A 57,671-nucleotide genomic window follows, 5' to 3' on the forward strand; every position below is an offset into this window, starting at 1 on the left:
CGTTTAGCCGAGCATTCAAAAGAGGTAGAACAACAAGCAGAAGACTTGTGCGATTCGCTGGATGACATGGCAGGGCAAGAAAACGATCTGTTGAAGAAAATCCCTGAGCTAAAAGATTACCGAGTATTTACGATTTAATTACTCATTAAAAAGCAAAAACTCGATGAGATAAAGAAAGAGAGCACTATTGTGCTCTCTTTGCGTTTTACTCGCTTATTCTTTGATAGCTTATTGCGCATTCATCTCGGTGAGTTTATCGCCGACAGGTTTTGAGAAGTTAAAGCCATCATGCTGATCCCAGTTGATAGACCATGTCATTACTCCTGCATAATTCGGGTAATGGTACGCTGGTTTTACGGTGCCACATGAAGTGCCTTTGGTTAAACAATCTAGTGCGTTGATAATATTCTGTGTTGGAGCCTGCCCTGAATTTGCCGAGCTAGGACCTGAAGGTAAACCGATTGCGACTTGATCATCGCGCAATGGTGCAAATTGAGTGCCGTCGGCCAACTCAAAACCTTCGATAAGCATTTTAGATTGCGCTACCATCATATCCACAGAGCCTTCTGGTGCACTGCCTGGCAGGTATGGGTTTGGCAAACCGCCGTTGTTATATAACTGGACGTGAAGCAAGTCGAGCGTGCTGCGTGTCTCGTTTATCACAGGAATGTAAGCTCCCCAAATACCGCTGTAAGCCACATAGCCGCCTTGAACATAAGGGTGCTCAGGCGCCATGGTTAGGTACATATCTCCACCCATGTTTTGCTCTATTTGAAGCAAAGCACGACCAAGGCGAGCTTGAATTTGCGAGCCATGAACTAAGTTAGAACCACTCTCTAAATCCACATCTAGACCATCAAAGCCCCACTCAGCGATAAGACCTGTTAGGCTAGAGACAAAGTTGGCTTCATCTTGGTCGGTATTCAGCGTAATCGTGCCTTCTGCGCCGCCAAGAGAGAGAACAAACTTCTTACCTTTAGCTTGAAGCGCTGCCATGTCCTGCTTGAATTGTGTTGGATCGAGTGCTGGACAATCGCTGTAAATATCGCCTGAATATAGATTAAAGTGCACAGTGCCATCACTGTTGCGATCATTTTCAGCAAAGGCAATATCAATCACATCCCAAGCATCTGCCATATCTGCTAGACGAATTGGACAGCCCGCACCATTTACAAAATTGTGCCAGTAACCGATGAGTTTATGGCGTTTCTCTACTTGCTCAACCACCGTTATTGCTGCGGCGTCAGACAGTGCATTGCTTCCTGACAAATCCACAGCTTGGGCGCTAACTGTAAAGTTACCAAGTGCAGTTGGTGTCCAGTTGGCTGTGTAAGGTGCTGTGGTATCGGTTGCAACAATAGAGCCGTTGATCATGAAATCAACGTGTTTAATGCCTGAAGTTAAAGACGTTGCATCGGCGCTTAATGCGAGACTTTTGCCTAATCCGACGGTTTGACCGCTGCTTGGTGAAGTCAGAGAGACGACCAAATCTTTATCGCTGACTTCCACACCAACCAGGGACTCTGACGTGTTGTTATCATTATCGGTTGCGACGGCTTTAAGCTGGTTAGCGCCAATAAGTGTGGCGTTCCAAGTAACGGAATATGGCGCTTGAGTGGTGACCCCTAAGCTGGTGTTGTTCGCAAAAAACTCAACTTGCGTGACTGTGCCATCAGCATCGCTTGCGTTTGCCGTGATTTCGTTATTGCTGCCAGCGAGCACGACTTGTCCATCCGTTGGTGCCGTAATGGTAACTTGCGGTGGTGTCGAACAAGCACCTAGGCCACTCCAAGCATCTTGCCAGTATAGCCCTTCACCAGGCTCGTAAGCCCATGTCGCATCCGAGGAGCACCAACCAGCAACATCACAACGATATTTTTGGTTGAAGTGAGAAATCAGGTCGCCAGCTTGATAACTTGTGCCTGCCACATAAGGTACTGCATCTGCACATCCGCCCGTTCCGGTTTCTGAATTACTAATAACCAGCGCTACTTCTTGGCTCATCGTTGCGAGGTTTGTATCATCAGTCGCTTGTGCTTTGAACGAGTATGTACCTGGACTAGCGGTCCATTGATATTCGTAAGGTGCGCTAGTATCAATGGCGACAGATTGATTGTTTACGAAGAACTCAACTTGTGTGACCACACCATCAATATCGTCAGCTTGAGCGGCTACGGTTAGGTTATCGCCTACATTAAGCACTTCTGTGCCTACTGGGCTTGTCAATGAAATGCTTGGTGGCGGTAATTCGACTTGTGGTTGAACTTGGATAGAAATCGTCGTGGTGCTAACAGCTCCCTCATTATCTGTCGCAATTGCGGTCAATTGCGAGATCCCTTCAATAGCGGTCCAAGAAGCTTCGAATGGTGCTTGAGTTACCACAGCAACGGTTTGGTTGCCTGCAACAAACTCAATTTGTGTGATTTGGCCATCTTCGTCAGTTGCGTTGGCTAACAAAGTGATCGCACTGCCTTCGGGAATTTGTGCGTTGTTTAATGGAGAGGAGAACGACACCGTTGGTGATAAATTGTTGCTTCCACCATCACATTGCCCTAACGCTTTCCATGCTTCCCAAGATCCTGAGTTGGTCACGGGATCATTGCCTTGCGTCCAATATGCAGCCTCATAAGCGGCTCCTTGCGTTTTTACTAAAGCGCCCGATGTATAAGTCGCAGTGCTGTCCCAGTCGGGTAAACTTTGACAGTTATAGGCTTGAGCTTGGTAGCTGGCGCTGAGTGCTACAACCATCGCTCCGTGAAGTAGGGTGACCTTCATTTTCCTCTCCTTGAATCATGGGTATAAATGAGAACAGAGTAATAACTAGCTGATAAATAGACATTAGGGGGAAAAAGCGAAGCACAATATTCTGCTTTTCGACACAGTATCACGAGGAACAGTTCGTCCCTTACACCAGAGCTCATTATTTTTCGGCTCACTTCACGGCAGAAGGATTGGTAAAATTCAGCCACGTAAAACGAACAACAGTCGCGAGGCTTTTGAGCGATGAATATGAGATGTACGTTAAAATTTACAAGCTGAATGACTACAAATTGTTTCAACTGTCGAGGATTTAACCGAGGTGCTCTTGTTGAATAGTGAATATTGCTATAGTGTACTAGTTAGCTAGTTCAATGATATTTTTGTGTGAGTAGTATGACACAGCAAACCTCTTCTCAGCCTCGCGAGCATTTTGGCTCTCGTCTCGGGTTCATCTTAGCTGCCGCAGGTGCCGCAGTTGGCCTTGGCAATATTTGGGGCTTCCCAACTCAAGCAGCCAGTAATGGTGGCGGTGCTTTCCTGTTAGTTTATTTGGTGATGATTCTTATCGTCGCATTTCCGATGCTGGTGGTTGAAATGGCGATTGGTCGCCATGGTCAAGCCAACCCTGTAGACAGTATGCGTGCAATCACAGATAACCCTGCCGGTAAAAAGCTCGGCGGCATTGTGGGTTGGATTGGTTTAAGCGTACCAAGCGCTGTCTTAGCGTTTTATTCAATTGTTGGTGGTTGGTTGATCTGCTTTTTACTGGGTGCAATCACAGATCTAATGGGGTTAGAAGCTGCAACTCAATGGCTAAAGGGCTTTAGTGTTGAACGTAACTTGTTCGGAACCATTACTTTTTATGTACTGACGATTCTCATCGTACAAGGTGGCGTAAAACAAGGTATTGAGAAGTGGTCCACACGTTTGATGCCAGCATTGTTTGTTTTGTTTGCTCTGCTATTTGCTTACATCATGACGCAAAACGGTGCGATGGAAGGTCTGAAACATTACCTAGTGCCGGATTTTGAAAAGGTATGGGACCGCAAGTTGATTCTTGCTGCAATGGGACAGGGCTTCTTCTCGCTTACGATCGGTGGCTGTTCAATGCTGATTTATGGCTCTTACTTGAGTAAGAAAGAGAACCTACCAAAGATGGCGATGAACGTGACCATGGTAGATACTGCCGTTGCTTTCATTGCAGGGTTAGTGGTGATGCCAGCGATGTTTGTAGCAATGCAAAAGGGCGTTCAAATCTATGCAGAAGATGGCTCTCTCTTAAGCTCAGATACGTTAGTGTTTACGGTATTGCCACTAATGTTTGATAGTTTAGGTTTGCTTGGTCAATTATTCTCTATTGTGTTCTTCTTATTGTTGACGATTGCGGCGCTAACGTCTTCCATTTCAATGTTAGAGTGTCCAGTGGCTTTAGTGAGTGAGCGCTTCAATACTAAGCGCAGCGCAACGAGCTGGGTTTTAGGTGGTCTCATTGCTTTGTTCAGTGTGGTGATTGTTTATAATTTTGGTGCTCTATTTGGTATGGTCGCGACGGTTGCTACTCAGTATCTACAACCAACCGCTGCGCTCTTATTCTGCTTATTTGGTGGTTGGGTATGGAATCGCAACTCAAAAATCAAAGAGCTTGAGCAAGGTTGCCCGGAGTTTACGCAAGGTTGGTTTGGTAAGTTATGGCCTGCGTATGTGAAGTTTGTATGTCCAATTCTTGTGGCGACAGTCATCTGGGCTTCATTTGGCTAACCGAGACGTCTATCGAATAAAAGAAAAGGGCTTGATGGTAACTCATCAAGCCCTTTTTCATATTGGTTATTCTCGTTTCGGTTATCCGCCAAGCATGGTGTGGATTAACGGAATTGTCCTGCTTCTGGAAGAAAGTCAAAACCAGCAGAAGCCAGTTTTGTCTCCAGTGCTGTGCGCTCGATATCGAAGAAAGCCACCAGTTTGTCCAGATCACCTCCGAAGTCATCGCGTAGCTTCATATTCACAATGCTCATCAGCATGACAGGGTCCATGGATTCAAAGTTCGCTAGATTCATTACTTATCCTCAAAATCTGAAATCAGTAGGTTTGCCGCAGCAAATGCCGCTTTTTCACGCACTTCTTTAGGCAGGGACTCATCCGCTGCAACATCGTTCAGTGCTTTAACTGCACATGAAATTGCTTGGGGAATATAAGCTTGATCGCCACTACCAATCTGAGCATAAAGCTCACGAACCAGTTCACAACAGCCGTATACTTGCATGTTTTCTTTCCACTAAATGATAACTTATCTCAATATACACACAGCGGATTTGAAACTCAAAGTACAGAGTTGTTTTGGCTCAAGTTGAAGGTTTGCTTGAGCGAGATTTAATCACTGCATTTGTGCTTCTAACTGCTGAGTGACTTCTGGTGAAAGTTGAAGTTGTTTTGCTAGTTCTTGCAGATACGCTTTTTCCATAAAGTTTTGTTCATCAGCGACGATCAAAGACGCCAGGTAAATTTCTGACGCTTGTTGAGGAGAGGTCGCCTGATTAGCAATTTCAGCAGGATCAAGCGGTTTGTTTAACTCTTGCTGAACGAGGTGACGAACGTGCTCATCTGCGCCCATATCCGCGAGAGCTTGTTCAATGCGCGCCATTTCCTCTTCATCAACGTGACCATCAGCTTTTGCAGCTCCAATCATTGCTTTTAAAATTAAGACACTGTGTTTACTGTCATCGGGGTCAAAGGTTTCTTGAACACCTTGACCGGATTGCTTGGCTTGCCAGTCGTTATACACTTTGTAGGCCAAGGCTCCAAGCGCAGCTGCGCCACCGACTTTTAATGCGCTTGACCCTATTTTTTTAGTCATTTTTTTACTTTTCTTTGAGCCCATCAGCATACCGATGAGGCCTCCGCCTACAGCACCTGCTCCTAGCGTTTTTAGGCTACTTGAATTTGATGAGGATTTGATGTTGTTGGTTTGTTTGCCCAATGCATCTGCACCTTGCTTAAGTAAGTCTGATTTGAGTGCTTGGTTTAGAAGACTTTTTAAATCCATAACTGACCTCCTTTAGATGATGAAATCAGTTTAATAGCAAGAAGCTGAACCAAAGATTAACAAAGTGAATAGTTCGAAAAAGGTGGAGGGGGGCGTTGAGCTGTAATAAAAAGGGCTGACCGAAGCCAACCCTTTTTAACTATTTGAAACTACCTCAAATGCGAACTCGTCTAGTGCTTACTTTAGTTGAGCTTTTACGTGCTCAACAATGTCAGTCATTGCGACTGCTGTTTTCTCACCAGTAGCACGGTTCTTGTATTCGAAGTTGCCTTCTTTCATTGAGCGGTCACCGATAATAATTGTATGCGGTACACCAATAAGCTCCATGTCAGAGAACATTACGCCTGGGCGTTCTTTACGGTCGTCAAATAGCACTTCGATGCCCATTGCCGTTAGCTCAGCGTACAATTTCTCAGCGGCTTCTTTCACTTCTTCTGACTTGTGCATGTTCATTGGAACGATCGCTACCTGGAATGGTGCGATTGCATCTGGCCAGATGATGCCGTATTTGTCGTGGTTTTGTTCAATAGCAGCCGCTACTACGCGAGTGATACCGATACCATAACAACCCATTTCTAGGATGACGTTCTTACCATCAGGACCCAGTACACCACAGTTCATCGCTGCGGAGTAAGCGTTACCTAGTTGGAATATATGGCCAACTTCGATACCACGCTTAAGCTGGATAATGCCCTTGCCACATGGGCTTGGGTCACCTTCCACAACGTTACGTAGGTCTTCAACTTGGCCAAGCTCTACATCACGACCCCAGTTAATACCGAAGTAGTGTTTGCCATCGATGTTCGCGCCCGCACCGAAGTCGCTCATTACCGCAACGCTGCGGTCAACAATGAACGGCAGTTTAAGGCCAACAGGGCCTAGTGAACCAGGGCCTGCACCGATAAGCTCACGAATTTCTTCTTCAGATGCCATTTCCAGTGGAGCTGCAACCTGAGGAAGGTTTTCTGCTTTCACTTCGTTCAGTTCATGATCACCACGAATAATAAGCGCGATGATTGGCGCATCAACTTCGTCAGATGCTTTCACAAACAGTGTTTTCACTGTTTTTTCAATTGGTAGTTCGAACTGCTCAACCAATTCAGCGATTGTTTTCGCGTTTGGCGTATCAACCAACGTCATTTCTTGTGTTGGTGCCGCAGCCTCAGAGGCTGGAGCTAGTGCTTCTGCTTTTTCAATGTTTGCCGCGTAATCTGACTCGCTAGAAAATGCGATGATATCTTCGCCGCTTTCAGCCAGTACGTGGAACTCTTGAGAGCCGCTACCACCGATAGCACCGCTATCTGCAAGTACAGGACGGTAATCCAGACCCATGCGATCGAATGCTTTACAGTAAGCATCATGCATTGCGTCGTATGACTTTTGTAGTCCGTCTTTATCAATGTCAAAGCTGTACGCATCCATCATTGAGAATTCACGTGAACGCATTACGCCAAAACGTGGGCGTCGTTCGTCACGGAATTTAGTTTGGATTTGGTACAGGTTTAGCGGAAGCTGTTTGTAAGAGCTCACTTCATTGCGAACAAGGCTTGTGATCACTTCTTCAGCGGTTGGGCTAAGTACAAACGGACGAACATGACGGTCAGTAAAGCGAAGTAGCTCAGGGCCCATCTTTTCGCTGCGGCCTGTCTCTTCCCATAGTTCAAACGGCTGAACAACGGGCATCAAAGTTTCGACTGCGCCTGCATTGTCGATTTCTTGACGAACGATGTTTTCGACTTTACGCAGTACACGTAGACCAGTAGGTAGCCAGGTGTATAAACCTGAAGCCAGCTTACGGATCATACCTGCACGTAGCATGAGCTGGTGGCTCACTACTTCTGCGTCGTTTGGAGTCTCCTTCAGAGTAGAAAGAAGATAATTACTGGTACGCATTAAATTTATCCGTTTATTTAAGTTAGATACTCAAGCTTGAATAAGCAGGAGTATGGGAGTTCCCTAAAGGGAAATTTGTTAGCCGTCTATAATATCAGCCAATTGCGTTTGTCAAAAGCTTTCAATAGCGGTAACCGTTATTAAGTTGCTTGTTGCTGTGAACTTTACGTTCAAGTCGAACAAATTTACCGCATATTCTTTGTCGTCCGGCTTGTTTTTCTTATATGCAGGGCGAGGATCTTGTGCCAGAACTTGTTCAATGACTGATCTTACATAGTCAGTATCGGATCGATTTTCTATCGTTGCTAATGCTTGAGCAGAAAAGGTGACTTGTGACTTTTCTGGCTCTTGGTCTGCGTATCCGCCTTGTGCTTCCGAAATAGAATCCGAATAGGGGATATAAGGCTTAATATCCACAATCGGTGTCCCATCCACGAGATCTACACTGCCTAAATCAAGATAGATTTGATCGCCTTGCTTAGTGACTCCTTTCACTTCAACGGCTGACATTCCGATTCCGTTTGGACGGAAAGTCGAGCGCGAGGCAAAGACACCAATTCGTTCATTGCCGCCTAATCGTGGCGGACGTACAGTTGGTTTCCAACCAGCTTCCAGATTCTGATCAAATAGAAACAACAACCAAACGTGAGAGAACTGTTCTAGCCCACGCACTGCTTCAGGGCTATTTGCTGCACCTAACAGTTTTACGCGTGCTTTAGCCTCTGGTACTAAGCGTGGTTGGCGCGGAACTGCAAACTTTTCTTTGTACGGTGTCTCAATGACGCCGATGGGTTCGATGGAATACATGGTGGACATCTTTAAGAATTCATTGAGATGAAAAGTATCACAAATTTCTCTTGCTTTTCTTGTTGATAATGATTATTAATTAAAATGTTATAACATAACAATTTAATTGAAAGGAAAAGTATTATGAAACCAGGAATCCACCCTGAATATCGTCCTGTGGTGTTCCACGACACCAGTGTAGATAAGTACTTTGTCGTTGGTTCTACGTTGAAAACGGAGAGAACCATCGAATGGAAAGATGGCAAAACTTACCCTTACTTTACGTTAGATGTGTCGTCAGCTTCTCACCCGTACTACACCGGTAAACAGCGCGTTGTACAAACCGAAGGTCGCATTGCGAACTTCAACCGTCGTTTTGGTCAATTTAAGAGCGAAAAGGAATAAATCATGAAGGTAGTAAAATCATTAAAAAGTGCAAAAAGTCGTCATCCGGATTGCCAGATTGTAAAACGGAGAGGGCGTCTTTATGTCATTTGTAAAACGAACCCGAGATTCAAAGCTGTGCAAAAGTAATCAACCTGCATATATCTAACTTATGGTTTTGTTTAATTGATAATGTTGAGTTAATTATCTTACATGGATGAAATATCTACATTTTTATTCAATGTTGGTTATAAATACCTCCGTTCGTCACAGTTTGTAACATTTAGGGCTTTTATTTGACCTTCTACTCAAGTACCCTTCGCACGCTTTTTGACATTTTTGTCACATTTGCATAGGAATAAAAACAAGGAGGGAACAGATGAGTTCATCTGATTCAATTAAACAAAACTCGCCTAAGAAGCCGCTGTTTACGCGCTTTTTGGATACTGTCGAATATTTGGGGAACTTATTACCCCACCCGATCACACTATTTGCCATTTTCTGTTTAGCCATTCTGGTGATGTCGGGTATTGCAGGATACTTCGAAGTTTCCGTAGTTGACCCTCGTCCTGAGGGTGCAAAAGGTCGTGCCGCGGATGGCATGATTCATGTCGTTAGCTTGCTTAACGCTGATGGCCTTGAACTAATCGTTACCAATCTAGTGAAAAACTTTGTCGGCTTTGCACCTCTGGGTACGGTATTGGTTGCGATGTTGGGTGTTGCTATTGCTGAATACTCAGGCTTGCTATCTGCAGCAATGCGTGGCTTAGTCATGGGTGCATCTCAACGCATGGTAACAGTGACGGTCGTTTTCGCGGGTATCATTTCAAATACGGCATCAGAGCTTGGCTATGTGGTACTTATTCCACTGGCTGCAATGCTGTTCCATTCTTTAGGTCGTCATCCACTTGCTGGTCTTGCTGCGGCGTTCGCTGGTGTATCTGGTGGTTACTCAGCAAACCTACTTATTGGTACGGTTGACCCGCTGTTGTCAGGCATTACTGAAACGGCGGCGCAAATGATCGACCCAACTTACACTGTTGGTCCAGAAGTTAACTGGTACTTCATGTTTGTGTCGACATTCTTCATTGCAATCACAGGTGCGTTTGTTACTGAAAAAATTGTTGAGCCAAAGCTTGGCAAATACAGTGAAGAAGAAGCCTCAGAAGATTTGTCGAACGACAAAATGGGTGGCTTAACAGACATTGAGAAGAAAGGCCTAAAACTAGCAGGTGTTGCTGTACTGGTTGTTTCAGCGCTGCTTGCTTGGACGGTTGTTCCAGAAGACGGCATTCTACGTTCTGATGCAGGTACAATTGCAGGTTCACCATTCCTGAAAAGTATCGTGGCATTCATCTTTGTGTTCTTTGCTATTCCAGGCTTTGTGTTTGGTAAAGTTGTTGGCACGATGAAGACGGATCGCGATGTAATTGATGCAATGGCGAAATCTATGTCTTCTATGGGCATGTACATTGTATTAGTTTTCTTTGCGGCTCAGTTCGTTGCTTTCTTTAAATGGACTAACTTCGGTCAGGTATTCGCGGTTGCTGGCGCTAGCTTCCTGCAAGAAATTGGCTTAACTGGTCCAATGTTGTTCTTTGCCTTCATCCTGATGTGTGGCTTTATCAACCTAATGATTGGTTCGGCATCGGCACAGTGGGCAGTAACGGCTCCGATTTTTGTTCCTATGTTGATGCTTGTTGGTTATGCACCGGAAACGATTCAGGCTGCTTACCGAATTGGTGACTCGACGACAAACATCATTACTCCAATGATGAGCTACTTTGGTTTGATTCTTGCCGTAGCGACTCGTTACATGAAGAACTTAGGTATCGGTACGCTGATCGCGACCATGCTACCTTACTCAATCTGCTTCATTGTAGGTTGGAGTGTGCTGTTCTACCTATGGGTATTCGTATTTGGTTTACCAGTAGGCCCTGGCGCAGCAACATACTACACACCGTAGAAAACGGTTACCTCACACAGCTCCATTATAAAAAGCCTGCGAACGTCGCAGGCTTTTTTATCGATTGAGACTGTGTACGCAGGCTTACCTGATTATAGATGTCGGTTTATAGCTGAAAACGCATCAACAAAGGGCGATAAAAGTGCTGAGTGAGCCAGCACAAGCTTTTCCAAATTATGCGTTTGTACCAGGGTAAGTGCGCAATATACACATAGCTAAATTCAATTTCTGGCTGGGCTTTTCTGTTGCGTTTAAAAGCCGGAGCACCTGAGCTCATATTAAAGCGACGCTGGAATATCATTGCGTGGCGGATGGTATAGGCCGATATTCGACGATACAATGCGAGGCGTTGTGGCTTATTGGTATCGTAGCCAAAAATTGGGCAAGTCATATCATTATCAATTTCTACAATGCCTAACGTAGCCAGCATCTCTTCTTGATAAAACAGTCCCACTAAATATACTAATTTGTTCTGGCTCGCCTGTTTTAAATATTGGCTTGAAAACTGGATGTTATTGAGGCTGTATTTATCAAGGTAAAGCATGTCATATAACTCTTTGGCACGCTGAAACTCTTCATCAGTGGTCAGTGGCCTAAACTGCCAATCTTTATCATTAAGCAGTTTGAAGTCTTTCGTTAAATCTCGGTTGAAGCTGAACGCTTGCCAATCATCAAGTAAATACACTTGTCGTGTTACCAAGCTTTGCCATTGCTGCTGCTCTAATCGCTGAATAAAGCGTGATTGTTGACGCTGGTTGAGGGAGCGAAGCACCAAGGGAAAGGTGGGATGTTTATCGAGTGCGACGCGACGCAGTTCATCGAGATTTAAGGATTCCCATTGTTCGCTATACATATTGGTGGACAAGCACTGATTGTTGAGCGTTTGGACTTGATCCAATCCAGCCAATGATAAGACTGGCTTAGTCATATTAATAAGTCGCTTACATACCCATCGAACAGCCATATTTTTGACTTTGTGAAGCTCTTCTTCGGCGTAGCCACTAAGCAGTGTCATAGGGGACACGGCATAACAGTTGTTTGGTATTTTTGGTGTTACGGAGTAGGGAATGGCAACATCATCGATATAGTAGCAACCAAAGCTTGCTGTGCATTCATCAATGGGATTCGACTGCATAAGAGTGATAAAGGTTTTATGCCATTCTTGAGAGGAAAGCGTCATGAGTTCAATGCCTCTCCATTCCACTCAATATCAACGGTAGAAGCGTTGCTCCACTTCGTCTTCTTCTGCCTAGCTAACCGGAGTAATTCAAACACACTCCGGATTTGGCTCCCTACCGGCAAGTTATGCTGTTGCATCACATTCACTCCAGACCACCAATCTTGCCAAGTTCTAACCTTAAATAGGGATAATCCACCTTCAGCGATGAGTGTTATTGGCCCTAAATGATGCAATCGCTGCTTGGAAGGACTGGCAAAATCCATATTAGGAAGCAGTTGGTTGCATCGAGACGAGAGTAGGTGCAAACCACTGGTGGCTCTTGGGTTACATTCAATCACGTAGAGTTCATCTTGTGATTTGATGAAGTCAAACGACACTTGCCCATGATAAGTATGACGTTTACCAAAAGCGGCGATAAATCTATCTAGTCGTTCGCACGAGATCGGCTGAAAAGCACTGGCGGCCGAGCCGTTTACACAGTATTTCGGCACATAAGCTTGGTGTGCTTTAAGGTCACCATGTTCAAAAATGGCATAGTTACACACCGGAGTCCCATGGATTTTTTGTTGCTGAACCCAAGGGTAAAGGGGCGATATCGTGGCGGCAGAAATAGACTGAGTCGTCACATCTCTTATGACTTGCCCGCCAAACCGAGAGTAAACGGGCTTTAGAACGGTTCTCTTATTAATTTCAATCTCACTTTTATCAGCGACCAAACGAGTTTTGGGAAGTGTAATTTCTGGCAAACCTTGAAGCTGTTCATAGACGGTCAACTTGTTATGCAGGGCATTGAGTAGTCCTACATGGGGCAGAAAAAAATCTACTTCTGGGCATTGTTTGGCAACATGAGCCAAGTAATACACTTCTTCACAAGTGGGTATCACCATATCAATACGCATCTGAGTAATGATTTTTAGGATCTGCTGTTGATAGGTGGGAAACGCAAATCGAGGCGAAGCGGTGGGGATATAAGACTCGATGCCTCGCAAAAACGATCCTAGAGGTTTTTTTAGCGAATCGGTGAGAGTTACGTCATGTCCATGATGCATACACATGGTTGCCCACTCTAGTGCAACTGGTGATCGGGCTCCGGTGATTAAGACCCGCATATGTTCACCACACGTCGTTGTTTATTCATTGGCGTCCAAATAGGCGCAGGGCGGTAACTAAATCTGACAGGATCAAGCCGCAATTGGTCAAACAACTTTATCAAGGCTTGATGTATAACCCGATGGTGGTGAACATCCGCTTCAATTTGAATGGCTTGTGACCCTGTTTGGGTGATTCGGTAATCCACGCGACTTTGGGCGGATAGTGTTATAGCGCGGTAGATGAGATCTGGTAACACCGTCACTGGGACGTGGTTTGCGTTTAGCGTGAGGCGATCACCACATCGTCCGGCAATTGCGCCAAGAGGTTCAAATACGCCATTATCCTGTTTATTCTCAATAATATCGTCGAGCTGATAACGAATAATTGGCTGAGTTTTACGACGAAAATCGGTAATGATTGGGCTGTAATGAGTACGTTCGGTATTCAGCCAATGTTTTTCGATGTAAACAACATCTTGATTCCAGCGCATTTGTCCATGCTGATCCGTACATGCAAGAAAACCTTCAGTACATTGATAGACTTCATGGAGTTCGCTGTCGAACCGTTGAGAAATAAAGTGACGGTCACTCTCGGTTAGGACTTCTGCACCAGAAATGATCCGCTGTGGTTGAATTGCGGGTTGACCAAATTGACCGCTGAACTGGGCGCAGAGCTGAAGAGCTTGCGCACTACCAACCAAAAGCGTGGGTTGGAACTCATCCAGCTCTTTTATCCATTCTTGGTATGGTTTGGTTAAATCGGCATAAAAAAATGTTACAGGCCCTTTCGCGACGGATTTATACAGTGGGCTGTTGGCGCGCAAGGCTAGAGCAATTCGGTGTTTTTGCCATAGGTTGGGCAACAGGCGAGCCAATATATTGCCAGCCCATAGTTGTGTTTCCTGTTTGTCAGCAAGAAACAACCCGCGCATGCCTGATGTGCCCGAAGAAAGCCCAACAGTAACATCGCCAACTTTCGAAGCGGCGAAGTTGCGTGACTGTTCTGCGTCGAGTGCTTGTTGCATTAGCTGTTCAGCATCTAAGCCTTTCGTATTCAACTCCGAGAGGTTCTCCATCATGGTTTGCTTATTCATGATAGGGAAATCACTGAGTGGTGCACCTTGAAGTGAGCGGTAATACGGTGAATGACGGCATACCCAATCCAAGTGTTGCGTTAAGTGTTGTTGCTGCCATGTTTCGACTTGTTCCCTTGAGCCGAAGGGGCGGTAGCGGGTTCGCCAGAATTCTGAGATAAGCGTTCTCACTTCATCCATCCTTCTTTGATTAGCTGCTGGATAGTTTCCTGACAATGTGAAGGCACGAAGCGAACAAAGTGGTGGGTTTGTTGGTAGCAACTTCTCAACTCGGAGAGGGTGTTTTTATAGGCTTTTGTATCATCGCAAAGCATGTTCGCCAGCCAATGTTGATCGATATTTTCACTCAAGCTCTCGATTAACCAGCATGCATCGGCGAGTAAGAACAGCCAACTTTGGTCTCTTTTAACTAGCAAGCCCACTTGGCCAGCTGCATGGCCTGGCAAGCTAACCATATAAATAAATCCATCGTCGAACATGTCTTTACAGAGCAAATTAACACCTTGGCACTGAGGAAGAATTTGGCTGATTGGTACAGAAAAATCACTATGAATGAATAAGTTAGGTTCAAGCTGTGGAGGAAGTAGAGCTTTTAGGTATCCTTTTCTTACGCCTCCAATTCGACCACTTTTAGTAATTGCATCTACCCCTTTTTGTTGGCAATGCAATTGAGAGTGGGAAAACTCAGACACGGCAGCAATGTGATCAGCATGGAAGTGGGAGAGCACTAAGTGTTCAATATCATGAGGTTTGAGACTTTCTTTTGCTAACTGCGCAACAATTCCGTGTTCTTTTTTATAGCGACAAGGTGTTGTCCAAGCATAAAAACGTTCAGGGAAGGGACGAGTCGCGCTAAAAAAATGCTCGTGATATCCCGTGTCAAACAGGATGTTGCCTTGTGTTGGGTGCTGAATTAACGCAACGGCTGCCGGAAATGCTCTAGGCTTGATACCAGAACCTGGTTTGACAACAAAGCCTGGGTGTACGCAGTGTCCAGCCTCAAAGATTTTTATTTTTAGACCAGTTTGCATACTGCTGTATTCCTTCTTGAATTGAAAAAAGCGGTTGGTAATTCAGTGTTTGTTTAGCCTTGCTGATATCCAGAGTTTGATGATAGTTAAACAATCCTGCGCTGTATGAGGTGAGCCTTGGTTCTGGCTGATGTGGTAAGTGCCTTCGTATTTGCTCACTGAGCTTTAATAATGGTGATACCACACCGTATGGTAATGATTGTAACGTTACTTTTAGGTTTAACCCCTCACATAAAGCTTGCAGAACAGTCTCAATTGGCATTGGTTCGTTGTTGGAAATGTTGAACACATCACCATGCTGAAGTCGGTCTGCCTGAGTGCAAGCGAGCATCGCTGCATGGGCAACGTTGTCGACATAGGTCAGATCAACCACAGGATTTCTACCCGATGGCAGAAGCAGAGTGTTGTTTTTTATCGCCTTAAGCACTCTTGGGATAATCGCGCGATCATTGGGTCCAAAAATGCCACGCGGTCTTAAAATGATCGCTTTACTTCGACCTTTTACGGCTTCAATTTCTGATAGATATTTTGTGTGTGCGTAATCATTACACCAGTATGAAGCTATGGCGTCGGTTTCTCTAATATTCCAACGGTCTTGATGGTCAAAGTAGACGCTGGTGGACGAAATATGGATAAAACGCGAGATTTGATGCGTATTAGCCGCATTGACGAGGTTTTTGGTGGCATCTACATTGGCTTGATAAAACGCCTGCCACTTTCCCCATGGGCTTGAGAGAGCGGCACAATGGATGACTGCATCCATACCTTGGCATACCGCATGAACTGCTGAGTGGTCTCTTAAATCGACTATATGGGGGATAACATCGAATTGCTCGGCGAGTTGTTTAGCGATGACTGTATTTCGTGCTATAAAATGCAGTTCATGCTGCTGGTGAAACATTCTCAGAATTGCGCTACCCAACATCCCGCTGCCACCAGTGACCAATATCTTCATAGTTTTAGCACTCCCATCCCTAGCGACAACCCTGCGGCGGTGCCAGCTAATAACACATGATTTCCTGCGGTTTCTGGCTGATTACGCAGCCAGTGTAAGTTAATTGGGAGTGAGGCGGCGACTTGGTTTCCCAAAGTCGAAAAGTGATTAACGGTTTTCTCTGTTGGTAGCCCGGTGAGTGAAGGCAGTTTTTTTAATCCATGCGCGCTGGCTTGATGAGGAAGAAAATAATCAATATCGCCGAGTGTTACCGGAGAGGCGTCAAACCCTTTTTTTAGAAACGCTGGTAAGGCTTTACGCACATGTTTAAAGAGTGCTTTGCCCTCCATCTCAAACTGGCAACTTTTTAAATAGGCTTGATGCTCGGAGGTATGCGGATTGATATGACTACCTCCGCCCTTAATTTGACAAAATGAATACCCGGTATGATGCGTTTCAAAGTGACTGGTGAGCAATCCATCATCGTTGTGTTCTTCGAGCAAAAATGCGGCGGCACCGTCCGCGAATAAGGTTGCAACTTCTGGTTTGAGCGTAAAATTTCGATTCAGTGTGATGCCAGTGGCGAGTTCGCTGGTGACAATAAGAATCCGACGGTACCGTTTTGCTAAGAATAGACTCTGAGCAAGATCAAGCGCAGAGAGAAAGGATAAACAGGTGCTGTTCAAATCAAAGCTTTCTAGCCATGTTGGAGCGTCTAACGCGGCGAGAACCGCTGAAGCGTCGTAGGGTAGAGACTGGTGGTGTGTACCGCTAGCGTAGATAAGGAGATCAACGGAGCTTAAGGTATGTGTGTTTCCTAAACACTGCTCTATTGCCTGCACCGCCATGTAAATAGCGGTCTCTTTTGTATTGGCTACATGACGATATTCAACGTCGAATTTATTTCGGCAGGTCCCTGGCGCTAATTTTAGGAAGTGATCCATCTCTCGATCAGACCATTGATTCGTTGGCAGGTAGCTTCCACTGGAAACGATGTTAAAGCCCATTATTCTCTATACACTTATTAAAAACGTCGTTCAAAATAAACCACGTTGCATATTGAAGCTATGGTGAGCGAGATGAAAAATAAACAGAACAAAACAAATGGGAGTAAGAGCACGCTTTGGGTGCAATGCTGAGAATGAATTTTCAGGAATGAGCCAGGCTTTTATTTGCTGGCTCAATATGAATAGAGTGAGGGTTACTTCTTAAATTTCGCCAAAATACGATCCAAATGGTTTGCAAATTCGCGTCGATCGGTTTGAGAAAGCGCGGCGGGCCCACCTGTCTGAATTCCGCTTGAACGCATGGTTTCCATAAAGTCGCGGATATTTAGGCGAGCTTTGATGGTGTCTTTTGTATAGAGCTCGCCACGAGAACTGAGGGCTTGAGCGCCTTTAGAGATAACCTCATCTGCAAGCGGAATATCTGACGTGATCACCAAATCGTTGGCTTCTACACGCTTGACGATTTCGTTGTCTGCGATGTCAAATCCCGCAGGGACTTGTAGCGAGTGGATGTTGTCTCTTTTCGGCACAGGGACAACGTGGTTAGCGACAAACGTACATTCAATCCCCGTACGCTCGGCGGCACGCACAATGGTTTCGCGAATAACTTTCGGACACGCGTCTGCATCTACCCATAACTTCATGATGATTTCTCACTTAGCTTGGCTTCTAGCTCTTCAATACGAGCCACTAATTTTTTCACCGTGCTTTCTAGCGCTGCAAGACGATCATTATCGGTGTGCGCTTGTGCTGCGACTTCAACCTTGGGAACACGCTGAGCACTTTTCCAACTTTTTATTGCGGTGATTAATGCAGGCATTGGGATGGGCGTTTTCAAGCGTGCTTTCACTAACGCTACGGTTGGTTCTTTTCCTTGTTGTTGCAGTTGTTCCATTACCGCTTCTAATTCTTTAGTAACGTCTTGAGTTAACATTTTTAATCCTTAACAACGATATATCTATCATCATACGTTGAGTGCGCTAATTTGGCGAATGGCATTTTGGAGAGTGTAGTGTGAGAGATCTCTTACATAGGTTGTGAGAGAAAACGATTTCGTAAGCGGAAAAAGAGAAGATAAAGAGCTTAAGTTTATGATAAATAATGATTTAACAACTTGTTAACCAATGTGAGAGCCAAATATTTATCTTGGATAGATTGTCTATTTTTGGAAAAGGCGTAAATTGAGAGTTGTCAGCAGGAAGCAGACATGGAACAGGAAAGCACCAAGGATTTGGTTATCGTCAGGAAGACGATTTGGTTGGTCAGGATGATTAATCAAGCATGGAGCGTAGGACATTGTAAGGATACGATCATCAATAGGATGTTGATGACTAAGGATAGACAATGGACCCCTCTAGGATTGAGGTTATGGACAGCATCAGGAAGATGCAAGGGACACCGCTCAAGGAACAAGTGACGTGTGCTAACGAGGAATGTTAGCAGTCAGGATGATAAGGACACCGCTAGGACGGCGACGTAAGGAATAAGCTGACGGAATCAGCCACTATTATGGATGATGCATGGAGCACTTTTAGTAGCCGGACTGCTGCGAGTAAGACCATGACCCCGATACTTATGTGTCGGGGTCTTTCTTATATAAAAACGATATCCAGTGTTCTCATTGAATTAAGCATCTCGATGTTATTTGGGGATATCAATATCACAAAATATATAAATTCCTAATAACACTTAATAAAAAACAACTCAGATCAATATCCTTTCCAACCAGTTGGTTTAACTTTCGGCTTCTCTACAAGGTGTTATGCCCGCAATCATTGAGCATGTTCAGCTCATCGAGTTTGTGATCTGCGGATAGATTAAGTTTGTTGTAATCAAGGAACAGATGTGGCCATAGTAACCAGAAGAATGCTTCTTCTACCCTACAATGAGTCGTTGCAACTAGAATTCGTCATACTGAATTGCTGTGCGAAAAACCGTGCTGAATTGAATGGTCCGTATACAGTTGCGTCTGCCAAACAGATGTTTGAGAAAATACTGGATGATGAGAACATTTATAGTATGGCAGTGCTAGAGAGCACCAGTCGTGACTATATGGGGCACGTGTTCATTGCTAATCTCGATTCCGAACCTGAATTAGGGTTTATTTTTGATAAATCATATTGGGGTAAAGGGTTAGCAACAGAAGCACTAAAAGCATTTTTCCCCAAAGCGTGCCGTGAGTTGGGCTTGAATAAGGTGAAAGCTAACGTGAATAGCAATCATCAAGCTTCTATGGCGGTACTGAAAAAGCTGGGATTTGTTAAAACAAAAGAAAGTAAGGATGTATATGGTCCTTACTTTGAAATGGAATTTACAAGCGATGCGGTGGTAGGTGAAAGTTCTGCGGCCTGAAACCGACCATGGTTAACTCTCCTTGGTAGCAATCGTCACCAAGAGATGAAAACTCAAATTGATACACCGTATGCCAACGCCAGACTCCGTCTGGCGTTTTTAGTTTATGGGCACCAAAGGCGATGCTGATTAATTGGAGATCCAATTGCTCACATTTACGCGTGATGGCCGCTTTTGCGAGTTCGGCTTGGCGACGCTGTTGCCAAAACAGGTAACAGAAAAAGCAGAGCCCTAAAATTGCTAAAAGATCACCAATCATTCCTGAACCTTTCTTAGCTTTTTGTTGCTTGTTGTAAGCTTACTAGCGCATTTGCTAGTTCCTCTGATGGGTTTGAATGCAGCAAAGGCAATAACACCATTCTTAACTCTGGCAGCATCACTAAATCGGCAAATAACTGATTAAATAGGGCTTGATTACCGGTTTGAGCTAAACGCAGCAAAAACTGTTCCGCTACCTTTTCATTGGCGAGTAAGTGCCAAGCGCGGCCCGCCACACCAATCAATACCTCCTGATGGCTTAAACGAGGGCTATGCAATATCGCATCTAATACTGGAGAGGCGACTTCTGTTGGTGCACCAGCAAGGGCTCGGATAAGTGCTGAAAGTAGGAAGAGATCAGGTTCGCTACTTGCGATTTCTTGCTGTGCCTTTTCTGCGATACGTTCTGCTAAACGCTCTTGTAGCTCTACATGCTCAAGCGCACCTAATAGGGCATAAAGTGGCTCATTTGGTAGGTGGTTCAACGCTTTGCGTATCATTACTCCGTTTTGCTCTTTGTCCAGGCGAGCGGCTATGTCTGTGATACCTTGCAGACCTACAGTTTGCCAATTATCCCAGCCTAAACCTCCAGAGAAGTAATGCTGGGTATGCTCGTAATATTGGCTGGTAGGAAGATTGAGGTTTGCGCGGACCTGGCTATGAAACACGGCCATTTTATCTTCGGAAGGTTTGAAAGTGTATGGGTTGTTAGACAGCTTTTGCTGTTGCTCTTCAGTGATATCATCATTGAGGCGTGTTCCCATGGCTTCCACTACGTATTTAATGAAATTGCCGATATCTGATTGCTTTAACAAACCGCGCTCGTCCAATTCAAACTTTAGAAACCAAATCCAAGGTTGCTTTTGTTCATTCCAATAAGCGATGGCAAGGTGTGCTTTACGCTGCATTGGGAATGGGTACGGTGCTTGACCTTTTTCTACATCGGCAAACTCTTTCTTAGCGATGGTTTTGATACGACGACCAAGATCGAAGATTTGATAATCACAGCGGCTGTTGTTCAACAGTTGAGTGAGGGTTTGAATGTTTTCCATTAAATACGACGTCCTAACGTTCTTTTCACAAGAAATGGTATCATTCTCGGCTAATTCAAGGTTCGAGATAGAATTAATGGTAACAAATACTCAATTGGTCGACTTACTTCACCAACTTGAAGCGCAGCTTAGAGAGCATAACTTATGGCAATATACTATGCCTTCAGAGCAAGCCTTACAAAGTGCGGAGCCATTTGCGATTGATACGTTGCATCCTCATGAGTGGTTGCAGTGGATTTTTATAGCCAGAATGCACGCACTAGTGGAAAACAATCAACCACTGCCAAGAGGGTTTTCTCTCGAGCCCTATTTTTCTGAAGCGTGGAAGCAGGAACCGCAGTTCGCAGAGCTGCTTATTACAATCCGAACCATTGACGAACTGTGTAAGTAAACTAATGCTAGAACAAAAAATAGCGCGATCTTCAGAACCAGTTGAGCTGGAGATCGTTTATCAGGATGAATATTTTGTAGCGGTCAACAAGCCTGCAGGCATGTTAGTGCATCGCAGTTGGTTAGATAAACACGAAACTCAGTTTGTCATGCAAACTTTGCGCGACCAAATTGGTCAGCATGTGTTCCCATTGCATCGTCTGGATCGTCCAACATCTGGTGTGCTCGTGTTTGCGTTGTCGAGTGAAGTCGCATCACAAGTCATGCCGATGTTTGCCGAACATAAAATGGAAAAGACATACCACGCAATAGTACGCGGTTGGATTGAGGAAGAGGGCGTCTTGGATTACGCGCTCAAAGTCGAGTTAGACAAGATTGCGGATAAGTTCGCTTCACAAGAAAAAGAAGCGCAAGAAGCGGTGACGGAATATAAGCCGTTGGCTAAAGTGGAGGTTCCCTATTCGACGGGTAAATTTCCTACAACGCGTTATTGCTTAGTTGAGATGAAACCTAAAACGGGGCGTAAGCACCAACTTCGTCGTCATATGGCACATCTACGCCATCCGATCGTGGGTGATACAACGCACGGGGATGGAAAGCACAACAAGCTGTATCGCACAGAGTTTGATTCTCATCGTTTGCTACTGCATGCTTCAGAGTTACGGTTTGTCCATCCATTTACCGATCAAGAGATTGTCATGACGGCCAATCTTGATGAAACTTGGCAGCAATTGTTTACTCGATTTGAGTGGGATGAACCGATAATCGGCGCAGTTAGATCTAGATAATGATTGAGTACAAATAAAAAGGGTTAGCATCAATGCTAACCCTTTTTAATATTTAAGACTTAACGTTTTACTTTAGTTTTTCAAGATCCGCTTCGATCTCTGCGATCTTGCTCGAAACGACTTTTTCTAAATGACGAAGGTCTGAAAGAATTTTCTCTTTTACATCAACCTCAGGTTGTTTCGTTGGCTTAGTGATTTTATTCAGTTCATCAATGACTAATGTGAGGTTACGGTTGATTTCCGTTACTTCTTTATATTTGTGACTGCCACTGTCCACAAGAACATTTTTGATTTGGCGCGGGTATTTGAATTTAACGCTTTTAGCGAACAGTTCGCCTTTTTGCTTGTGGAAATAGATCTTGAGTACGTCTTTGTGTGCTTCTTGGCGTAGGGAATAACGTTCAATCTGCTTAGGGTCGTGAATACCCAAACCAGTGAGGTGGGGATACATAGGCTACCTCTATTACATCGAATTGATATTGATATAACTGTAGCAGCCTATGTATGAGCTAGATAGCTGATATTTAGCCAAAATGCTTAACTTGTGGGCAAGATCGCTCTCGCCCTGAACCGAAAAGATTGGCAGGTTTGATCTAAGCTGCGACCTCATCAGATAACTTTTCGATCAATCTCTCTCTTAGCTCATCCTGTTGTTCTTCACTTAATCTTCCCCCTGCATCACTGGTTAAAATAAACAAGTCTTCTGCTCGCTCACCAATGGTGGTGATTTTTGCACCATGAAGGTTGATATTTAAATCAGCAAACGTACGGCCTACTTTGGCCAACAGCCCTGGTGTGTCTAGCGCGACAAACTCCATTAAAGTGTGTTTTTTACCTTTGGTTGGTAAGAAGTCGACTTTGGTTTTCACGTTAAAGTGCTGAAGTTTGTTCGGAGTACGGCGCGTTTTAATCTTGGTTGGTCGGCCTGCCTCCAGTACATGAGTGAGGTGTTTAATCACCGCGGCGTGACGAGACTCATCGATCGCTTCGCCATGTTGATCGAGTACCATAAAGGTATCAATCACGTGCCCATCTTTGCTGGTCATGATTTGCGCGTCGTGTACATTAAAATTACGCCTATCTAACTCCGCCACGACTGTCGCAAATAAAGCAGGCTGGTCTTTCGTATATACAAACACCTCAGTGCCGCCACGAGTGGCTTTTTTACTGATCAACACCAAAGGCTTAGTCGGATCTTCCATGCGAAGTAAGTGTTCGCAGTGCCACGCGATTTGCGTATGGGTATGACGAAGGAAGTAGTCAGCTTTGAAGCGTTGCCACAATACTTCAATTTCGCGCGCGGCAAACCCCTCTTTGCGCAGCATTGCGGAGGCCATTTGTTGATTGTGGCGAATTCGCTCACGCACATCGACAGGGTTCTCTAGGCCTCTACGTAAAGCACGTTGTGTGGAGTAATACAGCTCCGCAAGTAAAGTTCGTTTCCAAGCATTCCAAAGTTCTGGGTTGGTTGCACAAATATCTGCAACTGTCAGGCATACAAGATAATCGAGAGATTCTTCGTCTCTGACTTTTTTGGCAAACTCGGTAATGACATCAGGATCATAAATATCTCGGCGCTGTGCGGTGACAGACATTAATAGATGATGTCTTACCAACCAAGCGACAAGTTTCGCTTCGGGCTTCGATAAACCATGCTCAATGCAGAAGTCGTACGCTTCTCCTTCACCGATAATCGAGTGATCGCCGCCACGACCTTTCCCGATATCGTGGAAAATAGCGGCAATAATCAGCAGCTCTTTCTTTTGCATCCGAGGGTAGACGTCACAGCAAATAGGGTGCTTCGCATGATTTTCTGGGTCACTAAAAGTGTTGATGTGTTTAAGTAAGCGAATACTGTGTTCATCAACGGTGTAGGCATGGAATAAGTCAAACTGCATTTGACCAACAATCTGACTCCATTGCGGTAAATAGGCCGCCATAACCCCTAATCGGTGCATGAGGCTGAATGCTTTGTGAAGAGCATTAGGGTGACGACATAACGCCATGAACTTTTCACGCGCAGCAGGAATGGTGTGCAAAAACTTGTTGAGCCGACGCCGAGCGGTGCGCAGTTGACGCAGCGTTGGTGGGCTCACCCCTTCAATAGTTGAGTCGTTAGCAATATGTAAGAACATATCCAGAATAGTTTCTGGGCGAGCTTGGAACAATGCGGGTTTCCGCGCTTCAATTAAAGAACCGCGACGTTGAAAGTCCGTATCGAGAATCTCGGCACTTTCTGTCGCCCCACCATTAATGATCGCTTGGTCAAAGAGTTTGAGTAGCATTTTATTGAGCTCTGCCACACGACGAAGCGTGCGGTAGAACTCTTTCATCATCATTTCTACGCCTCGGTTGCCTTCTCCGACGTAGCCTAGATTTTCCGCAACTTGTGCTTGATGAGCAAAGGTCAAGCGGTTGTCATAGCGGCGAAGCTCCATGTGCAGAGCGAAACGTACTCGCCAAAGGAAGTCCTGACATTCAACCAATTCTCGGTATTCTGCGTCAGTTAAAAATCCGTATCGGCTCATTTCCAACAATGAAGTAGCACCAAAGTGACGTCGAGCGACCCAGCTTAATGTATGAATATCGCGCAGCCCGCCAGGGGTTGATTTAATGTCCGGTTCTAAGTTGTAGGTCGTGTCGTGGTAACGTGCATGGCGTTCGCGCTGCTCTTGAATTTTAGCGCGGTAAAACGTCTCACTTGGCCAGAAGGAGTCTGATAACACGACTTTCTTCAGTGCCTGAAAGGTGTCCTCGCTTCCACACAGCAGTCGCGCTTCTTGCAGGTTTGTCGCGACCGTTAGATCGGCTTTACCAATTTCAGCACATTCAGTAACGGTGCGAACAGCGTGTCCGACCTCGAGTTTTAAATCCCACAACAGCGTAATGAATTCGCTGATTTTTGCTTCTAACGCGGTTGGCAGTTTATTGTTCGACAGAATCAAAATATCGATATCGGAGAGCGGATGCAGCTCGCCTCGTCCGTAGCCACCAACGGCAACTAGGGAAATGTTGTAAATATCCTTGAAACCAAAATGTTGCCACAAACGATTGAGAAGCAGATCCATATATTCAGCTCTGGCTAAAACCAAGCTTGTTACCGGATGATGATTGAGAAACTCTTGGTTTTGATTAGAGCTAAACTTCTCTAATTCTTGTTTGAGTTCACCGATATTGATTTGTTCATCGGAAAAGGTAAGAGGGGACTGAAGTGTCATATTTGCCATCCGTGCAAGCTAATCTAATAACAATCTAACAAATTTGCGGCAGATAAAAAATATCCCCGCCGAAGCAGGGATATAGTAAACAACGAGTGGTCGTCAGCTTTACGCGTTTTTCATTAGGCGAGGAATCGTATCGTCGCTACGAAGCGTCAGTACTTCACAACCTTCTTTTGTTACAACAATGGTATGTTCCCATTGCGCAGAGTTCTTGCCGTCGCCCGTGTAAACAGTCCAGTCATCTTGTGCATCAACAGAGCAACCAAATTTACCTGCGTTAATCATCGGCTCAATAGTAAAGCACATGCCTTCTTTTAATACGCGGCGGTCTTTGTTCTTGTAATGAACCACTTGTGGTTCTTCATGGAACTCATCGCCGATACCGTGGCCACAGAAGTCTTTCACAATAGAAAACTTGTTGCGAGGATTGTTCTTGTTATTCTCTTTGATGTACTTCTCGATAGCTGTACCGATGTCACCAACCGTTGAACCTGGCTTAACGGTACGCATACCAACGTACAGTGCTTCTTGAGCTACCATGCACAGACGTTTGTTTGCAGGCGAAACATCACCGACTAGGAACATCTTAGAAGTGTCACCATGGTAACCCTGAGGACGCACGCTCAGATCGGCATTCTCATCATTTGGAACGATTACGGTAATATCAACGTTTAAGATGTCACCATCTTTTAGTACCGCCGGCTTCATTTGGCCGTTGCTACCGATTTCGTCTTTTTCCGCTGGAATACCGTGGCATACGATATGGTTGATTGAAGTACAGATCGACTTAGGGAAACCATGGTAATCAAGCGGAGCAGAGTATGCGCCTTTTTCTAGAGCGTACTCATGACAGATTTTGTTTAACTCTTCTGTCGTCACACCAACTTTGATGTGTGGTTCGATCATTTCTAGAATCTCTGCGGCTAGCTTGCCCGCAATGCGCATGCGTTCTATTTCTTCAGCAGTTTTAATCTTGATTGACATTGGCTTTCTCTACTTATTCCTAAGCACGTAAACGTGCGAATGGCCGCATTCTATCAGACATCGGGGCGTTAACCCAAGTTAGATAGGAATATGCATCATTCTTAATTCGATCATATGTTTAAAGTTTTGCTTATAAATAGGAGAAAGTGGCTCGGTGAAGAAATAATTTTTACTAGCCACAGTGAGCTAAAATATGGTATAAAGCGCGCCGGAATAGAGGACTGTTCTCTTCGTTTAGCAAAGTTAAGCGGCGAAGCAAGCTTCATCCGAATAACCTTTTATCTTTAAATCACACACATTCCGTCACATATTCCGGGGTGCTGAGCAGAAGCTTGGTCGGAGTTATGGGGAATGTGGAGGCCTAACCCCATAGAGGATTTTAAAATGGCAACTGTATCAATGCGCGATATGCTAAAAGCTGGTGTTCACTTCGGTCACCAGACTCGTTACTGGAACCCAAAAATGAAGCCATTCATCTTTGGCGCTCGTAACAAAGTTCATATCATCAACCTAGAAAAAACTGTACCAATGTTCAACGACGCTCTAGCTGAACTAGCTAAAGTTGGCGAGAAGAAAGGTAAGGTTCTATTCGTAGGTACTAAGCGCGCTGCATCTGAAGCTGTTAAAGAAGCTGCAATCGCAAGCAACCAGTTTTACGTAAACAACCGCTGGTTAGGCGGTATGCTTACAAACTACAAAACAGTTCGTCAGTCTATCAAGCGTCTAAAAGAACTAGAGACTCAATCTCAAGACGGTACTTTTGACAAACTAACTAAGAAAGAAGCTCTAATGCGTACTCGCGAAATGGAGAAGCTAGAGAAATCTCTTGGTGGTATCAAAGACATGGGCGGCCTACCAGACGCTCTATTCGTAATCGACGCTGATCACGAACACATTGCAATTAAAGAAGCTAACAACCTAGGTATTCCAGTATACGCTGTGGTAGATACTAACTCTAACCCAGACGGCGTTGACTACGTAATCCCAGGTAACGACGACGCGATCCGCGCTGTACAGCTATACCTGAACGCTGCTGCTTCAGCAGTATCTGAAGGTCGTAACAAAGACGTAGCTGCAGTTGCTGAAAAAGACGGTTTCGTAGAAGCTGAATAATAGCGGCTCTGTGTCACACTTGGTCTATGTGAAACCTTTGTGTAGCATAAACTAAGTTATAGTTAGCAATGGGGGCCGACAATGTTAGGCCCCTGTTTTTTACCTTATTTCGAATCAAACGAGGAAGACAGAATGGCAACTGTAACTGCTGCTCTAGTTAAAGAACTTCGCGAGCGTACTGGCGCTGGCATGATGGAATGTAAGAAAGCGCTTGTAGAAGCAAACGCTGACATCGAACTAGCAATTGAAAACATGCGTAAATCTGGCGCAGCGAAAGCAGCTAAGAAAGCTGGTAACGTTGCAGCTGAAGGCGCAATCATCATCAAAGAAGAAAACGGCGTTGCTGTTCTTCTTGAAGTTAACTGCCAAACTGACTTCGTTGCTAAAGACGGTAACTTCACTGCATTCGCAGAAGAAGTTGCAGCTGCAGCTCTAGCTTCAAAAGCTTCTGTTGAAGAACTACAAGCACAATTCGAAGACGCACGTGTAGCTCTAGTAGCTAAAATCGGTGAAAACATCACTATCCGTCGCGTAGAATACGTTCAAGGCACTGCAATCGCTTCTTACCGTCACGGTGAGAAAATCGGTGTTGTTGTTGCTGGTGAAGGCGACGCAGAAACTCTTAAGCACGTTGCAATGCACGTTGCTGCTTCTAAGCCTGAGTTCGTTAACCCAGAAGACGTACCAGCTGACGTAGTAGAAAAAGAGAAAGCGGTTCAAGTTGAAATCGCAATGAACGAAGGCAAGCCTGCTGAAATCGCTGAGAAGATGGTTGTTGGCCGCATGAAGAAATTCACTGGCGAGATCTCTCTAACAGGTCAAGCTTTCATCATGGAGCCTAAGAAAACTGTAGGCGAAATGCTGAAAGAAAAAGGTGCTTCAGTTTCTACGTTCGTTCGCCTAGAAGTAGGTGAAGGTATCGAGAAGAAAGAAGAAATGAGCTTCGCTGAAGAAGTTGCAGCAGCTCAAAAAGGTTAATCCTTAGAGACTGTATAAAGATTAGACCGTAGCCAAGGCTGCGGTCTTTTTATGAGCAGTGAACGATTAGCCGTGATGAATAGCCATAACTGAAGTTGTGTCTATTCATGACTGTTAATCAACAACTCTCTTTGGAAGGTAAACTCCATGACTACGAACCCTAAACCAGCGTATCAACGTATTCTATTAAAACTGAGTGGTGAAGCTCTTCAAGGTGAAGACGGTTTTGGTATTGATCCTGCGGTCCTTGATCGTATGGCACAAGAAGTTAAAGAACTGGTTGAACTGGGTGTTCAGGTTGGTGTAGTTATCGGTGGCGGTAACTTGTTCCGTGGTGCAGGCCTAGCTGAAGCTGGTATGAACCGCGTAGTTGGTGACCACATGGGTATGCTTGCTACAGTAATGAATGGCCTAGCGATGCGCGATGCTCTTCACCGTGCATACGTGAATGCGCGCGTTATGTCTGCCATTCCTCTAAAAGGCGTATGTGACGACTATAATTGGGCTGATGCGATCCGTGAGCTTCGCCAAGGCCGTGTTGTCATCTTCTCTGCTGGTACGGGTAACCCGTTCTTTACAACGGATTCTGCTGCTTGCCTACGTGGTATCGAAATTGAAGCGGATGTCGTACTAAAAGCGACGAAAGTTGATGGTGTATTTACTGCTGACCCTGTAGCAAACCCAGACGCAGAGCTGTATGATAAGCTATCTTATGCAGAAGTTCTGGATAAAGAGCTGAAAGTTATGGACTTGGCGGCGTTTACGCTAGCTCGTGACCACAAAATGCCAATCCGCGTATTTAATATGAACAAGCCAGGCGCACTACGTCGCGTGGTTATGGGCGAAGCAGAAGGCACGCTCATCAACGAATAAGCTTGGCTTAAGGTGCCACTCCAAAGCGTTAGGGTGGTGCTTGCTTTGCTCAACCGTTTTAGGCTTTCTTCAGGAAAGATGACATTTTTAAGGTGAAACTGTGATTAACGAAATCAAAAAAGACGCGCAAGAGCGCATGGATAAAAGCGTTGAAGCGCTTAAGAACAACCTTTCTAAAATTCGTACAGGTCGTGCACACCCAAGCCTACTATCTGGTATTTCTGTAGAATACTACGGTGCAGCAACACCTCTAAACCAAGTAGCAAACGTTATTGCTGAAGATGCACGTACACTTGCAATCACGGTTTTTGATAAAGAGCTGACGCCGAAAGTAGAAAAAGCGATCATGACGTCTGACCTTGGTCTAAACCCTATGTCAGCTGGCACTATCATCCGCGTTCCACTTCCACCGCTAACGGAAGAACGTCGTAAAGACCTAGTTAAGATCGTCCGTGGTGAAGCTGAAGGTGGTCGTGTTGCTGTTCGTAACATCCGTCGTGACGCAAACAACGATCTTAAAGCGCTTCTAAAAGATAAAGAAATCTCTGAAGATGAAGACCGTAAAGCACAAGACGAAATTCAAAAGCTAACTGACGTTGCAGTTAAGAAGATCGATGAAGTTCTTGCTGCAAAAGAAAAAGAGTTGATGGAAGTTTAATACTCCCACACACATCACTGTTGGAAAACGCTGTGCTCACAGCTCAGCGTTTTTTTATGTTAGTCTATCCAACTGATGGAACTCAATTAACTCCCTATGCAAAATTCTCAAGCCTTCTCTGATTCCCTTCCTAAGCATATTGCCATCATTATGGACGGTAATGGCCGTTGGGCTAAGTCCAAAGGAAAACCTCGCGTATTTGGTCATAAAAAAGGCGTTAGTGCCGTTCGTAAGACCGTGGCTGCTGCTTCAAAACTAGGCATTAGAGCCATGACGCTGTTTGCTTTTAGTAGTGAAAACTGGCGTCGTCCGGAGGAAGAAGTGGGTCTTTTGATGGAACTGTTTATCACGGTCCTGTCTAGTGAAGTAAAAAAACTACACAAAAATAACTTACGGTTGCGCGTGATCGGTGATACCAGTCGATTTAGTGAGCGTCTACAAAAGAAAATTGTAGAAGCAGAAAACCTAACGGCAGATAACACGGGTATGGTGATCAACATTGCAGCCAACTATGGCGGTAAATGGGACATCACAGAAGCTGCTAAAACGTTAGCGCTAAAAGCACGTAACGGTGAAATTCGTGTAGAGGATATCAATGAGCAGCTAATCACTGAGCATTTGACCATGGCAGACCTACCGGAAGTGGATCTTTTAATTCGCACCAGTGGAGAGTGCCGCATCAGCAACTTTATGTTGTGGCAAATGGCTTATGCAGAAATGTACTTTACACCAGAGTACTGGCCAGAATTCGATGAAGACAGTTTGGTAGAAGCTGTAACTTGGTTTATCAACCGAGAACGTCGTTTTGGCTGTACAGGTGAACAAATAAAGGCATTGATGGCAGCTCAATAAGGACTAGTTAGTTTGAAACAGAGAATAATAACAGCACTAATTTTAGCTCCCCTGGTTATTTTAGGCATTTTTAAATTACCGCTAATGGGCTTTATTGCCGCTTTAACTGCAATAACGCTATTAGGTTTTTGGGAGTGGACTCAGTTTACAGGAAGCAACTCTCGCATTGCTGCCCTTGTGCCGGCAATCATTATTACCGGACTTAGTTTTCTATACATCTCGCCTGATGCATATAGCCTCAATCACTTAACGACACCTCATTATGTCGTCTTGGGTATTGGTTTTGTTTGGTGGATTATTGCTAGCTTAATGGCGATTACTTACCCCAAAACGACGAAATCTTGGCAAAGTAATTTTGTTTTACGTCATGTATTTGGTTTTCTGACATTAATCCCATTCCTTTGGAGTGTGATTATTCTCAGAGCGTATGACATCACTGTAGATCCATACCACGGCGCAAAGCTTGTGTTGTACGTTTGTTTCTTGGTATGGGCTGCAGATAGCGGCGCCTACTTTGCAGGCAAAAGCTTAGGCAAACGTAAGATGGCTCCTCATGTAAGCCCCAATAAAACCATTGAAGGGCTAATTGGTGGCATTATCACGGCATTAATCGTAGCGTGGGCATTTGCTGATTGGTTCGATATCCAGTTCACTAGCCCTGTCCATATGGTGCTGATTACGCTGGTTACTGTCGTTATTTCAGTGCTTGGTGATCTGGTTGAAAGTATGTTCAAACGTGTCTCAGGCATTAAAGACAGCAGTAACATTATCCCAGGGCACGGTGGTGTGCTAGATCGTATCGACAGCCTAACCGCAGCATTCCCAGTTTTTGCTCTTCTTTACTACGTATTCTAATTTATCAGGAGCGGCGTCGTCGCTCCTGAGCTTTCTAACGGTCTTACAACATGCAAAAGTTAACGATTCTTGGTGCTACTGGATCAATTGGTGCAAGCACGCTTAAAGTGGTCGAACAAAACCCAGATCTGTTTTCTGTCGTTGCCTTAGCGGCAAGCACTAACGTTGAAAAGATGATCGGTCTATGTCGTCAGTGGCAACCTAAATATGCGGTCATGGCAGATAAAGCTGCGGCGTCTAAACTTCAAGCTGAGCTACACTCGGTTTCGCCAGGTACCGAAGTGCTAGGTGGTACTGATGCGCTATGTCATATAGCTTCGCTGGACGAGGTCGACAGTGTAATGGCTGCTATTGTAGGAGCCGCTGGCTTATTGCCTACCATGGCTGCCGTGAAAGCAGGTAAGCGAGTCTTGTTGGCAAATAAAGAAGCACTTGTAATGTCAGGCCAGCTATTTATTGATGCTGTAGAAGAATTTGGCGCAGAGCTACTTCCCGTCGACAGTGAACACAACGCCATTTTCCAATGTTTACCACAGCAAGTACAAACCAATCTAGGTCGTTGCAATTTACAAGAACATGGCATTTCTCATATTTTGTTGACTGGATCTGGTGGTCCTTTCCGTTACACTGACATCGCAGAACTGGAGCAGGTGACACCCGCTCAGGCGATCGCTCATCCAAACTGGTCGATGGGGCCAAAAATTTCTGTTGATTCTGCCACGATGATGAATAAAGGCCTTGAGTATATAGAAGCTAAGTGGCTATTTAATGCTGCTCGCGAACAACTGAAGGTGGTTATTCATCCTCAATCTGTGATTCATTCTATGGTTCAGTATCGTGATGGTTCGGTCTTGGCACAAATGGGAGAAGCGGATATGGCGACGCCAATTGCGCTCACCATGTCATACCCGTCAAGAGTAGAAGCTGGGGTTAAGCCGCTAGACTTCACGAAAGTTGGTGAGCTGACGTTTTTGCAGCCTGACTTTGCTCGTTACCCATGTTTAAAACTCGCAATTGATGCTTGTTATGAAGGTCAACACGCAACAACGGCATTGAATGCAGCTAATGAAGTCGCTGTTGATGCATTTTTAAATAACAGACTAGGTTTTACCGATATTGCTCGCATCAATGAGTCTGTGTTGAATAAAATCAACGCAAGCTGCAAAGCTGAGAATGCGAATAGCTTGGAAAGCTTGCTCGAGCTAGATAGAATGGCACGAACTATTGCCCTAGAAACCATACGCGAGCGTAGCTGATGACTGGTATATTGTGGAATCTCATTTCTTTTATCGTCGCACTGGGCATTCTTGTTGCCGTGCACGAATTTGGGCATTTTTGGGTTGCTCGCCGTTGCGGCGTTAAAGTTGAAAAGTTTTCAATCGGTTTCGGCAAGTCTATTTGGAGTAAAGTAGGCAAAGACGGAACGGAGTACAGCATCTCAATGATCCCTCTCGGCGGCTATGTGAAAATGGTTGATAGCCGTGTCGATGAGGTGCCAGAACATGAGAAGCACCTAGCGTTTGATAAGAAGCCGTTATGGAAGCGAACCTCTATTGTTGCGGCTGGCCCCATCTTTAATTTTCTTTTCGCAATTTTTGCCTATTGGCTGGTATTTCTAATTGGCATCCCTGCTGTTAAGCCTGTAATTGGTGAAGTTACGCCCAATTCGATTGTTGCGGAAGCTGGAATTGAATCTGGAATGGAACTTAAATCGATATCTGGTATCAAAACTCCGGATTGGGAATCAGTAAATATGGGATTGATTTCTCATATTGGCGATGATTTGATGACGGTAACACTAACGTCAGCGAATGAAGTTGGTTCAGAAGTAACGAAAACGCTCGATTTACGTGAGTGGAAGTTCGACCCAGAAACTCAGTCAGCGATGCAGTCGTTAGGTTTTGCTCCGTATACACCGGAGGTGTATCGAGTTATCGAGCAGGTCTCGCAAGGTGGAGCGGCGGAAAAAGCCGGTGTGCTTCCAGGTGATGAGGTTGTCGCAATTGGTCAACAACGCGTGACCGAATGGAAGCAAGTGGTTGAAGCGGTTCGTTCTAATCCTGATACACCGCTTGAATTGACGGTGTTACGTCAGGGTTATGAGCAAACATTGACGCTGACGCCCGGTAGCCGTGAGCTAGCTAACAAAGAAGTCGTTGGTTTTGCAGGTATTGCACCTAAAGTCGCAGAATGGCCAGAAAGTTATCGCTTCGATCTTCAGTTTGGTGTATTCGAGTCAATAGGTAAAGCAGTAGACAAAACTGGCCAAGTCATTGGTTTGACAATCAGCATGCTTAAGAAGCTGATTGTTGGAGACGTTGGTCTGAATAATCTGAGTGGACCAATATCAATAGCCAAAGGCGCAGGCGCGACAGCAGATTATGGTTTGGTCTACTTTTTAGGTTTTCTCGCTCTAATTAGTGTTAACCTAGGTATTATTAATCTCGTTCCTTTACCAATGTTGGATGGCGGTCATTTGTTGTTTTTTGCAATTGAAGCAGTCATTCGACGCCCTGTTCCTGAGAAAGTGCAGGAAATGGGCTTTAGAATTGGTGGTGCGATCATCTTCTCGCTCATGGCGTTAGCGCTATTTAATGATTTTACTCGTCTGTGATAGTTCAGAGACAAAAGCAGTAGCAAGGAATAATTAGAACAAGTATGGCGATTAAGCGAATTCTATTTGCAAGTTTACTGGCGACCAGTGTATCTGCAAATGGAGCAGAGAACTTCGTAGTTCAAGATATTGAAATCGATGGATTGCAGCGTGTAGCACTGGGTGCTGCATTGTTGAAAATGCCTGTACGTGTCGGTGATACCATTGGCCAAGGCGATGTTGCAGAAATTATCCGCGCCCTGTATGCATCTGGTAACTTTGAAGATGTGAAAGTGTTGCGTGACGGTGGTGTTCTGATGGTTCAAGTCAAAGAACGTCCTACCATTGCAAGCATCTCTTTTTCAGGTAACAAAGCAATCAAGGACGAGCAGCTACAAGAAAACCTGAACGCGTCTGGTGTTCGTGAAGGTGAAGCGCTTGACCGCACCACGCTAAGCAACATTGAAAAAGGCTTAGAAGACTTTTACTACAGCGTAGGTAAATACAACGCAACAGTAAAAGCGGTGGTTACTCCACTACCACGTAATCGTTCTGACCTTAAGTTTGTCTTTACTGAAGGTGTGTCGGCAAAAATTCAGCAAATCAACTTTATCGGTAATGAAGTGTTCAGTGATGAAGAGCTGCTTTCGCGCTTTAACTTAAATGTTGATGTGCCGTGGTGGAATTTCCTTTCTGATGAAAAGTATCAAAAGCAAGTCCTTGCAGGTGATATTGAAGCACTCAAATCATTCTACCTGGATCGTGGTTACTTAAAATTTAACGTTGATTCGACACAAGTTGCAATCTCTCCTGACAAGAAAGGGGTATACATTACTCTTGGTCTAGAAGAGGGCGAGGTTTACACCGTTAAGGACGTGAAGTTCCGTGGCGATTTGATTGGCGAGGAAGCGACGTTCGAAAGACTTGTGCCATTTGAAGACAATGAGACATACAACGGCTCGTTGGTTACTTCAATGGAAGAAGGAATTAAGCGTGTGCTTGGTGAGTCCGGCTATGCTTATCCTCAAGTGAATACCATTCCAGAGTTTGACGACGAGAATCAAGAAGTTTCTTTGGTCGTTAACGTAGACCCGGGTAACCGAATTTATGTTCGTGATATTCGCTTCACGGGTAATAACTCAACCAAAGATGAAGTCCTTCGTCGTGAAATGCGTCAGATGGAAGGCAGTTGGTTGAACTCGAAATCGATTGAAACGGGTAAAACTCGTCTAAATCGTTTGGGCTACTTTGAAAATGTTGAAGTACAGACGGTTCGAGTTCCTGGTAGTGATGATCAAGTTGACCTAGTTTACTCTGTCAAAGAAGCGAACTCTGGTAGCGTTAACTTCGGTGTTGGCTACGGTACAGAATCGGGTGTGAGCTTCCAGGTTGGCCTGCAACAAGATAACTTTATTGGTAGCGGTAACCGTGTTGGTATCAACGCGATGATGAATGACTACCAGAAAAACATCAGTCTTGATTACCGTGATCCGTACTGGAACTTAGACGGTGTAAGCTTAGGTGGTAAGGTTTTCTATAACGAATTTGAAGCTAAAGAAGCCAATATCGTTGACTATACCAACGAAAGCTATGGCGCGAGCTTAACGTGGGGCTTCCCATTCGACGAGTTGAACCGTTTTGAATTCGGTGTCGGTTATACGCACAACAAGATCGGTAACTTATCGCCTTACTTGCAGGTAGAGCAGTTCTTAGAAGCGCAAAAAGATAATATAGATTCAAGTGGGGCATTGAATACGAACGACTTCGACTTCAATATCTCTTGGACACGTAATAACTTAAACCGTGGCTATTTCCCTACGGCAGGTAACCATCAGCGTGCATTCTATAAAATGACCGTACCTGGCTCTGACGTTCAATACTTCAAAATGCAGTACGATGTTCGCCAGTATGTGCCATTGACTAAAAAGCACGAGTTTACCCTCTTGTTCCGTGGCCGCTTAGGTTACGGTAATGGTTACGGTCAAACGGATGGTAACGATAACTTGTTCCCATTCTACGAAAACTACTACGCCGGTGGCTTTACATCGCTTCGTGGCTTTGGCTCAAACTCTGTTGGCCCTAAAGCGGTTTACCGCGATACATCCGGCTCTAACAATGGTACAGATATTGCGACAGATGATTCAGTGGGTGGTAACGCAGTCGCATTAGCAAGTATTGAGTTGATCGTTCCAACGCCGTTCGCATCAGAGGAAGTACAAAACCAAATTCGTACCAGTATCTTCTTTGATATGGCAAGTGTTTGGGATACCGAGTTTGATTATCGAGAAAATAGCAACATTTCGGGTGCTAACTACTACTACGATTACTCAGATCCAACCAACTACCGCTCTTCTTACGGTGCGGCGTTGCAGTGGATGTCTCCAATGGGGCCACTAGTATTCTCACTAGCGAAACCAATTAAGAAATTTGATGGCGATGATGAAGAGTTCTTCACATTCACTATCGGTAGAACTTTCTAAAGAGGAAAATATTTTGAATAAAATGATCAAAGCGGCTGGGATTGGCCTTCTTGTACTGAGCTCTTCAATGTTTGCAAATGCGGCAGAAGCTGCACAGAAAATTGCTTACGTAAATACAGCTCAAGTTTTTCAAGCTCTTCCTCAACGTGAAGTTGTACTACAAAAAATGCAGAAAGACTTCAAAAGCAAAGCTGATGAACTGAAGTCAATCCAAGCACAAGCTAAAACAAAGATTGAGAAGCTACAACGTGACGGCGAGCTTTTGGGTCAAGACGAAGTTGAAAAGCTACGTATCGATATCGCGAAGCTAGACAGCGAGTACAAAGTGAAAGCACAAGCACTTGAAAAAGCAAGTGCGCGTCGTGAAGCTGAAGAAAAAGCGAAGCTTTTCAAAACGATTCAAGATGCAGTTAAGAAAGTCGCAGACAAAAATGGTTACGATCTTGTGATTGATATCTCTGCTTTGCAGTACGGCAAGCCAGAATACAATATCTCTGAAGACGTAATTAAAGCTCTAAAATAAGAAGTTATGAAGACATTGACATTAGCCGAATTGGCGACAATTACCGGGGGTGAGCTGTTTGGTGACGAGTCTCTCGTTGTAAGCCGTGTTGCCCCAATGGATAAAGCACGAGAAGGTGACGTAACCTTCTTGTCTAACCCAAAATACGCAAAACACCTTTCTGAGTGCCAAGCTACCGTTGTTATGGTAAAGGCTGAGCATAAAGATCAATGCGTTGGAAATGCGCTAGTGGTTTCAGACCCTTATGTCGCATTTGCTCGTGTGGTCCAAGCGATGGATACCACACCAAAACCGGCAGACGATATTGCACCAAGTGCTGTGATTGCCGCTGACGTTAAGATGGGTGAGAACGTTACAATCGGCGCTAACGCTGTGATTGAAACGGGCGTAGAACTCGGCGATAACGTAAGCGTTGGCGCTGGTTGTTTTATCGGTAAGAACGCCAAGCTAGGGAATAACACCAAGCTTTGGGCTAATGTCACTATCTATCATGAAGTGTCATTGGGTGATGACTGTCTCGTTCAATCAGGTACCGTCATTGGCTCTGATGGCTTCGGTTATGCGAATGACAAAGGCGAGTGGATCAAAATTCCTCAGCTTGGTTCAGTGCGTATCGGTAACCGCGTTGAGATTGGTGCTTGTACTACGATTGACCGCGGTGCACTCGAAGATACTATCATTGAAGACAATGTCATTCTGGATAACCAACTTCAAATCGCGCACAACGTGCAGATCGGATATGGTACCGTGATGCCTGGTGGTACTATTGTCGCGGGCAGTACAAAAATTGGTAAGTACTGCCAGATTGGCGGCGCGTCTGTTCTGAATGGCCATATCACTATCGCAGATGGTGTGGCTATTACAGGTATGGGCATGGTAATGCGCAGTATCGAAGAAAAAGGCCTTTACTCATCAGGTATCCCACTACAAACGAACAGAGAGTGGCGTAAGACCGCGACTCGAGTTCACCGTATTGATGAGATGAATAAGCGCCTAAAAGCGGTTGAAAAACAGCTGGAACAGAAAGAAGAAATTTAGAACAAGTTATCTTTCGCTCTGTATTTAACACGAAGGCTAACAAGCTCTAGTTCCATATTCTGTAAGAAGACTCGCGAAATGCGGGTCTTTTTCTTCTATAATGACGCGCTCTAAGTAGATTTAACTCCAAGATGGTGCGTATTTTGCTAGTATATTGCAAAGCGATTCGGCTTTACGACCTGTTGCCACGTTTGCCATCTTGGCGGCAAAAAATTGATATAGGAAGACGACTTTGACTACTGAAAAGAAAACGATGAACATCTCTGAAATTCAAGAGCTACTACCTCATCGCTACCCATTCTTATTGATCGACCGAGTGATAGACTTCCAAGAAGAGAAGTACCTTCACGCGATTAAAAACGTGTCGGTTAACGAACCTCAGTTCACAGGTCACTTTCCTCAACTACCAGTATTCCCAGGTGTTTTGATTTTAGAAGCAATGGCTCAGGCAACAGGCTTACTTGCATTTAAATCATTTGGTGCACCAACAGAAAATGAATTGTACTACTTTGCAAGCGTAGACGGCGCGAAATTCCGTAAACCAGTGGTTCCGGGCGACCAATTGGTTATTGAGGTAGAATTTCTGAAAGAACGTCGCGGCATTGCTGCATTTAGCGGTGTAGCAAAAGTTGACGGTGAAGTGGTATGTTCTGCAGAACTGAAGTGTGCTCGTCGAGAGTTTTAATATGATTCATGAAACCGCTAAAATCCACCCGGCAGCGGTGGTAGAAGAGGGCGCCAAAATTGGTGCTAACGTAACAGTAGGTCCTTTTACGTACATCACCTCTACGGTTGAAATTGGTGAAGGCACAGAAGTGATGTCTCACGTTGTGATCAAAGGTCACACAACTATTGGCAAAGATAACCGTATTTTCCCACATGCTGTCATTGGTGAAGAAAACCAAGACAAAAAATACGATGGTGAAGACACAACTGTGATTATCGGTGATCGTAACGTCATTCGTGAAGCGGTCCAAGTTCACCGCGGCACAGTGCAAGACAAAGCAACCACGATCATTGGTGATGACAACTTATTGTGTGTGAATGCACACGTTGCGCATGATGTTGTTATTGGTAACCATACTCATATCGGTAACAACTCGATTCTTGGTGGTCACGTTACTGTTGATGATTATGCTGGTGTGATGGCACTGTCTGCGATTCACCCGTTTTGTACAGTGGGCGCTTACGCGTACATTGGCGGCTGCTCAGCAGTGGTGCAAGATGTCCCAGCTTACGTACTCGCGCAAGGTAACCACGCTACTCCATTCGGCTTGAACCTTGTTGGCTTGAAGCGTAATGGCTTTGAGAAACCAGAGATTCGTGCGCTACAAAAAGCGTATAAAGAAATCTACCGTTCAGGTAAGACGCTAGAAGAAGTGAAGCCTATTCTGGCTGAAATGGCTCAAGAGTGGCCGGCTGTGAAGCGTTTCTCAGATATTCTGGAAACGACGGAACGTGGCATTATTCGTTAATTGGCGAATGAACCAATAAATAAAAAGATCGTGACCAAATTTGAGGTTACGATCTTTTTGTGTTTTATGGATAAGGCAAACCGTTATCCATAGCGCACAGGAAAAATAGCGAAGTAGATATGGAAAGACCATTACGTATTGGCATCATTGCCGGAGAATTGTCTGGCGATACGCTAGGTGAAGGCTTTATCAAAGCAGTAAAGCAGCAATATCCAGACGCAGAGTTCGTAGGCATTGGCGGTCCGAAAATGATAGCCCAAGGTTGCGAGTCTCTGTTTGATATGGAAGAGCTTGCGGTGATGGGATTAGTCGAGGTTTTAGGCCGCTTACCGAGACTTCTTAAAGTGAAAGCTGAGCTCGTTCAGTATTTTACTCAGAATCCGCCTGATGTTTTCATAGGGATCGATGCTCCTGACTTCAACTTACGCCTAGAGCTTGACCTCAAGCAAGCGGGCATTAAAACCGTTCATTACGTGAGTCCGTCTGTTTGGGCTTGGCGTCAGAAGCGCATCTTTAAAATAGAAGCGGCAACGAACTTGGTACTAGCATTTCTTCCGTTTGAGAAAGCGTTCTACGACAAATTTAATGTACCTTGCGAGTTCATTGGTCATACCTTGGCTGATGCCATCCCACTAGAATCAGAACAAGCGCCTGCACGTGAGTTGCTTGGTTTAGAACAAGATAAAAAGTGGCTTGCTGTCCTGCCAGGCAGTCGTGGTAGCGAGTTAAAAATGCTCTCAGAGCCATTTATTGAAACCTGCAAGTTACTCCATAAAAAATTTCCAGAACTGGGGTTTGTTGTCGCGCTTGTTAATCAAAAACGCCGTGAGCAGTTTGAACAAGCATGGAAAGTGCTCGCACCAGAATTAGACTTCAAGTTAGTTGATGACACCGCACGCAACGTCATCACCGCATCCGATGCCGTGATGCTGGCCTCCGGTACCGTAGCGTTGGAGTGTATGCTTCTCAAGCGTCCAATGGTGGTGGGTTATCGTGTGAATGCATTTACTGCTTTTTTAGCTAAACGTCTATTGAAAACAAAGTATGTGTCATTGCCGAATATCTTGGCGGATGATGAGCTCGTCAAAGAATATCTACAAGATGAGTGCACACCAGACAATTTGTTTACTGAGGTTTCTCGCTTATTGGAAAGCGACAATAAACCGATGTTAGATAAGTTTACGGAAATGCATCATTGGATCCGTAAAGATGCGGATCAACAAGCCGCAAACGCGGTTCTAAAACTGATTGAAAAATAGAGATTTATCATGGCTGTTAAACCAAAAGCGACCAAAACCAAAGTTGAACTCCCTCCGTTTGAATATCCGCAAGGTTACCAGCTTGTGGCCGGAGTCGACGAGGTAGGACGTGGTCCTTTGGTGGGAGACGTCGTCACCGCTGCGGTTATCCTTGATCCTAACAATCCTATTGAAGGGTTGAACGATTCGAAAAAATTGACCGAAAAGAAACGCATGGCGTTGCTTCCTGAAATCAAAGAAAAAGCATTGGCGTGGGCGCTCGGGCGTTGTTCTCCTGAAGAAATTGATCAACTGAATATTTTACAGGCGACTATGGTTGCGATGCAGCGTGCAGTGGCGGGGTTACAGGTTCAACCTGATTTGGTGTTGATTGATGGTAACCGTTGTCCGGAGCTGCCAATGGATGCTCAAGCTGTAGTAAAAGGCGATCTACGTGTTGCCGAAATCAGTGCGGCTTCCATTATTGCCAAAGTCGTGCGTGACCAAGAGATGGAAGAGTTGGATAAACTTCATCCACAATTTGGCTTCGCGAAGCACAAAGGTTACCCAACTAAAGTGCACTTTGAAGCGATTGAGCAACACGGAGTGATCAGTGAACACCGCAAGAGTTTCAAGCCAGTAAAAAAAGCGTTAGGCATAGAATAATCAAACGATCTAATTGGTGTTATAAACCCAACCTCTTTAGGTTAGAATCCCCAACAAAATAGAGTTACACGGTACCTGTTAATGTCAGATCCCAAATTCATCCACCTGCGTGTTCATAGTGACTTCTCGATGGTGGATGGCCTCAACAAAGTTCCGCCAATCGTAAAGAAAGTTGCTGAGCTCGGTATGCCCGCAATGGCGTTGACCGACTTTACCAACCTATGTGGTTTGGTGAAGTTTTACGGTACGGCGCATGGCAGTGGTGTTAAACCGATCATCGGTGCTGACTTTAAAATGCAGTCGGACGAGTTTGGTGAAGAGCTGACTCAAGTGACTTTGCTTGCGGCGGATAATGTGGGTTATAAGAACCTGACGTTATTGATATCAAAAGCGTACTTACGTGGACATGTTCAACACCACCCTGTGATTGATAAAGCCTGGTTGGCTGAAATGTCTGAAGGCTTGATTGTATTATCCGGCGGTAAAAGCGGGGAAATTGGTCGCGGCCTTTTGAAAGGCAACCGTCAAATAGTGCAGGGGTGTGTTGATTTTTATAAACAGCATTTTCCAGATCGCTTTTATCTTGAGCTACTTCGTACCGGTCGTCCAGATGAAGAAACTTATCTTCACTTTGCGGTTGAATTGGCAGAGCAGCAAGACTTGCCAGTAGTGGCGACCAATGAAGTTGTATTCCTGAGTCCAGACCTATTTGATGCTCATGAAATACGCGTAGCGATTCACGATGGTTACACATTAGAAGATCCGCGTAGGCCAAAAAACTACAGTCCGCAGCAATATCTTCGTACAGAAGAAGAAATGTGTGAGCTGTTTGCTGATATTCCTGAAGCGTTAGAAAACAGTGTCGAGATAGCGAAGCGTTGTAACGTGACTGTGCGCTTAGGTGAGTACTTCCTACCAGCTTTCCCAACCGAAGGGATGAAAGAGACTGAGTTCCTAGTCATGAAATCCCGAGAGGGGTTGGAAGAGCGTTTAGAGTTCCTATTTCCAGATGAGGAAGAGAGAAAACGTCGCCGCCCTGAATATGATGAACGTCTTCAGATAGAGCTAGATGTTATCAACCAAATGGGATTTCCTGGTTACTTCTTGATCGTAATGGAGTTCATCCAGTGGTCAAAAGATAATGGAATTCCTGTCGGTCCTGGACGTGGTTCCGGTGCTGGTTCTTTGGTGGCTTACGCACTAAAAATCACCGATCTGGATCCACTAGAATATGACTTGCTGTTCGAACGTTTCTTGAACCCAGAACGTGTTTCGATGCCCGATTTCGACGTCGATTTCTGTATGGATAAACGTGACCAGGTTATTGACCACGTTGCGGAAATGTACGGTCGCGACGCGGTATCTCAGATCATCACGTTTGGTACGATGGCGGCAAAAGCGGTAATCCGTGACGTTGGCCGCGTATTGGGCCACCCATTTGGTTTTGTTGATCGTATTTCAAAGCTGATTCCGCCCGATCCAGGCATGACGCTAGATAAAGCGTTTAAAGCTGAACCTGCACTACCTGAATTGTATGAGGCCGATGAGGAAGTTAAAGAACTCATCGACATGTGTCATATTTTGGAAGGCTGTACGCGAAACGCCGGTAAACACGCTGGTGGTGTTGTAATTTCACCTACAACAATTACCGATTTTGCGCCAATTTATGCAGACGCTGAAGGTCACTTCCCGGTTACTCAATTTGATAAAAACGATGTTGAGACCGCTGGCCTAGTTAAGTTTGACTTCTTGGGTTTACGTACCTTAACCATTATTGACTGGGCGTTAGGACTGATTAACCCACGCCTAGAGCGAGAAGGGAAAGAACCGGTTCAAATTGAATCCATACCGTTAGAAGACCCTGCCTCTTTCCGTTTGTTGCAAAACTCTGAAACGACAGCAGTATTCCAGCTTGAATCTCGAGGCATGAAAGAGCTGATCAAACGACTTCAGCCAGACTGTTTCGAAGACATTATCGCATTGGTAGCACTCTTCCGTCCGGGTCCTTTGCAATCGGGCATGGTAGATAACTTTATCGACCGTAAACATGGTCGAGAAGCGATCTCTTATCCAGATCAAAAGTGGCAACACGAGTCGCTAAAAGAGACGCTTGATCCAACCTACGGCATCATCCTGTACCAAGAGCAGGTAATGCAGATTGCGCAGATCTTAGCAGGTTACACGCTAGGTGGTGCGGACATGCTTCGTCGTGCAATGGGTAAGAAAAAGCCAGAAGAGATGGCAAAACAACGTGCTATCTTTGAAGAAGGTGCGATAAAGAACGGTATCGATGGCGAGTTGGCGATGAAAATCTTCGACTTGGTAGAAAAGTTCGCCGGTTATGGTTTTAACAAATCGCACTCTGCTGCTTATGCATTGGTTTCTTATCAAACTCTTTGGCTGAAAACACATTATCCTGCCGAATTTATGGCTGCGGTAATGACAGCCGATATGGATAACACGGAAAAAGTCGTTGGCTTGGTCGATGAGTGTTTCCGTATGAAGCTTACCGTGCTGCCACCAGACATCAACTCTGGCCTATATCGCTTTAATGTTGATGAAAATGGCGCAATTGTATACGGTATTGGTGCGATAAAAGGGGTTGGTGAGGGCCCTATCGATGCGATTCTTGAGGCGAGAAATAAAGGTGGTCACTTTAAAGACCTATTTGATTTCTGTGCTCGAGTTGATCTAAAACGTGTCAATAAACGAGTGATAGAGAAGCTGATTTACGCGGGCGCGTTGGATCGACTTGGCCCACACCGCGCTGCGATGATGGCTTCACTCAATGATGCGGTAAAAGCCGCAAGTCAACATCACCAAGCTGAGGCGTTTGGTCAAACGGATATGTTTGGTGTGCTAACGGATGCGCCTGAAGAAGTAGAGCATAAGTATACGCAGGTTCCGCCTTGGCCAGAAAAAGTGTGGTTAGAGGGCGAGCGTGATACCCTAGGTCTATATTTGACAGGGCACCCAATTAACGCCTACGTAAAGGAACTAAACAAATACACCAGTTGTCGACTAAAAGACGCAACGCCCACTCGCCGCGATCAATCTGTCACGGTAGCCGGCCTGGTTATTGCCGCTCGTGTAATGACGACCAAGCGTGGTACACGAATTGGTATTATGACACTGGATGACCGAAGTGGTCGCATGGAAGTGATGTTGTTCTCAGATGCGCTGGATCGATACGCTGAACTTCTCGAAAAAGACAGAATTTTGGTCGTTTCTGGACAGGTCAGCTTTGATGACTTCAACGGTGGCCTTAAAATGTCGGCGCGTGAAGTTATGGATCTCGGCAGTGCGCGCGAGAAATACGCTCGTGGTTTGTCGGTATCGATAGATGCAAATCAGATCAACGATCAGTTTTTTGAGCAGTTCAGCCGTATTTTAGAACCGCACAAAGCCGGAACCGTACCCGTCAATGTATACTACCAGCGTGCCGACGCCAGAGCGCGGTTAACATTGGGCACCGAGTGGCGAGTTACGCCAAGTGATACATTACTCGACGATTTAAAACAGTTGCTTGGCAAAAGCCAGGTAGAACTCGAATTTAACTAAAAATTCAGCGCAATATGTTAGACGCTGAGTAAACAAGGATTCATAGATGAGCCTAAACTTTCTTGAATTTGAAAAGCCAATTGCAGAACTAGAAGCGAAAATTGAAGCATTACGTGATGTCTCTCGTCACGGTGGTGATTCTGCGATTGACCTGGATAAAGAAATCGAACAGCTTGAGAAGAAAAGCTTAGAGCTGAAGAAAAAAACCTTCAGCGACCTAGGCGCATGGGAAACAGCTCAACTGGCTCGTCACCCACTACGTCCTTACACGCTAGATTACATCCAACACGCTTTTGAGGAGTTTGATGAATTAGCGGGTGACCGCGCGTTTGCAGACGACAAAGCGATTGTGGGTGGCATGGCTCGCCTTGAAGGCCGCCCTGTGATGATCATTGGTCACCAAAAAGGTCGTGAAACCAAAGAGAAAGTGAAACGTAACTTTGGTATGCCAAAACCAGAAGGTTACCGTAAAGCGCTACGCTTGATGGAAATGGCAGAGCGTTTCAACATGCCGATCATCACATTTATCGACACGGCTGGCGCGTATCCAGGTGTGGGCGCAGAAGAGCGTGGTCAATCTGAAGCTATCGCGAAAAACCTAAAAGTGATGTCTGGTCTTAAAGTGCCAGTAATCTGTAACGTTGTTGGTGAAGGCGGTTCAGGCGGCGCACTAGCAATTGGTGTAGGCGACTATGTGAACATGCTTCAGTACTCTACGTACTCAGTAATTTCTCCTGAGGGTTGTGCTTCAATCTTATGGCGTGATTCAGACAAAGCGCCACAAGCGGCAGAGGCAATGGGTCTAACTGCTCCGCGTCTTAAAGAGCTTGAACTGATCGACGAAATCATTGAAGAGCCACTAGGCGGCGCTCATCGCGATCATGTTCAAATGGCAGCGAATATGAAAGCGACATTACTTCGTCAGCTAGAAGATCTAGAACAATTGGATGAAGAGGCGCTACGTGAGCGTCGTTACCAGCGTCTAATGAGCTACGGTTACTGTTAATTTCGGTGATTGCTATTAAGCGTTAGCTGATATCTCAAGTGATAACAGTTAAAATAGAAAGGGTTGGATGAGAGTCCAGCCCTTTTTTGTACCTATCGGATCGCTTATGGAATCGCTTTACCCGCATTTTGCTCAAGTTCTCGACCGCTACTATCAATTAGGCACTAAGGTTGTCTTGGCGTTTAGCGGAGGAGTGGATTCACGTCTTTTACTCGAATTACTCAGTCGCTACCAACAAGCGCACTTTGTAGAGTGTCACGCTGTGTATGTGCACCATGGTTTAAGCTCGAATGCCGATAATTGGGCCGATAAATGCTTACTTTGGGCACAACAAGTGGGGATATCGTGCTCGATTGAGCGAGTGAGCTTAGACATCAGCAATGGTGAAAGTATTGAACTTCTTGCTCGTGAAGCTCGCTACCAAGCCTTAACTAAGTACATTCAAGAAGGCGATATACTGTTGACTGGTCAACATGCCGACGATCAAATAGAGACTTTTCTCCTTGCTCTTAAGCGCGGTAGCGGGCCAAAAGGGTTATCTTCGATGGCGGAGAGTATGCCGTTTTCTTGCGGATCTCTAGTTCGACCATTGCTTACTATCAAGCGGAAGACCATCGAAGACGCCGCTACTAAATTAGGCTTGGAGTGGGTGGAAGACGAAAGCAATCAAGATACCCGTTATGATCGTAACTTTCTTCGTCATTGTGTTGTTCCTGAATTGTCTGGTCGTTGGCCGAGTATCCATCAAGCGGTTCAGCGCAGTGCAAGCTTATGTGCTCAACAAGAAGCGCTATTGGATGAACTATTGAGCGCGGTGTTTGAACGCGCTTTACAAACGGATCTAAGTTTGAGTATTGAAGAACTGGCTAAGCACAGTGAATTAGCACGTGCGCGCTTGATTCGTATGTGGCTAGCTAAGCTTAATACTAGTATGCCGACTCAGGTACAACTCAATCTTATCTGGAATGAAGTGGCATTAGCTCAGCAAGATGCCAACCCCAAACTACAACTTAAACAAGGTGAAGTGCGCCGTTTTCGAAATCGTCTCTATTGGGTAACGGACACGGCTGATGTCACTAAGTGGCAAAGTACGATTCAGGTTGATGCGACTTTGTCGCTGCCTGAGGGACTCGGGGAGCTGACCTTAACGACGAGTTCTAGTAACGCAACGATTGCGCTACCGAGTCAGCCAGAATTGCTTCGCGTGACCTTCAATCCGGAAGGTTTATCAGCGCATCCAACCACGCGTAATCACAGTCGAAAACTGAAGAAGTTATTCCAAGAATACAATGTGCCAAGCTGGCTGCGTCGTCAAATTCCGATTTTAATGTACCAAGACCGAGTCGTTGCTGTGGCAGATCTGTTCGTTGATCAGGCGTTTAATGGTCAAGATTGTGAACTTATTTGGCGCAGGTAATGAAAATTCATGCCACAATGTCGATTATAAAATATAAAAATCCTTAAATAATAATTGATTAGGTGAAGCAATGAAGAAAACAATCATGGGTGCAATGGTGGCGTTAACCATGTTTAGTGGGCAAGCTCTAGCTGCGGGAGATGCTACAGCAGGTCAAGCAAAGTCGGGAGTATGCGCGGCGTGTCATGGCGCTGATGGTATTGCTGTCATTCCGGGTTACCCAAATCTGAAAGGGCAAAATGAGCAATATATTATCAGTTCAATTAAAGCTTATAAAAATAAAGAGCGAACAGGTGGGCTTGCTGCTGTGATGCAAGCTCAAGCTTCATTGTTGTCTGATGAAGATATCGCTAACCTAGCGGCTTACTACGCAAGTTTGAAGTAAACGCGAGTCTGAAAAAGCTTGGACGATTGGGCATTGAGCAGTCCTCACTGGGGTTTTATCAACTCACGATATTCGCTATGTTAATTTGCTCAATCTGGATTTTCGCTGGTGGATCAGAGACAAACATTGAATGTTGCGAAACGCTAAACGATAATAAGCGCAATCGATTGAAGCTTAAGGGATGAACATGAAAAAAATTGAAGCGATTATCAAGCCATTTAAACTGGATGATGTTCGAGAAGCGCTAGCTGAAGTTGGCATTACAGGGATGACCGTCTCTGAAGTGAAAGGCTTTGGTCGCCAAAAAGGTCACACCGAGCTTTACCGTGGTGCAGAGTACATGGTGGACTTTCTACCTAAAGTGAAGCTCGAAATCGTTGTAACGGAAGATGTGGCTGATAAATGCGTAGAGACAATCATTGAAACCGCGCAAACTGGTAAGATTGGTGATGGTAAAATATTTGTCACTGATATTGAGCGTGTGGTTCGTATTCGTACTGGTGAAGAAGACGAAGACGCGATCTAAGGTTTCTTGTCACCTGTTTCGTATTTATTATGCTAAAAGGGAGCCAAGTGGCTCCTTTTTTGTTGTTTGCTTATTAGTGAAATCATTTAACCCGAGATTTGTTGTTCTAGATTTTGGGTGCCTACATTCAGGTTTGTCGTATGTTTAAGCGTTTTTTTCTGGCGTTAGCTTTTCTCGTAATGGCGGTATTGGTTGGCTTCCAGGTTATTTTCACCGTACCAGATCAGCCGCAAATTATTACTCAAACAGGTACCGAGCTGACACAAGATATCAGGTGCATCGAATTTAGCGATTCAAAAGCTCTCGATCATGACGGCAAAATCAATGTGCTTGTCTGGAATATCTACAAACAGAACCGGGCTAATTGGCAACGTGCACTCGATGAGTTTTCTGCTGATAAGCAGTTACTGTTATTGCAAGAAGCCAGCATGACACCATCATTTAAACAGTGGTTGGTGGATGGTCGCTGGGTTAGTAATCAAGTGAGTGCTTTTAAGGCGCTGGGTAGCGGTGCCGGTGTAATTAGTATTGCTCAAGGGCAACCAGAAAAAGCCTGCGCTTACACCTCTAAAGAGCCGTGGCTTCGCTTACCTAAGTCTGCATTATATAGCCAGTATCACTTGAGTAATGGCGAGAAACTCGCAGTGGTGAATGTACATGCGATTAACTTCACCGTGGGTACAAAAGAGTATGTATCTCAGTTAACGGCGCTTGAAATGCTTTTAAAGCATCATGTGGGGCCAATTCTATTTGCTGGAGACTTCAATAGCTGGAGTGAATCTCGCGTTAATGCGATGAGGCAGACCTTAAAGGCTGCGGACTTACAAGAGGTGACGTTCTTGCCGGATCATCGAGTCCAATTTATAACAGGGTTACCACTGGACCATGTGTTTTACCGAGGTCTGACGCTTAAGTACGCAAAAGCGCCGCAGAGCGACGCTTCCGATCATAACCCATTGTTATTGTCATTTACGTTAAATGACTAGCTTAGGTTACCACAATATAAAGTGCCCAAATAACGTAGAAGAATACCCATGGCAGGCTTGCAATCACCAAAGCTTGGCCACGTTCAAACTCCGTCCACGTCAGTACAACGCCGTAGCCGAGCACAATGTACCAAGGCAGAAGCAAAGGTAACGAGCTAGCGAAATGAGACCATTCGTTAGTAAGAGGCAGCTTTAATAGACCATTGAGGCTATTTAAATCGGCAGCGTAAGTCATTACCTGACCATGCTTGAGTAGCAAGCTCGCGTAGCTTGCTACATCGCCCAATACTGCTGGGAATAAGATAGCACACGATGCGGCAAACCATTTCCAGTAACCGTATTGTTGTTTGCTTGCCTTTGTTGCAAGAAAGAACCAAAGCGCGAGCAATATTAAGGTGGCAAAGCGGTTGAATACATCATTGATGATCGCGCTTGCCATTAGCGTGTTTGGTTCTAATAGCTCAATCTGCTTCGGGTCGATTTGCTGAAATTGCGCAGCAAGTTGGTCACTGAGCCACGTGAAATCGACATTCGAAAAGTAAGCACCCCAGAATAAAAACGGACTAAGCATCAGGAAGATGAACGGTTGCCATCCCCATCCACCGCGTTGATAAAGCGCGAGAAAACAAGATGTTGGAGAACGAAAAATGTCCAACAGCATCACAAGTGGATTGCTTGATGGGTTCATACACTTACCTTCGTTACGTCAACGTACAACTTAAGCTTTTGACCTGGTTGTAAGTATTTTTTCTTGTGTAGCGAGTTCCATTTCACGATGTCGTTCGTTTTTACTTTGAACTTGCTTGCAATGCCGCTAATGGTGTCGCCAGAGCGAACGTTGTAGAAAACGGTACGGATCACAGAACCTTTGTCTGAGTCCTTCCAAATCACTAGCTTTTGACCCACACGCAATGGATCTTTAGGGCCCATACCATTCCATTTAGCTAACGATTTATACGACACTTTATTGTTACGTGCGATTGACCACAAACTTTCTCCAGACTGAACGACATGGGTGAGCTTGAGTTGACCACGAGCACGAGATTGAGTCTTGTTTAATCGGTTTTGTGCCGTTAATGCATATTTTGCATCGTCTTTTGTTGATGTCGGAATCAATAGGTATTGACCAATACGAATGTTGTTATTCGATAGGCCGTTGGCACGTCGAATGACTTTCGTGGTTGTGCCGTATTTATTAGCTAGCACGCTTAAAGAGTCACCAGATTTCACCTTGTAGCGAGCGACCTTCATCCCTTTACCGCGATTTTTCTCCACCTTGGTGAGAAAAGTCTCTTTTTTCTCTACGGGAATCAAAAGTTGGTGCGGCCCCTCAGGCGCTGTCGACCACTGGTTGTATGCTGGGTTGTAACTCTGCAACTCTTTTACGCTAATGCCGGCATAATCTGCGGCAATAGCCAGATCTAACTGCTCTTCTGGATCAACAAGCGTTAGAACAGGCTTGTTTGGAATTGCAGGAATATTAAGTCCGTACTTGTCTTGGTTTGCGATAACGTCAGCCAAGGCCAATAGCTTAGGAACGTAACTGCTGGTCTCTTTTGGTAAGTCTAATGAGAAGAAATCGATAGGTTTACCGAGCTTTTTATTCTTACGAATTGCGCTAGAAACTCGGCCTCCACCGCTGTTATAAGCGGCGATTGCATGTTCCCAGTTACCATCAAAACGCTCGTTTAGTTGTACTAGGTAGTCCAGCGCTGCATCCGTTGCTGCTGCCACATCTCTGCGACCGTCATACCAGTAGTTTTGCTCTAGTCCCATCATTTTTCCGGTGCCAGGGACAAATTGCCACAACCCAGCCGCGCTACCATGTGAGTAGGCAAAGGCATCGAATGAACTTTCCACTACAGGAAGTAAAGCTAGCTCCATTGGGAGTCCGCGCTCTTCGATACGTTTTGTGATCATGTATAGAAAAGGAGTCGCACGCTTAGATACCGTGTAAAGGTGATTTGGGTGCTTTAAATACCACGTACGGTAGTAGTCCACTTTCTTGTGGTTTGGGATATCCATGTCCAGCTGCATGGCGATACGTTGCCACACATCTTCTTGTTCTTGGGGGGAGAGAACTTTAGGCGCGTCGTTAGCGGATTTTTTTGCTAGTGACGATTTATTGCCCGGTTGAGCTTTTACTGCATTTTGCTTTGCAGTCTGCTCAGATTTATTGGTTTCTGGTGTAGAAGACGTTGAATCTGACTGAGTCAATTGACAGCCAGATAATAACAACGCCAACGCCCAAGTATACTTCAAACGCATGGATTCAGCCTATTTAGGGCCTGTTTATCTTCACCTGCCTGTCGCGCAACGTAATGTGCGTGGCAGTCGCAAGATAATAGACATCTTTTAAACACTAACTAATTTATAGAGGCAAAGAGCTTCTAATTATGCAATGGGGAGAAATTCAAATAGATTTATATCAACCCCAAACGTAAGAGAAGCGCCAGTGGCGCTTCTCGAAAAATCAGTCCCTGATAATACTGGGGTCTTGCAAACTTACAAGCAGAAAATGGTTAAAATTCGTTCTTCCACTCGCGTAAAGCAGTAAAAACCGAGCATGGATCGCTATTTTTAATGCGACTAGCAACAGATTGAACCACGTCAGGGTTAGAGGTTCGCAAGAACGGATTAATCCACTTTTCTTTGCGTATTGTTGTTGGAAGTGTCGGAATGTTGAGTGCTCGCAGTCGGTTGACATCGTCGCGATATTGGCGAAGTTGCTCATTGTCAGGTTCAACCGCTAGAGCAAACGCCACGTTACTCGCCGTGTATTCATGTGCGCAGAAGACTTGAGTTTCTTCTGGTAGAGACGTTAGTTTACTCAGTGATTCAAACATTTGCTCAGGCGTACCTTCAAAAATACGACCACAGCCAGCGGAAAAGAGCACATCACCGCAAAACAGTTTTCCGTCTCCAACGTAACCGATATGGCCCAAAGTATGGCCTGGTAACCCAAGTACTAAGAAAATCTCACCAAACAACTCCAGTTTGTCGCCTTCTTCCATTGGTGTTGTTAGGGTTGGAATTGGCTCTGATTTTGGGCCCACAACGGCGACTTCGGGAAAGGCACGCACTAAGTCTGGAACGCCACCAATGTGATCGTTGTGGTGGTGCGTAATTAAAATCGCTTCTAAAGTTAATTCGTTAGCCTGCAGAAATTCTAATACTGGCTTCGCATCGCCCGGATCAACGACTGCGCAGCGCTTATCGTTATTTTGTATCAGCCAGATGTAATTATCATTAAATGCGGGTATGCTTTTGATCTCTAACACGATTCGTTCTCCGTCACCCATTTTAGTCAGGTGGTTAATGAAACCAGCACTCAGCAACAAAACTATACCACACCCGTCGACTTGGTCAGCAATGAACAACGGTCCGTGGGTGCTTGAGTCAATCCAGACCCGACTTGATGAATGGTGCCCGAAACTCTTCGGCTACCATATGCTCAAACTGGGCGGGTTGAGCTGTGATCTAACCAGCTGTAATTGTAACATTCAACACCAAGTCAACGTAGATATCCAGAACCCGTTGCATAATGTGATTGCAGATGGTTACGAATTGCCCTTTTTGGAAAAAAGCTTTGATGTTGTGATACTCGCTCATCAGCTCGACTATGCAAGCGATCCACATCGTTTGTTGCGTGAAGTCGATAGAGTGATGATGGATGATGGCTATGTAATTATTACTGGATTCAACCCATTAAGCTTGACTGGATTAGCGAGTTTGCTTCCATGGCGTAAACATAATTTGCCTTGGAGTGGACGAATGTTTACGTCGAACCGCATCAAAGATTGGTTAGGGTTACTTAATTATCAAGTGATTCATTGTGATCGTTATGCGCTGTTTCCGATGAAGCGTTACCGTACGATGTGGACATGGTTGGAAAATAGTCTTGGTGATTGGGCATCACCCGCTGGGAGTTTGTATTACATAGTCGCACGGAAACGGACATACCCTCTCAAGCCTATCAAACCGCATTGGCGCTTGAAGAAAAAGCTCACACCACTTGGGGTGATGAATCGAGAGGGTAACACTATGAGGAAAGAATCTCGCTAAGAGGGTTGGTAACCTGTATCTTCCTCAGTTGGGTTTTCTGCAGCAGTCCGGGCTAGCTCATCACACATTTCGTTCTCACGATGGCCTGCGTGGCCTTTTACCCAATGCCATTCAACTTGATGGCGTGCGGTTTCTTTGTCTAGAGCTTGCCATAAATCGGCATTCTTCACGGGTTTTTTATCCGCTGTTTTCCAACCACGCTTCTTCCAGTTATGGATCCACTGAGTAATACCTTGGCGCACATATTGGCTGTCAGTCGTTAAAGTGACTTTACAAGGTTGTTTTAACGTCTGTAGCGCGACGACAGCCGCCAACATTTCCATGCGGTTGTTGGTAGTTAACGTATAGCCTTTGGAAAGTGTCTTTTCTACGTCTTTGTAACGCAATACTATGCCGTAACCACCTGGTCCTGGGTTACCTAAACAAGAACCGTCAGTGAAAATCTCAACGTGTTTGGTCATATTTTTTGGTACTATTAGCCGAAACATTTAATAAAGCATAGTCTGACATACATAACCTTATGAATACCAGCAGCAATTCTGAATATAACCGCATTGTCGTTCTCGATACCGAAACCACAGGTATGAACCGCGAGGGTGGTCCTCACTACATGGGACACCGCATTATTGAAATCGGTGCCGTGGAGATCATCAACCGTAAGCTGACTGGTCGTCACTTCCACGTTTATTTAAAACCCGATCGTGAAATCCAACCAGAAGCGGTTGAAGTTCACGGTATTACGGATGAATTCTTGGTTGATAAACCGGAATACGCGAGCGTGCACCAAGAGTTTCTTGAGTTTATTAAAGGCGCAGAACTTGTTGCCCACAACGCGCCCTTCGATACCGGCTTTATGGATTACGAGTTTGGCATGCTCGATCCTAACATCGGCAAAACTGACGACTACTGCAAGGTGACCGACACCCTTGCAATGGCGAAGAAAATCTTCCCTGGTAAGCGAAACAACCTTGATATCTTATGTGAACGTTACGGTATTGATAACTCGCACCGTACACTCCACGGAGCTTTGCTCGATGCGGAGATTCTAGCCGACGTTTACCTCTTTATGACGGGTGGTCAAACGAGTCTAGAATTTAACGCGAATAAACAAGAGGGTGGAGTAGAAACCATTCGTCGTATTGAAGGAAGAAAAGCGCTAAAGGTTTTGCGCGCAAGTGCCGATGAACTAGAAGCTCACCAAAAAAGATTAGAGTTGGTGAACGACTGTATTTGGCATCAATAGGAGAAGCTATGTTGAGGGCTTTGTTGGTCGCGTTTTTAGCGATATGGAGTAGTCTCTCGAGTGCTGCGAGTGAATCTACAATGTCTTTGTTAGACAATCGCTTTCGAGTTGATCCAACCATCGAGCAGATCACGTTTTTGGTTTATCGTGAGCAAAGTTCTCAGCCAGTTGTTTTAGTCCGTCCTGACGGTAAAAAATACTATGCTTGGGGCTCTTACGACAATGTACGTTGGTATCAAGAAGCCTCACTCGATATTATTTCCGTTGATAACCCTATGCCAGGTCCATGGCAGGCTGTGGGGAAAGTTACGCCTAAAAATAACATCCGCTTAATTTCTCACCTAAAGCTCAGTACGGATCTGTTCCCAAACCGATTATATAATGGGGAAGCGCTTAAGTTTACAGCTCGCCTGACCTCCGACGGCAAACCTCTTGTATTGCGCGACTTCCTTGATCGCGTGAATCTGCGCGTGACATTTACCAAGTTTGTCGAAAATGAAGATGAGCTGATCAAAGAAGCTCGTCCAGTGCCGATGGTTGTGGGTGAGTTTTCTGATGGCGGCCGCGGCTTGGATGAAAAAGCAGGGGATGGTGTGTTTACGGTTCAGCTCCCAATAGACGTTGAGCCTGGTAAGTACCGCGCGCGCATCACGTCTGGCAATGGCGTATTCTTACGAGCGCAAGAACAAGTCATCTTGGTTTATCCGAACCCAATCTCTCGTACTTTTATTCAGGCTCGTAATCCCGATAAGCCACACCAATTAGTGGTGAGTGGCGAGCAAGGTATGATTGCACCAGGCTCTATTGCAGTCACAGTGAAAAAGGACGCTCCCGATGGTTTCATTAGTTACAGCCAAGGACAGGTCTCTAAAGATGGAATGAGAGTTACGTTGGACCTCAATAACGATGCTGAGCTTGGTAAGTACGCATGGCGCGGCGAGATCTTTGCCACTGATTTTGCAACCCAGCGTCCGTTGGTGTTTCCTATTCCAGAGCAAACTTTCAGTGTTGTTGATGAAGTTGATCTAGAAGCTGCTCGAATTGCAAAAGAAGCTGAATTAGCCGAGCAGCGCCGTATTGAAATGGAAAAGCAAATTATCGCTGAGCGGGAGGCTGAGCGTAAGCGCAGCATGATTATTATCGCGGTAGGTAACTTGATAATGCTGCTGATTGTGATCATTGCATGGATAGTTTGGCGCAAAATTAAAGCGAAGCGCGATGCCATGCCAGAGATGCAATTAGAAGTACCAAAGAAATAGTAGTAACACACACATAAAGCGAGAAACGGAGCCAATCGGCTCCGTTTTTTTTCAAGTTACCAAATTGGAAGAAGAAAAATGGATAAATTATGAATATTTAAGTTTACTGTACTCAAATATATGTTTTGGATTTTATATAAATAATATATCATTTTTACTTTCTAAATTGGTTGCATTTTTTATGTGACTAACTTTCAAAATAATCAATTAAAGATAAAGAAATAATGAATAAAATTTTAGCTTTTTTTTGTGCAGTGATAATTGTAGGTTGCTCTTCTATTGATAATGGTATTAATAATCCAGATGCGGGAAGTAATAATTTAAAATCACTTGATACCTTCACTTTTGATCCCTTAAGTAAAATCCAAAAAGTAGAAATACCAACTTATTATGATGGCTTGTTTGATACAGCAAGACCCTATTTAGATGAAAAGTACCCTTACACTTATGTCAGTAAACCTCAAGCATACATAATTGATGACGAGATTATTTCTTTTGCTCCCTGGTTTCCTGTCGAAGGAAGGTTTACGGTTTTTCCAACCGCTCACTATATAGTTATAACTCAAGAAACCGAGAGTGGCTTAGTCTCCGCACGATTTAATCATGAACAAGTAATTAAGCTGTTAAGTGAAGAGTATAAAATTACTGAGCATACAAGTCCGTTTTTTCATTATGTTCTAGAGGTTTCTCCAAGTGAACAAGCCAATTTTGTAGAAGATATCCATAAAAAATTGAGTAGACTTCCTTCAGAATAAGGATTGTTGGTTAAATTTTGGTCAATAAAGTCAGGGGTTCTGGCTTTATTGATTGCATGGAGTTCTATTTATATTGATTTGGGCTTTGTAATAGGTAGTACGCCATAATAACAAAAGCCGATCTTGTAGGGTTTCTGGATAAATATTCAGCTGTGCGTGATAAATAAGAATAAGTAAACGCGAGGTCTCTGATGAAATACAAAAAGCGTCAGAAGTATAAATACACTCTCCATTCTGAAGAAAAGATTGAGACTCACATTTCAGTGAGTAACGCGTATGACAGCCCTTTTCTTAGTTTGTCCAAACAAGGCGTGTTAACGATTAAAAAGGGCTATGCATGGGATGGAGCGAGTGGGCCAGCGTTAGACACAAAAAACATTATGAAAGCTTCTTTAGTGCATGATGCTCTTTACCAACTCATGAGGGAAGAGGTGTTGCCACAAAGTGCTCGAAAGCATGCGGATACGTTGTTGAGAGAAACATGTTTAGAAAAAGGAATGTCTAGCTTCAGAGCAACTTATATCTATTATGGCGTCAGAGTTGTCGGTGGCTTCTTTTCTAGACCTGATACTTTGTGTGCTTAATGGGAACATCTTTCCAACGTTTAACTGTTTATTTATACAGTTTAGTTATGTAAGCTCCAAGGTGATACAAAGGAGTAGTACATAATGACAATAAGATATGAAGAGCATGTGCCAAGCCCGAAAGAATACTGTGATATGCGTGTCAAAGCCGGGCTATCACCCAAATCGTTGAAAGCTGCTGAAATTGGTCTACCCAATTCGTTATATGGCGTATCTGTTCGGGATGAAGGAAAGCTCATTGCAATGGGTCGGGTTGTTGGTGACGGGGCGTGTAACTTCGAAATTGTCGACGTTGCCGTTGATTCTGATTATCAAGGCAACGGTTTAGGTA

58 protein-coding genes (1 of these 58 running past the window's edge) are annotated in these 57,671 nt (G+C 44.8%); 35 read left to right on the forward strand and 23 right to left on the reverse strand.

Annotated features, from left to right (window positions below; genetic code table 11):
• Positions 1 to 138, forward strand: a 138-nt coding sequence (locus R7R24_RS19390) for a DUF2884 family protein (RefSeq protein WP_318119601.1), incomplete at its 5' end; no start/stop codon positions are given.
• A 90-nt stretch (positions 139 to 228) separates the two neighbouring features.
• Here the strand turns inward: R7R24_RS19390 and R7R24_RS19395 are convergent.
• Complete coding sequence (locus R7R24_RS19395; protein WP_054577580.1) at positions 229 to 2,775, reverse strand: Ig-like domain-containing protein; 2,547 nt, start codon at positions 2,773 to 2,775, stop codon at positions 229 to 231.
• 378 nt (positions 2,776 to 3,153) lie between these two features.
• On the opposite strand from R7R24_RS19395, the gene R7R24_RS19400 reads away from it, so the two are divergent.
• Positions 3,154 to 4,518 carry a sodium-dependent transporter gene (locus R7R24_RS19400; protein WP_005391763.1) on the forward strand — a complete coding sequence of 455 codons (1,365 nt, stop codon included), beginning with the start codon at positions 3,154 to 3,156 and terminating at the stop codon, positions 4,516 to 4,518.
• Between the two features lie 104 nt (positions 4,519 to 4,622).
• On the opposite strand, the gene R7R24_RS19405 is transcribed toward R7R24_RS19400, so the two are convergent.
• The 5 genes from R7R24_RS19405 to tsaA all read right to left on the reverse strand — a co-directional run bounded on the left by R7R24_RS19405 (position 4,623) and on the right by tsaA (position 8,500).
• On the reverse strand, positions 4,623 to 4,814 hold the full coding sequence (locus tag R7R24_RS19405; protein WP_005380289.1) for a DUF4250 domain-containing protein: 192 nt from the start codon (positions 4,812 to 4,814) through the stop codon (positions 4,623 to 4,625).
• Complete coding sequence (locus tag R7R24_RS19410; protein ID WP_005391765.1) at positions 4,814 to 5,020, reverse strand: YaeP family protein; 207 nt, start codon at positions 5,018 to 5,020, stop codon at positions 4,814 to 4,816. The genes R7R24_RS19405 and R7R24_RS19410 overlap by 1 nt, the downstream gene beginning before the upstream one ends.
• A gap of 111 nt (positions 5,021 to 5,131) precedes the next feature.
• Entirely contained in the window at positions 5,132 to 5,800 is a 669-nt protein-coding gene (locus tag R7R24_RS19415; RefSeq protein WP_005380291.1) for a tellurite resistance TerB family protein, read from the reverse strand.
• A 177-nt stretch (positions 5,801 to 5,977) separates the two neighbouring features.
• Positions 5,978 to 7,693 carry a proline--tRNA ligase gene (locus R7R24_RS19420; protein ID WP_054577581.1) on the reverse strand — a complete coding sequence of 572 codons (1,716 nt, stop codon included), beginning with the start codon at positions 7,691 to 7,693 and terminating at the stop codon, positions 5,978 to 5,980.
• Between the two features lie 111 nt (positions 7,694 to 7,804).
• Entirely contained in the window at positions 7,805 to 8,500 is a 696-nt protein-coding gene (gene tsaA / locus R7R24_RS19425; protein ID WP_005380294.1) for a tRNA (N6-threonylcarbamoyladenosine(37)-N6)-methyltransferase TrmO, read from the reverse strand.
• Positions 8,501 to 8,623: 123 nt separating this feature from the next.
• Here tsaA and R7R24_RS19430 point away from each other — a divergent pair, with 123 nt between their 5' ends.
• The 3 genes from R7R24_RS19430 (at position 8,624) to R7R24_RS19440 (ending at position 10,829) form a co-directional block, all read left to right on the forward strand.
• Positions 8,624 to 8,884 (forward strand): type B 50S ribosomal protein L31, encoded by a 261-nt coding sequence (locus R7R24_RS19430; protein ID WP_005380295.1) that lies wholly within the window; start codon positions 8,624 to 8,626, stop codon positions 8,882 to 8,884.
• Between the two features lie 3 nt (positions 8,885 to 8,887).
• Positions 8,888 to 9,013, forward strand: coding sequence for a type B 50S ribosomal protein L36 (ykgO, locus tag R7R24_RS19435; RefSeq protein WP_005380299.1), 126 nt, complete (start codon positions 8,888 to 8,890; stop codon positions 9,011 to 9,013).
• 229 nt (positions 9,014 to 9,242) lie between these two features.
• The gene (locus R7R24_RS19440) at positions 9,243 to 10,829 is read left to right on the forward strand and encodes an AbgT family transporter (protein WP_005380301.1); all 1,587 of its coding nucleotides are present in this window, start codon (positions 9,243 to 9,245) and stop codon (positions 10,827 to 10,829) included.
• A gap of 106 nt (positions 10,830 to 10,935) precedes the next feature.
• On the opposite strand, the gene R7R24_RS19445 is transcribed toward R7R24_RS19440, so the two are convergent.
• The 8 genes from R7R24_RS19445 to R7R24_RS19480 all read right to left on the reverse strand — a co-directional run bounded on the left by R7R24_RS19445 (position 10,936) and on the right by R7R24_RS19480 (position 18,100).
• Positions 10,936 to 12,009 (reverse strand): hypothetical protein, encoded by a 1,074-nt coding sequence (locus R7R24_RS19445; RefSeq protein ID WP_054577582.1) that lies wholly within the window; start codon positions 12,007 to 12,009, stop codon positions 10,936 to 10,938.
• On the reverse strand, positions 12,006 to 13,118 hold the full coding sequence (locus R7R24_RS19450) for an ATP-grasp domain-containing protein (protein WP_054577583.1): 1,113 nt from the start codon (positions 13,116 to 13,118) through the stop codon (positions 12,006 to 12,008). The genes R7R24_RS19445 and R7R24_RS19450 overlap by 4 nt, the downstream gene beginning before the upstream one ends.
• Positions 13,106 to 14,374 (reverse strand): F390 synthetase-related protein, encoded by a 1,269-nt coding sequence (locus R7R24_RS19455; protein ID WP_175413466.1) that lies wholly within the window; start codon positions 14,372 to 14,374, stop codon positions 13,106 to 13,108. The genes R7R24_RS19450 and R7R24_RS19455 overlap by 13 nt, the downstream gene beginning before the upstream one ends.
• A complete protein-coding gene (locus tag R7R24_RS19460) occupies positions 14,362 to 15,225 on the reverse strand; it encodes an MBL fold metallo-hydrolase (protein ID WP_005380307.1) in 864 nt (287 codons plus the stop codon). Before R7R24_RS19460 ends, R7R24_RS19455 begins: the two co-directional genes overlap by 13 nt.
• Entirely contained in the window at positions 15,194 to 16,180 is a 987-nt protein-coding gene (locus tag R7R24_RS19465; RefSeq protein WP_005380308.1) for an NAD-dependent epimerase/dehydratase family protein, read from the reverse strand. Before R7R24_RS19465 ends, R7R24_RS19460 begins: the two co-directional genes overlap by 32 nt.
• Positions 16,177 to 17,166, reverse strand: coding sequence for a ketoacyl-ACP synthase III (locus R7R24_RS19470; protein WP_196333374.1), 990 nt, complete (start codon positions 17,164 to 17,166; stop codon positions 16,177 to 16,179). Before R7R24_RS19470 ends, R7R24_RS19465 begins: the two co-directional genes overlap by 4 nt.
• 194 nt (positions 17,167 to 17,360) lie before the next feature.
• Positions 17,361 to 17,810: a YaiI/YqxD family protein gene (locus tag R7R24_RS19475; RefSeq protein ID WP_005380310.1), complete on the reverse strand. Its 450-nt coding sequence runs from the start codon at positions 17,808 to 17,810 to the stop codon at positions 17,361 to 17,363.
• Entirely contained in the window at positions 17,807 to 18,100 is a 294-nt protein-coding gene (locus tag R7R24_RS19480; RefSeq protein ID WP_054577584.1) for a hypothetical protein, read from the reverse strand. The genes R7R24_RS19475 and R7R24_RS19480 overlap by 4 nt, the downstream gene beginning before the upstream one ends.
• Positions 18,101 to 19,032: 932 nt before the next feature.
• Here R7R24_RS19480 and R7R24_RS19485 point away from each other — a divergent pair.
• Positions 19,033 to 19,518, forward strand: coding sequence for a GNAT family N-acetyltransferase (locus tag R7R24_RS19485; protein ID WP_081008257.1), 486 nt, complete (start codon positions 19,033 to 19,035; stop codon positions 19,516 to 19,518).
• Here R7R24_RS19485 and R7R24_RS19490 read toward each other — a convergent pair.
• Both R7R24_RS19490 and R7R24_RS19495 read right to left on the reverse strand, forming a co-directional pair.
• Positions 19,478 to 19,777: a DUF3301 domain-containing protein gene (locus tag R7R24_RS19490; protein WP_005380315.1), complete on the reverse strand. Its 300-nt coding sequence runs from the start codon at positions 19,775 to 19,777 to the stop codon at positions 19,478 to 19,480. The genes R7R24_RS19485 and R7R24_RS19490 overlap by 41 nt on opposite strands.
• Before the next feature lie 13 nt (positions 19,778 to 19,790).
• Positions 19,791 to 20,828 carry a DUF3549 family protein gene (locus tag R7R24_RS19495; protein WP_025768244.1) on the reverse strand — a complete coding sequence of 346 codons (1,038 nt, stop codon included), beginning with the start codon at positions 20,826 to 20,828 and terminating at the stop codon, positions 19,791 to 19,793.
• A 76-nt stretch (positions 20,829 to 20,904) separates the two neighbouring features.
• On the opposite strand from R7R24_RS19495, the gene R7R24_RS19500 reads away from it, so the two are divergent.
• Positions 20,905 to 21,219, forward strand: coding sequence for a YqcC family protein (locus tag R7R24_RS19500; protein WP_054577586.1), 315 nt, complete (start codon positions 20,905 to 20,907; stop codon positions 21,217 to 21,219).
• A 4-nt stretch (positions 21,220 to 21,223) separates the two neighbouring features.
• Positions 21,224 to 22,006, forward strand: a complete 783-nt coding sequence (gene truC / locus R7R24_RS19505; RefSeq protein ID WP_005391793.1) for a tRNA pseudouridine(65) synthase TruC — start codon at positions 21,224 to 21,226, stop codon at positions 22,004 to 22,006.
• Between the two features lie 67 nt (positions 22,007 to 22,073).
• Here truC and R7R24_RS19510 read toward each other — a convergent pair whose 3' ends face one another.
• The 3 genes from R7R24_RS19510 to map all read right to left on the reverse strand — a co-directional run bounded on the left by R7R24_RS19510 (position 22,074) and on the right by map (position 26,211).
• Positions 22,074 to 22,457 carry a DUF3461 family protein gene (locus R7R24_RS19510; protein WP_005380322.1) on the reverse strand — a complete coding sequence of 128 codons (384 nt, stop codon included), beginning with the start codon at positions 22,455 to 22,457 and terminating at the stop codon, positions 22,074 to 22,076.
• A gap of 142 nt (positions 22,458 to 22,599) precedes the next feature.
• Positions 22,600 to 25,224, reverse strand: coding sequence for a bifunctional uridylyltransferase/uridylyl-removing protein GlnD (glnD, locus tag R7R24_RS19515; RefSeq protein ID WP_017636037.1), 2,625 nt, complete (start codon positions 25,222 to 25,224; stop codon positions 22,600 to 22,602).
• 108 nt (positions 25,225 to 25,332) lie between these two features.
• Positions 25,333 to 26,211 (reverse strand): type I methionyl aminopeptidase, encoded by an 879-nt coding sequence (map, locus tag R7R24_RS19520; RefSeq protein ID WP_005380326.1) that lies wholly within the window; start codon positions 26,209 to 26,211, stop codon positions 25,333 to 25,335.
• Between the two features lie 384 nt (positions 26,212 to 26,595).
• On the opposite strand from map, the gene rpsB reads away from it, so the two are divergent.
• From rpsB to R7R24_RS19625, 21 genes are all read left to right on the forward strand, one after another.
• Positions 26,596 to 27,324 carry a 30S ribosomal protein S2 gene (gene rpsB / locus R7R24_RS19525; protein ID WP_005380327.1) on the forward strand — a complete coding sequence of 243 codons (729 nt, stop codon included), beginning with the start codon at positions 26,596 to 26,598 and terminating at the stop codon, positions 27,322 to 27,324.
• 132 nt (positions 27,325 to 27,456) lie between these two features.
• Entirely contained in the window at positions 27,457 to 28,302 is an 846-nt protein-coding gene (gene tsf, locus R7R24_RS19530) for a translation elongation factor Ts (RefSeq protein ID WP_005380328.1), read from the forward strand.
• A gap of 147 nt (positions 28,303 to 28,449) precedes the next feature.
• Entirely contained in the window at positions 28,450 to 29,175 is a 726-nt protein-coding gene (gene pyrH / locus R7R24_RS19535) for a UMP kinase (protein ID WP_005380329.1), read from the forward strand.
• 100 nt (positions 29,176 to 29,275) lie between these two features.
• Complete coding sequence (gene frr / locus R7R24_RS19540) at positions 29,276 to 29,833, forward strand: ribosome recycling factor (protein ID WP_005380330.1); 558 nt, start codon at positions 29,276 to 29,278, stop codon at positions 29,831 to 29,833.
• A 96-nt stretch (positions 29,834 to 29,929) separates the two neighbouring features.
• Entirely contained in the window at positions 29,930 to 30,685 is a 756-nt protein-coding gene (locus R7R24_RS19545) for an isoprenyl transferase (RefSeq protein ID WP_005380331.1), read from the forward strand.
• A gap of 12 nt (positions 30,686 to 30,697) precedes the next feature.
• Complete coding sequence (locus R7R24_RS19550; protein WP_005385351.1) at positions 30,698 to 31,540, forward strand: phosphatidate cytidylyltransferase; 843 nt, start codon at positions 30,698 to 30,700, stop codon at positions 31,538 to 31,540.
• Positions 31,541 to 31,590: 50 nt separating this feature from the next.
• Entirely contained in the window at positions 31,591 to 32,796 is a 1,206-nt protein-coding gene (gene ispC, locus R7R24_RS19555; protein ID WP_054577587.1) for a 1-deoxy-D-xylulose-5-phosphate reductoisomerase, read from the forward strand.
• Positions 32,796 to 34,154 carry a sigma E protease regulator RseP gene (rseP, locus tag R7R24_RS19560; protein ID WP_005380334.1) on the forward strand — a complete coding sequence of 453 codons (1,359 nt, stop codon included), beginning with the start codon at positions 32,796 to 32,798 and terminating at the stop codon, positions 34,152 to 34,154. The genes ispC and rseP overlap by 1 nt, the downstream gene beginning before the upstream one ends.
• A 44-nt stretch (positions 34,155 to 34,198) precedes the next feature.
• Positions 34,199 to 36,613 carry an outer membrane protein assembly factor BamA gene (bamA, locus tag R7R24_RS19565; RefSeq protein ID WP_005380335.1) on the forward strand — a complete coding sequence of 805 codons (2,415 nt, stop codon included), beginning with the start codon at positions 34,199 to 34,201 and terminating at the stop codon, positions 36,611 to 36,613.
• 13 nt (positions 36,614 to 36,626) lie between these two features.
• Positions 36,627 to 37,136 (forward strand): OmpH family outer membrane protein, encoded by a 510-nt coding sequence (locus R7R24_RS19570; protein WP_005391804.1) that lies wholly within the window; start codon positions 36,627 to 36,629, stop codon positions 37,134 to 37,136.
• Between the two features lie 6 nt (positions 37,137 to 37,142).
• A complete protein-coding gene (gene lpxD / locus R7R24_RS19575) occupies positions 37,143 to 38,174 on the forward strand; it encodes a UDP-3-O-(3-hydroxymyristoyl)glucosamine N-acyltransferase (RefSeq protein WP_054577588.1) in 1,032 nt (343 codons plus the stop codon).
• 232 nt (positions 38,175 to 38,406) lie between these two features.
• On the forward strand, positions 38,407 to 38,859 hold the full coding sequence (gene fabZ, locus R7R24_RS19580; protein ID WP_005380349.1) for a 3-hydroxyacyl-ACP dehydratase FabZ: 453 nt from the start codon (positions 38,407 to 38,409) through the stop codon (positions 38,857 to 38,859).
• A gap of 1 nt (position 38,860) precedes the next feature.
• The gene (gene lpxA, locus R7R24_RS19585) at positions 38,861 to 39,649 is read left to right on the forward strand and encodes an acyl-ACP--UDP-N-acetylglucosamine O-acyltransferase (RefSeq protein WP_191116257.1); all 789 of its coding nucleotides are present in this window, start codon (positions 38,861 to 38,863) and stop codon (positions 39,647 to 39,649) included.
• Positions 39,650 to 39,768: 119 nt separating this feature from the next.
• A complete protein-coding gene (gene lpxB, locus R7R24_RS19590) occupies positions 39,769 to 40,908 on the forward strand; it encodes a lipid-A-disaccharide synthase (protein WP_047102603.1) in 1,140 nt (379 codons plus the stop codon).
• Between the two features lie 9 nt (positions 40,909 to 40,917).
• Positions 40,918 to 41,553, forward strand: a complete 636-nt coding sequence (rnhB, locus tag R7R24_RS19595) for a ribonuclease HII (protein ID WP_054577590.1) — start codon at positions 40,918 to 40,920, stop codon at positions 41,551 to 41,553.
• Positions 41,554 to 41,634: 81 nt separating this feature from the next.
• Positions 41,635 to 45,114, forward strand: a complete 3,480-nt coding sequence (gene dnaE / locus R7R24_RS19600) for a DNA polymerase III subunit alpha (protein ID WP_054577591.1) — start codon at positions 41,635 to 41,637, stop codon at positions 45,112 to 45,114.
• Positions 45,115 to 45,160: 46 nt separating this feature from the next.
• Positions 45,161 to 46,120: an acetyl-CoA carboxylase carboxyl transferase subunit alpha gene (gene accA / locus R7R24_RS19605; protein WP_054577592.1), complete on the forward strand. Its 960-nt coding sequence runs from the start codon at positions 45,161 to 45,163 to the stop codon at positions 46,118 to 46,120.
• Positions 46,121 to 46,226: 106 nt separating this feature from the next.
• Entirely contained in the window at positions 46,227 to 47,537 is a 1,311-nt protein-coding gene (gene tilS / locus R7R24_RS19610; RefSeq protein ID WP_054577593.1) for a tRNA lysidine(34) synthetase TilS, read from the forward strand.
• Positions 47,538 to 47,607: 70 nt separating this feature from the next.
• Positions 47,608 to 47,922, forward strand: a complete 315-nt coding sequence (locus R7R24_RS19615; protein ID WP_005391816.1) for a c-type cytochrome — start codon at positions 47,608 to 47,610, stop codon at positions 47,920 to 47,922.
• A gap of 187 nt (positions 47,923 to 48,109) precedes the next feature.
• Positions 48,110 to 48,448, forward strand: coding sequence for a nitrogen regulatory protein P-II (gene glnB / locus R7R24_RS19620; protein ID WP_005380372.1), 339 nt, complete (start codon positions 48,110 to 48,112; stop codon positions 48,446 to 48,448).
• A gap of 140 nt (positions 48,449 to 48,588) precedes the next feature.
• The gene (locus R7R24_RS19625) at positions 48,589 to 49,434 is read left to right on the forward strand and encodes an endonuclease/exonuclease/phosphatase family protein (protein WP_054577594.1); all 846 of its coding nucleotides are present in this window, start codon (positions 48,589 to 48,591) and stop codon (positions 49,432 to 49,434) included.
• Between the two features lies 1 nt (position 49,435).
• On the opposite strand, the gene R7R24_RS19630 is transcribed toward R7R24_RS19625, so the two are convergent.
• The 3 genes from R7R24_RS19630 to gloB all read right to left on the reverse strand — a co-directional run bounded on the left by R7R24_RS19630 (position 49,436) and on the right by gloB (position 52,715).
• On the reverse strand, positions 49,436 to 50,122 hold the full coding sequence (locus tag R7R24_RS19630; RefSeq protein WP_033905504.1) for a YIP1 family protein: 687 nt from the start codon (positions 50,120 to 50,122) through the stop codon (positions 49,436 to 49,438).
• On the reverse strand, positions 50,119 to 51,702 hold the full coding sequence (locus R7R24_RS19635; RefSeq protein ID WP_017820746.1) for a LysM peptidoglycan-binding domain-containing protein: 1,584 nt from the start codon (positions 51,700 to 51,702) through the stop codon (positions 50,119 to 50,121). The genes R7R24_RS19630 and R7R24_RS19635 overlap by 4 nt, the downstream gene beginning before the upstream one ends.
• A 254-nt stretch (positions 51,703 to 51,956) precedes the next feature.
• Positions 51,957 to 52,715 carry a hydroxyacylglutathione hydrolase gene (gloB, locus tag R7R24_RS19640; protein WP_053304147.1) on the reverse strand — a complete coding sequence of 253 codons (759 nt, stop codon included), beginning with the start codon at positions 52,713 to 52,715 and terminating at the stop codon, positions 51,957 to 51,959.
• 37 nt (positions 52,716 to 52,752) lie between these two features.
• Between gloB and R7R24_RS19645 the strand changes: the two genes are divergently transcribed.
• On the forward strand, positions 52,753 to 53,499 hold the full coding sequence (locus tag R7R24_RS19645; RefSeq protein WP_318119600.1) for a class I SAM-dependent methyltransferase: 747 nt from the start codon (positions 52,753 to 52,755) through the stop codon (positions 53,497 to 53,499).
• Here R7R24_RS19645 and rnhA read toward each other — a convergent pair.
• Positions 53,496 to 53,960 carry a ribonuclease HI gene (gene rnhA, locus R7R24_RS19650; RefSeq protein WP_005380384.1) on the reverse strand — a complete coding sequence of 155 codons (465 nt, stop codon included), beginning with the start codon at positions 53,958 to 53,960 and terminating at the stop codon, positions 53,496 to 53,498. The genes R7R24_RS19645 and rnhA overlap by 4 nt on opposite strands.
• A 59-nt stretch (positions 53,961 to 54,019) precedes the next feature.
• On the opposite strand from rnhA, the gene dnaQ reads away from it, so the two are divergent.
• From dnaQ to R7R24_RS19675, 5 genes are all read left to right on the forward strand, one after another.
• The gene (gene dnaQ / locus R7R24_RS19655) at positions 54,020 to 54,742 is read left to right on the forward strand and encodes a DNA polymerase III subunit epsilon (RefSeq protein WP_005380385.1); all 723 of its coding nucleotides are present in this window, start codon (positions 54,020 to 54,022) and stop codon (positions 54,740 to 54,742) included.
• An 8-nt stretch (positions 54,743 to 54,750) separates the two neighbouring features.
• A complete protein-coding gene (locus R7R24_RS19660; RefSeq protein WP_213883374.1) occupies positions 54,751 to 56,001 on the forward strand; it encodes a TIGR03503 family protein in 1,251 nt (416 codons plus the stop codon).
• Positions 56,002 to 56,225: 224 nt separating this feature from the next.
• On the forward strand, positions 56,226 to 56,756 hold the full coding sequence (locus R7R24_RS19665; protein ID WP_031780222.1) for a hypothetical protein: 531 nt from the start codon (positions 56,226 to 56,228) through the stop codon (positions 56,754 to 56,756).
• Between the two features lie 191 nt (positions 56,757 to 56,947).
• Positions 56,948 to 57,340 carry a DUF1353 domain-containing protein gene (locus R7R24_RS19670; RefSeq protein ID WP_017633769.1) on the forward strand — a complete coding sequence of 131 codons (393 nt, stop codon included), beginning with the start codon at positions 56,948 to 56,950 and terminating at the stop codon, positions 57,338 to 57,340.
• 84 nt (positions 57,341 to 57,424) lie between these two features.
• Positions 57,425 to 57,671, forward strand: partial view of a GNAT family N-acetyltransferase gene (locus R7R24_RS19675; protein ID WP_017633770.1) — the 5' portion only. It continues 164 nt past the right edge of the window; 247 of the gene's 411 nt are visible here — the first part of the coding sequence; it begins with the start codon at positions 57,425 to 57,427; the stop codon falls past the right edge of the window.

It is taken from the genome of Vibrio sp. 704, assembly GCF_033339295.1.

Coding starts and splice junctions, on each gene's coding strand:
- tsaA (WP_005380294.1), bottom strand. CDS start 8,500: ATGTATTCCATCGAACCCATCGGCGTCATTGAGACACCGTACAAAGAA.
- R7R24_RS19455 (WP_175413466.1), bottom strand. CDS start 14,374: ATGGATGAAGTGAGAACGCTTATCTCAGAATTCTGGCGAACCCGCTAC.
- R7R24_RS19450 (WP_054577583.1), bottom strand. CDS start 13,118: ATGCGGGTCTTAATCACCGGAGCCCGATCACCAGTTGCACTAGAGTGG.
- R7R24_RS19485 (WP_081008257.1), top strand. CDS start 19,033: ATGCTTCTTCTACCCTACAATGAGTCGTTGCAACTAGAATTCGTCATA.
- tsf (WP_005380328.1), top strand. CDS start 27,457: ATGGCAACTGTAACTGCTGCTCTAGTTAAAGAACTTCGCGAGCGTACT.
- R7R24_RS19475 (WP_005380310.1), bottom strand. CDS start 17,810: ATGAAGTTATGGGTAGATGCAGACGCGTGTCCGAAAGTTATTCGCGAA.
- R7R24_RS19410 (WP_005391765.1), bottom strand. CDS start 5,020: ATGCAAGTATACGGCTGTTGTGAACTGGTTCGTGAGCTTTATGCTCAG.
- rnhA (WP_005380384.1), bottom strand. CDS start 53,960: ATGACCAAACACGTTGAGATTTTCACTGACGGTTCTTGTTTAGGTAAC.
- R7R24_RS19460 (WP_005380307.1), bottom strand. CDS start 15,225: ATGCAAACTGGTCTAAAAATAAAAATCTTTGAGGCTGGACACTGCGTA.
- R7R24_RS19415 (WP_005380291.1), bottom strand. CDS start 5,800: ATGGATTTAAAAAGTCTTCTAAACCAAGCACTCAAATCAGACTTACTT.
- R7R24_RS19420 (WP_054577581.1), bottom strand. CDS start 7,693: ATGCGTACCAGTAATTATCTTCTTTCTACTCTGAAGGAGACTCCAAAC.
- R7R24_RS19445 (WP_054577582.1), bottom strand. CDS start 12,009: ATGACGCTTTCCTCTCAAGAATGGCATAAAACCTTTATCACTCTTATG.
- rnhB (WP_054577590.1), top strand. CDS start 40,918: ATGGCTGTTAAACCAAAAGCGACCAAAACCAAAGTTGAACTCCCTCCG.
- R7R24_RS19545 (WP_005380331.1), top strand. CDS start 29,930: ATGCAAAATTCTCAAGCCTTCTCTGATTCCCTTCCTAAGCATATTGCC.
- bamA (WP_005380335.1), top strand. CDS start 34,199: ATGGCGATTAAGCGAATTCTATTTGCAAGTTTACTGGCGACCAGTGTA.
- R7R24_RS19395 (WP_054577580.1), bottom strand. CDS start 2,775: ATGAAGGTCACCCTACTTCACGGAGCGATGGTTGTAGCACTCAGCGCC.
- dnaE (WP_054577591.1), top strand. CDS start 41,635: ATGTCAGATCCCAAATTCATCCACCTGCGTGTTCATAGTGACTTCTCG.
- R7R24_RS19465 (WP_005380308.1), bottom strand. CDS start 16,180: ATGAAGATATTGGTCACTGGTGGCAGCGGGATGTTGGGTAGCGCAATT.
- R7R24_RS19660 (WP_213883374.1), top strand. CDS start 54,751: ATGTTGAGGGCTTTGTTGGTCGCGTTTTTAGCGATATGGAGTAGTCTC.
- R7R24_RS19400 (WP_005391763.1), top strand. CDS start 3,154: ATGACACAGCAAACCTCTTCTCAGCCTCGCGAGCATTTTGGCTCTCGT.
- R7R24_RS19440 (WP_005380301.1), top strand. CDS start 9,243: ATGAGTTCATCTGATTCAATTAAACAAAACTCGCCTAAGAAGCCGCTG.
- R7R24_RS19480 (WP_054577584.1), bottom strand. CDS start 18,100: ATGTTAACTCAAGACGTTACTAAAGAATTAGAAGCGGTAATGGAACAA.
- R7R24_RS19490 (WP_005380315.1), bottom strand. CDS start 19,777: ATGATTGGTGATCTTTTAGCAATTTTAGGGCTCTGCTTTTTCTGTTAC.
- R7R24_RS19470 (WP_196333374.1), bottom strand. CDS start 17,166: ATGGGCTTTAACATCGTTTCCAGTGGAAGCTACCTGCCAACGAATCAA.
- glnD (WP_017636037.1), bottom strand. CDS start 25,224: ATGACACTTCAGTCCCCTCTTACCTTTTCCGATGAACAAATCAATATC.
- R7R24_RS19615 (WP_005391816.1), top strand. CDS start 47,608: ATGAAGAAAACAATCATGGGTGCAATGGTGGCGTTAACCATGTTTAGT.
- ispC (WP_054577587.1), top strand. CDS start 31,591: ATGCAAAAGTTAACGATTCTTGGTGCTACTGGATCAATTGGTGCAAGC.
- R7R24_RS19495 (WP_025768244.1), bottom strand. CDS start 20,828: ATGGAAAACATTCAAACCCTCACTCAACTGTTGAACAACAGCCGCTGT.
- R7R24_RS19430 (WP_005380295.1), top strand. CDS start 8,624: ATGAAACCAGGAATCCACCCTGAATATCGTCCTGTGGTGTTCCACGAC.
- ykgO (WP_005380299.1), top strand. CDS start 8,888: ATGAAGGTAGTAAAATCATTAAAAAGTGCAAAAAGTCGTCATCCGGAT.
- tilS (WP_054577593.1), top strand. CDS start 46,227: ATGGAATCGCTTTACCCGCATTTTGCTCAAGTTCTCGACCGCTACTAT.
- R7R24_RS19510 (WP_005380322.1), bottom strand. CDS start 22,457: ATGTATCCCCACCTCACTGGTTTGGGTATTCACGACCCTAAGCAGATT.
- R7R24_RS19625 (WP_054577594.1), top strand. CDS start 48,589: ATGTTTAAGCGTTTTTTTCTGGCGTTAGCTTTTCTCGTAATGGCGGTA.
- R7R24_RS19670 (WP_017633769.1), top strand. CDS start 56,948: ATGAAATACAAAAAGCGTCAGAAGTATAAATACACTCTCCATTCTGAA.
- map (WP_005380326.1), bottom strand. CDS start 26,211: ATGTCAATCAAGATTAAAACTGCTGAAGAAATAGAACGCATGCGCATT.
- glnB (WP_005380372.1), top strand. CDS start 48,110: ATGAAAAAAATTGAAGCGATTATCAAGCCATTTAAACTGGATGATGTT.
- truC (WP_005391793.1), top strand. CDS start 21,224: ATGCTAGAACAAAAAATAGCGCGATCTTCAGAACCAGTTGAGCTGGAG.
- lpxA (WP_191116257.1), top strand. CDS start 38,861: ATGATTCATGAAACCGCTAAAATCCACCCGGCAGCGGTGGTAGAAGAG.
- rpsB (WP_005380327.1), top strand. CDS start 26,596: ATGGCAACTGTATCAATGCGCGATATGCTAAAAGCTGGTGTTCACTTC.
- R7R24_RS19665 (WP_031780222.1), top strand. CDS start 56,226: ATGAATAAAATTTTAGCTTTTTTTTGTGCAGTGATAATTGTAGGTTGC.
- dnaQ (WP_005380385.1), top strand. CDS start 54,020: ATGAATACCAGCAGCAATTCTGAATATAACCGCATTGTCGTTCTCGAT.
- rseP (WP_005380334.1), top strand. CDS start 32,796: ATGACTGGTATATTGTGGAATCTCATTTCTTTTATCGTCGCACTGGGC.
- lpxD (WP_054577588.1), top strand. CDS start 37,143: ATGAAGACATTGACATTAGCCGAATTGGCGACAATTACCGGGGGTGAG.
- R7R24_RS19635 (WP_017820746.1), bottom strand. CDS start 51,702: ATGCGTTTGAAGTATACTTGGGCGTTGGCGTTGTTATTATCTGGCTGT.
- lpxB (WP_047102603.1), top strand. CDS start 39,769: ATGGAAAGACCATTACGTATTGGCATCATTGCCGGAGAATTGTCTGGC.
- R7R24_RS19405 (WP_005380289.1), bottom strand. CDS start 4,814: ATGAATCTAGCGAACTTTGAATCCATGGACCCTGTCATGCTGATGAGC.
- R7R24_RS19500 (WP_054577586.1), top strand. CDS start 20,905: ATGGTAACAAATACTCAATTGGTCGACTTACTTCACCAACTTGAAGCG.
- R7R24_RS19630 (WP_033905504.1), bottom strand. CDS start 50,122: ATGAACCCATCAAGCAATCCACTTGTGATGCTGTTGGACATTTTTCGT.
- pyrH (WP_005380329.1), top strand. CDS start 28,450: ATGACTACGAACCCTAAACCAGCGTATCAACGTATTCTATTAAAACTG.
- R7R24_RS19645 (WP_318119600.1), top strand. CDS start 52,753: ATGAAACCAGCACTCAGCAACAAAACTATACCACACCCGTCGACTTGG.
- accA (WP_054577592.1), top strand. CDS start 45,161: ATGAGCCTAAACTTTCTTGAATTTGAAAAGCCAATTGCAGAACTAGAA.